The organism is Prosthecomicrobium pneumaticum (assembly GCF_014199915.1).
Classification (GTDB): Bacteria; Pseudomonadota; Alphaproteobacteria; order Rhizobiales; family Kaistiaceae; genus Prosthecomicrobium; species Prosthecomicrobium pneumaticum.
In genome coordinates this window covers 110,235-166,438 of record NZ_JACHOO010000002.1, presented here as the reverse complement: position 1 = coordinate 166,438, position 56,204 = coordinate 110,235, and the positions used below count along the sequence as shown (strand labels likewise).

Here is a 56,204-nt window from a genome sequence, read left to right as displayed (position 1 = left end):
ATAGTGATGGCCGGCCCGGTTGAGCGCCTCCTTGTTGATCGGCGCGGTGACGATGCCGGCGGTCTCGCCCGCTTCGGTCAGCCGCACCGCCCGCTCGATATAGCGGAAGGCCGCCTCGCCACCGGCCGGGTCGAGCTTGCCGAAGGGGAGGGGAAGGCCCTCGATCGCGATCTCCTCGACCGCGACACCGTCGCCCGCGGCCCCGCGCGGCTTGAAGGAGAGATCGGCGCCGACCAGCCTTGCCGCGCGCTCGAGCACCGACGTGGTGCCGACGACGACGAGGCTCGCCCGCTCCCGCTGCGGCAGCGCGTCGAGCGCCTTGACGATGACCTCCGGGCCGACGCCCGCGGGGTCGCCGAGGGTGATGGCGACGGGGGGACCCGCGCGCTCCTCGAGATCGGCGCTCATCTTTCCTCCGCGATGCTCTTCGAGACCGGGCGACCTTTGCGACCGGGGCACTCACTTGTCAAGACATGGCGGCCGCCGCGCAGTCTCGGACAGTTGTCGAAAAAGCTCGTCCGGCCAGCATTTTCCGTCCGCCGCGCCGGCGAGAAGGGCGCCGGGGCGGGGCAGGAAACTTGACAGGTGAACAAGTGTCTGCGAACCCTGCCGTCGAGCGCGTCCTTCGACGGCGCCCGGGAGGAACGCGCATGGGACGCGACGAACACGCCCAGCACGAACTGCGCGACCTTCCGCACGGACATGCTAGACTGACCGTCCGGCGATGCGCGGACGGTCCGTCGCGCCGAAGAGTAGAGTAGAGGCGTCATGCTGCGTTATATCCTGCGCCGCGTCCTGATCTGGATACCGTCGCTGCTGCTCATTCTGCTCGGCGTCTACGCGCTTGCCTTCTTCGGCGCGGGCGATCCGATCAAGCTCATCTTCATGCGGGCGCCCGGCGACGTCGCCTATGATCCGGTCCGCATCGAGGCGATCCGCCAGTCGGCCGGCCTCGACCAGCCCTTCCTCGTCCAGTTCGGCCATTACATCCTCAATCTCCTGCAGGGGAACTGGGGCAATTCGCTGATCACCGGGCGGCCGGTCTGGCGCACCATCTCGGCCGCCGCGCCGGTGTCGCTGCAGCTCGGCCTCGTCACCATCGTGCTGACCGCCGTGATCGCCATCCCGCTCGGCGTGATCGCCGCGCTCAACCAGAACAGCCGGCTCGACTATGCGATTCTCGGTTCGGCGATCGCGCTGTGGGCGATCCCGCCCTATGTCGCCGGGCCGCTCCTGATGGTCGCGCTGATCGTCATCCTGCCGGGCGGCGAGATCCCCTATGGCTGGGGCGGCATCTTCGACGTCCGCGTGCTGCTGCCGCTCGCCGTGCTGTCGATGCAGCCGATCGCGCTGATCGTGCGGCAGACGCGCGCCGCGGTGATCGAGGTGATGGGCGAGGATTTCGTCCGCACCGCGCGGGCGAAGGGCGTGCCCGAGCTGATCGTGGCGCTTCGCCACATCATGCGGCCGGTGCTCACCCCGGTCGTCACCCAGCTCGGCCTGATCATGATCACGCTGATCAACGGGGCGATCTTCGTCGAGCTCGTCTTCGGCCTGCCCGGGCTCGGCCGGCTCACCGTGCAGTCGACGCTCGACAGCGATTATCCGATCATCCTCGGCATCACGCTGATCGGCGCCAGCCTCGTCATGATCTCCAATCTTCTCGTCGACCTGGTCTATCCGCTGCTCGATCCGCGGGCCGGCCAGGCGAGGCAGGGCCGCTGATGTCCTCTCCCGCGCTCTCCACCGGTCCGGCCGAGGCGCCGGACGAGACGGTCAGCCTCTGGCGCGACGCCTGGCGGCGGCTGATCGCCAACCGGCTCGCCGTGTTCGGCCTCGCGGTCGTCGCGCTCCTCATCCTCGTCGCGCTCGTCGGTCCCTGGCTCACGCCCTACGATTTCCTGTCGCAGGACATCAACGCCCGCAATCAGGCGCCGAGCCTCGTGCACTGGTTCGGCACCGACGATCTCGGCCGCGACGTGCTCTCCCGCGTCATCTACGGCGCGCGCACCGCGCTGCTCGTCGCGATCGTCGTCACCGGTATCGCGCTGTCGATCGGCGTCCTGCTCGGCGCGGTCGCGGGCTATGCCGGCGGGCGCGTCGACGCCTTCATCATGTGGCTGACCGACATTGCCATGTCGGTGCCGAGCCTGCTGCTCGTCGTCGTCATCAACACCTCGCTGAAGCCGCCGCTCGCCCGCTGGATGGACGCGAAATATCTCGAGACGCTCAATCCGGTGTTCCGCGAGACGGTGTGGATCGACTTCGTCCTCGTTTTCGGCTCGATGGCGCTGATCCTCTGGCCGCCCTATGCGCGGCTGATCCGCGCCCAGGTGCTGTCGATCCGCAGCCGCAACTATGTCACCGCCGCGCGGGCGCTCGGCCTGCCCGCCGGCATCGTCATCCGCCGTTACATCGTGCCGAACGCGCTCGGTCCGGTGATCGTCGCGGTGAGCGCCGGCCTCGGCAATGCGATGGTGCTCGAGAGCGCCTTCTCCTTCCTCGGCGTCGGCGTCACGCCGCCGACCCCCTCCTGGGGCAACATGATCTCGGACGGCCTGCGCGTCTGGCGCACCTATCCGCATCTCCTCGCCGCGCCGGCCGCCGTGCTCGGCCTCGCCACCATCGCCTTCTCCTTCCTCGGCGACGGCCTCAACGACGCCCTCAATCCGAAACAGTGGCGCAAATGAGCTCCTCCCCCCTTCTCTCGGTGCGCAATCTCGAGATCGAGGTCTCGACCCGGCGCGGGCCGGCCAAGGTCGTCGACGGCATCTCCTTCGATGTCGAGCGGGGCGAGGCGCTCGGCGTGGTCGGCGAATCCGGCTGCGGCAAGTCGATCACCACGCTCAGCCTGCTCGGGCTGCTGCCGCCGGGCGCCCGGGTCTCCGCCGGCTTCGCGCTGATGGACGACAGGAACCTCTTCACCTTGTCGCGTCCGGCGCTCCGCAAGGTGCGCGGCGGGCGCATCGGCATGATCTTCCAGGACCCGATGACCTCGTTCAATCCGGTCCTGAAGATCGGCGACCAGCTGATCGAGCCGCTCGTCTATCATCGCGGCCTGTCGCGGGCCGAGGCCTGGGAGCGGGCGGGCGAATTGCTGCGCCTCGTCGGCATTCCGGGCGGCGAGGCGCGGCTCGACAATTATCCGCACGAGCTCTCGGGCGGCATGCGGCAGCGCGTGATGATCGCCATGGGCCTCGCCTGCGAGCCGCCGCTGCTGATCGCCGACGAGCCGACCACCGCGCTCGACGTGACGATCCAGGCGCAGATCGTCGATCTCGTGAAGGATCTGCGTGCCCGCCTCGGCATGTCGATCATCTGGATCACGCACGATCTGGCGCTCGTCTCCGGGCTCGTCGACCGGATCATCGTGCTCTATGCCGGCAAGGTGGTGGAGGAGGCGCTGGTCGACGATCTCTATGCCAAGCCCACCCATCCCTATACGCGCGGCCTGCTCGCCTCGCTGCCGACGCTCGAGGGCGAGGAGACGCGGCGCCTGCCGGCGATCGGCGGCACGCCGCCCGATCCGGGCCGCCGGCCGCCGGGCTGTCCGTTCGCGCCGCGCTGTCCGCTCAAGGTCGAGCTGTGCGAGCGGGCGATGCCGCCGCTCGAGCCGGTCGACGGCCGCAACAGCCACCGCGCCGCCTGCTGGGTGACGACCGGAGCCATGGAGATGGCCGCGTGAACGCCCCGCTCGCCATCACCCCCGAGACCCCGGTCGCGAGCGCGCCGCCGCTCCTGCGGATCGAGGGCCTGTCGAAGCACTTCTTCGTCAAGCTCGGCGCCTTCGGCCAGAAGAGCGCCGAGGTGCACGCGCTCGACGATTTCACGCTCGACATCCGCCGCGGCGAGACGCTGTCGCTGGTCGGCGAGTCGGGCTGCGGCAAGTCGACCGCGGGCTTCACCATCCTGCAGCTCTACAAGCCGAGCCGCGGCCGGGTGGTCTACGAGGGCGTCGACCTCGCGACGCTCGACGAGAAGGCGCTGCGGCCGCTGCGGCGCAAGCTGCAGGTCGTGTTTCAGGATCCCTATTCGACGCTGAACCCGCGCATGACGGTCGGCGAGGCTGTCGGCGAGCCTCTGCTCTACCACCAGCGTGCGACCAGGGTGGAGCTGTCCTCGAAGGTGGAGCAATTGCTCGGCGATGTCGGTCTGTCGCCGCGCTTCGCCATGCGCTACCCGCACGAGCTCTCCGGCGGCCAGCGCCAGCGTGTGGTGATCGCCCGGGCGCTCGCCTGCGGGCCGGAGTTCCTCGTCTGCGACGAGGCCATCTCGGCGCTCGACGTGTCGGTCCAGGCGCAGATCATCAACCTGTTCCAGGACCTGCAGGAGCGCTACGGCCTCACTTATCTCTTCATCGCGCACGACCTCGCGGTGGTGCGGCACATCTCGACGCGGGTGGCGGTGATGTATCTCGGCCGGCCGGCGGAACTGGCGCCGAAGCGGAGCCTTTTCTCGACGCCGCTGCACCCCTATACGCAGGCGCTGCTTTCGGCCGTGCCCGAGCCCGACCCGGCGCGCGAGCGGACCCGCCGGCGCATGGTGCTGAAGGGCGACGTGCCGAGCCCGCTCGATCCGCCGTCGGGCTGTCGCTTCCACACACGCTGCCCGCTCGCCATCGACATCTGCCGCGCCGAGGTGCCGGCCTGGCGCGAGGTGCTGCCCGACCATGCCGTCGCCTGCCATCGGGTCGGCGAGGCGATCCCGGTGCCCGGCGCATGACGCGGCTCGCTCTCGTCGCCGACGACCTGTCCGGCGCGCTCGACACCGCGGCGCCCTTCGCCGCGCACGGGCTCTCGACCGTCGTCGCGCTGGCGCCCGACGCGATCCCGCAGGCCTTCGCGAGCGGCGCGGACGTCGTCGCGGTGAGCACCGGCTCGCGCGAGCGGAGCCCGGAGGCCGCCGCCGCACGGGTCGCGACCGCGATCGACGCGCTCGCGGCGCGGGCGCCCGATCTCGTCTTCCTGAAGATCGATTCGCGTCTCAAGGGCCATGTCGCCGCCGATCTCGCGGCGATGCGGGCCGGCTTTCGCTGTCGGACCGCGCTCGTCGCGCCGGCCATCCCGGATCTCGGCCGGGTGGTGCGGGGCGGGCGGGTGGAGGGCTTCGGCGTGCCGGCGCCGATCGACATCGCCGTGCGGCTCGGGCCGGCGGCGGACGGCGCGACGATCGTCGATGCCGAGCGGGACGCCGATCTCGTTCACGCGCTCGGCCGTGCGCTCGACACGGCGGAGCCCCCGCTTCTGGTCGGCGCCCGCGGACTCGCCCGCGCGCTCGCGCTCCGCCTCGGCGGGGAGAAGCCCGCCGCCGCGCCGCCGCTCGGCCGGCCGATCCTCGTCGTGATCGGCTCGACGGATCCGATCACCGTTGCGCAGGTCGCCGCTCTCCGCGCCGCACTGCCGGAGGCGGCGGCGGTCGCTGCGCCCGACGGTGTGGTGCCGGAGGTGACCGGCGCACCCGGCGGGGCCCTGCTCGTCCATGCGAGCGATGGCGGGGCGGCGGTGTCGGGCGCCGTCGTCGCGGCGCGGCTCGCCGCGGGCGTCGTGCGGCTCGCCGCGACGCTCCGGCCCGCCGCACTGGTGCTCTCCGGCGGCGAGACGGCGCAGGCGACGCTCGATGCGCTCGGCGTCGGCACGCTCATCGTGCGGGGCGAAGCCCTGCCGGGCATCGCCCATGCCGAGGCGGCGATCGCCGGCCGGCCGGTCGCCGTGCTTACGAAGTCCGGCGGGTTCGGCGGGCCCGACACGCTCGTCGACCTCGTCCTCTCTTCGGTGCCGGTCAGGGCGCGACCCGTCCTCGCCGAGCCCGTCCGCTCCGGAGCCTCCCGATGACGACCGAAGGCACCCTACCGCGCGACCTCGACGGCCGCCCCAAGGCGCAATCGCTCGCCGACCGCGTCTATCACGCCCTGCACGCCCGCATCGCCAATGGCGAATTCCCGCACGACCAGCGCCTGCCGAGCGAACACGAACTCGCCGAGCAGTTCGACGTGTCGCGGCCGATCGTGCGCGGCGCGCTCGAGCGGCTCAGGAGCGAGGGGCTGATCTACTCTCGCCAGGGTGCCGGCAGCTTCGTGCGCCACAAGGCCGAGCCGCGGGCGCTCGGCTTCGCGCCGGTCGGCAACATCGCCGACATCCAGCGCTGCTACGAATTCCGCCTGACCATCGAGCCGGACGCCGCCTTCCACGCCGCGCAGCGGCGCAGCGACGCGTTCCTCGCCAAGATCGCCGGCATTCTCGACATGCTCGGCAGCGCGACACGCGAGCAGCGCCACCGCGAGGACGCCGATTTCGCCTTCCACTACGCCGTCGCGGAAGGCGCCAACAACCACTACTACGCCTCCTCGATGCTGGCCCTTCGCGATCACATCGCGGTCGGCATGAAGCTGCACGGCCTGTCGCTGCTCGGCCCGACGCCCGGCCTGCAGCGCGTCTTCGCCGAGCACAGCGCGATCTTCGAGGCGATCCGCGACCGCCGGCCGGAGGAGGCGCGCGACCGCATGCGCCGCCACCTCGAAGGCTCCCGCGACCGCCTCTTCGAGGGCCGCCTGCTCGACCTGTCGATGGATTGAGCGGGGAGGGGGGGCCGGGGCGCCGCCGCCCTTTCGGGACGCGCGCGGAAGGCTCGTCGCTGTGCCATCCGCCGATCCCATTCCCGTCTGTCGCACAGCCCACCCAAAAACGAGCCCCGCGGCGCCGCGGGCGCTCCTGTCGCGTGGACGTACGGGCGCGCCCGCGCTATCAGCGTCGGTAAGGTCGAGACGGCGGAGAGAGCGATGAGCGCGGCTTCGGGGAAAATGGTCACGGTGTTCGGCGGCTCCGGCTTCGTCGGCCGGCACGTCGTGCGCGCCCTTGCCCGCCGCGGCTGGCGCATTCGCGTCGCCGTCCGCCGGCCCGACAAGGCGCTGTTCCTGCAGCCGCTCGGCACGGTCGGGCAGATCATGCCGGTGCAGGCCAATCTGCGCTATCGCTGGTCGATCGAAAGGGCGCTCGAGGGCGCCGACGCCGCGGTCAATCTCGTCGGCATCCTCCACGAGAGCGGCCGCCAGACCTTCGCCGCCACCCAGGCCTTCGGCGCCCGCGCCGTCGCCGAGGCCGTGCGCGACGCCGGCATAGCGCGCTTCGTGCAGATCTCGGCGATCGGCGCGCGGCCCGATTCCCCCTCGCTCTACGGCCGCACCAAGGCCGAGGGCGAGCAGGCGGCGCTCGCCGCCGTGCCGTCCGCCATCGTGATGCGGCCCTCGGTGGTGTTCGGCCCGGAGGATTCCTTCTTCAACCGCTTCGCCGGCATCGCCGGCCTGTCGCCCTTCCTGCCGCTGTTCGGCGGCGGACGGAACCGCATGCAGCCGGTCTTCGTCGGCGACGTCGCCGAGGCGATCGCCCGCGCGCTCGACGACCGCGCGACGCCCGGCACGATCTATGAGCTCGGCGGACCGGAGGTGAAGACCTTCCGCGAGCTGATGGCGCTGACGCTCGAGACGATCGGCCGCGAGCGCCTGCTGCTGCCGCTGCCCTTCGCGGCCGGCCGGCTCGCCGCCTCGGTGCTCGGCCTGCTGCCGAAGCCGCTCGTCACCGCCGACCAGCTGAAGCTCCTCGCCGAGGACAATGTCGTCTCGGCGGAAGCGATCGCCGAAGGCCGCACGCTCGAGGGCCTCGGCATCCAGCCGACCGCGATGGAGGCGGTGCTCGCCTCCTATCTCGTCCGCTACCGGGTGCGCGGCCAGTTCGCCGGCCACCAGTCCGGCCTCTGAGCCGGCGTCACCGCGCCGTCATCGGCACGCCTTAAGTCGCCCGCGTCGGACGACGCGGAGAGACGGCGATGGAAGCGGAATGGAAGGCCCGGCTGACGGCGGGACCGGCCGGCAGCGAGACGTCGGCGGTCGGTACGCGCTTCGACGCGGGAGGCCGCCCGCTCCGCTTCGGCGGCAACACGGTCGTCTGCCATGTGCCGGTGGTCTCCGCGCTGTGGCGCGATCTCGCCGCGCTCGGCGGCGCGCTCGCCGCCCTGCCCTCGGCCGGCTCCTATGCCTTTCTGCCGCCCGAGAGCTACCACATGACGGTGTTCGGCGGCGTCACCGCCAATCCCGACCGGGTCGAGGTCTGGCCGGAGGGCGTGCCCGCCGCCACCCCGCGCGCCGCGATCGACCGGCTGTTCATCGAGCGGCTCGCCGGCATGCGGGCGCCGCAGCGCTTCCGGATGCGCCCCGCGGCATTGCGGCCGATGGGAACCGGGGGCACCGTGCTCGAGCTCGTGCCGGCCGACGAGGACGAGCTGCGCCGCATCCGGGGCCTGCGCGAAGCGCTCGCTCTGCGGCTCGGCATCCGCGAGGCGAACCACGACGCCTATGCCTTCCACATCACCTTCAGCTATCTGCTGCGCCATCTGTCCGCCGAGGCGGCGGAGGCGCAGATCGCCGACCACGCCCGGCTCGTGGCGACCTTCCGCACCGCGCGGCCGGTGATCGAGCTCGGCCCGCCGGAATTCTGCCTGTTCTCGACGCTCGAACGCTTCCTGCCGGTCGCCTGGTTCGACGCCTGAGCGGGCTCCGGCCCGGCGCTGGCCGGCTCGTCATAATGATATAATCCTCCCTCGACCCGGCTACCGTTCCGTGCCAGTCTCCGCTCGCTCGCGCGGCCGGGAGGAGAACGGCCGCCCGAGTCGATCAATCGCCCGTCGACAAGGGCGAGGCGCCGCAAGGCCGGCGCGAACGAAGCACAACGGGAGGAAACCAACGTGCTGAAGAAGCTCCTCATACTCTGTTCAGGGCTGTTCCTGGCGCTCGCCCTGCCGGCGGCGGCGCAGCAGAAGACCTTCTACTGGATCTCGCACGGCACGTCCGCCGATCCGGTCTGGACCTATTTCCTCGCCGGCGCCGAGCAGTGGGGCAAGGACACCGGCCAGACGGTCAACACCTCCTTCCATCAGGGCAATGTCGCCTCGCAGCAGGAGGCGGTGCGCGCCGCCATCGCCGCCAAGGCGGCCGGCATCGTCACCACGAGCCCCGATCCGGGCAGCCTCGTCGACGTCGCCAAGGAGGCGAACGCCGCCGGCATCCCGATCATCAACTTCAACACGCCCGATCCGAGCGCCAGCTTCGACGCCTATGTCGGCGGCGACAACGTCGTCTTCGGCCGCGCCTGGGCACAGTATCTGGTCGACAAGGGCCTGGTGAAGAAGGGCGATTTCGTCTGGATGCCGGTCGAGATCCCGGGCGCCACCTATGGCGTGCAGGAAGAGGAAGGCATCAAGAGCGTGTTCGAGCCGCTCGGCATCACCTATGAGGTGACCGAGGCGACGCTCGATCAGGCCGAGGTGATCAACCGCATGGTCGATTATCTCACCGCCAACCGCAGCAAGGTGAAGGCGATCATCGGCCTCGGCGATCTGGTCACCGGCTCGATCAAGCGCGTCTTCGACCAGGTCGGCGTCCAGCCGGGCGAGATCCCGGTCGTCGGCTGGGGCAACTCGCTCGACACCACGCAGGAAGTGCTGAACGGCTATGTCAACGCCGCGCAGTGGCAGGACCCGCAGGCGACGAGCTATGTCGCGCTGTCGCTCGCCGCGATGGCCTCGTCGGGCATCCCGCCGGGCTTCAACGTCATCACCGGCGCGCTCTACGAGAAGGACACCGCGCAGGTCTACGACACCATCCTGTCGGGCAAGTAAGCGCCGGCCGTGCCCCTCTCCCGCAAGCGGGAGAGGGGACGTCGTTCCTTCTCACCAACCTGCCGGACCGCCCCGTGGAAAACCGATCCCTCATCGCGCGCCTGACGGCGCGGCCCGAGCTCGGACCCTTCGTCCTGCTCCTCGCCGAACTGGTCGTCTTCTGGTCGATCAATCCGGAATTCCTGTCGCCGCTCAACATCTCGAACACGCTGTCCTTCACCGTCGAGCTCGGCCTGATCGCGCTCGCCATGACGCTGCTGATGACGTCCGGCGAGTTCGATCTGTCCGTCGGCTCGGTGTTCGGCTTCGCGCCGGTCCTGATGTGGACGCTCTTCAACGCCGGGGTGACCTCGCTCGGCCTCGCCTTCGTCGTCGCGCTGGTCGTCGCGGCGCTGATCGGCTTCGCGAATGGCTGGTTCGTCACCCGGGTGCGGATCTCCTCCTTCCTCGTCACGCTCGGCATGCTGCTCGTCGTGCGCGGCACGGCGCTCTTCATCACCGACGGCTTCCCGCAGCGCACCTGGAGCGCCGGCGGCCACTGGCTCGCCGAGGTGCTGGTCGGCGATTTCTATGTCGGTCCCTTCCGTCTCTATATGTCGCTGTTCTGGTTCATCCTGTTCGCCCTGCTGCTCGGCTATGTGCTGACCGGGACGAAGGCCGGCAACTGGATCCAGGCCGCGGGCGGCAACGCCAATGCGGCGCGTGCCCGCGGCGTCAAGGTCGATCGCGTCAAGGTCGCGCTCTTCATGCTGTCGGCGACGCTCGCCGGTTTCGCCGGCATCATCTCCTCGATCCGCACCTCGGCCGCCAATCCGAACAGCGGCCAGGGCTACGAGCTCGAGGTGATCGCCATGGTGGTGATCGGCGGCACGGCGCTCACCGGCGGCCGCGGCACCATCATCGGCACCGTGCTCGGCGTCCTGATCCTGCGCGTCATGCGCAACGGCATCGTGCTGATCGGCGTGCCCGGCCTCGCCTACAACATCTTCATCGGCGCGATCATCCTCGGCATGATGACGCTCCATTCCTTCCTCGATCGCCGGCATCAGGGAGCGAACTGATCATGGCGCGGCAGCATTCGGCGGACGGCACGCTCGTCCGCATGGTCGGCATCGAGAAGTCCTACGGCCGCGTCCGGGCGCTCGACGGCGTCGATTTCACCGTCCGCGAGCGGGAGATCGTCGGCCTGCTCGGCGATAACGGCGCCGGCAAGTCGACGCTCATCAAGGTGCTCTCCGGCGCCGTTCCGGCGACCGGCGGCGCGATCTATGTGCGCGGCGAGAAGGCGTCGATCCGCTCGACCACCGATGCGATCGGCTATGGCATCGAGACGATCTATCAGGACTCCGCCCTCGTCACCCAGCTCTCGATCGCCCGCAACCTCTTCCTCGGCCGCGAGCCGATCAAGGGGCCGCGCCTCCTCAACCGCCTCGACCACGAGCGGATGAACCGGGTCGCGGGCGAGCTTCTGCGCCGGGTCGGCATCTCGAAGAACATCCCGCCGACCACGCCGATCGGCTCGCTGTCGGGCGGCGAGCGTCAGGCGGTGGCGATCGCCCGGGCGATGTATTTCGACAGCGACCTGATCATCCTCGACGAGCCGACCAACAATCTCGGCGTCGCGGAGACGCAAGGGGTGCTCTCCTTCGTGCGCAATGCGCGCGATTCCGGCCATTCCTGCATCTTCATCGCGCACAACATCCACCACGTCTTCCAGGTCGTCGACCGGATCGTGGTGATGCGCCGCGGCCGCGTCGTCGCCGACGACATCGACCCGAAGACGAGCTCGGTGGAGGCGGTCGAGCGCGTCATAACCGGCATGACCGAGGCCGGCGTCCACGCCTGACAAGACCCCCCGCCCGCCCGATGCATCCTCGGCCACCATTTCCGCACGGAAGGGTGAGGGTGCACCTTTCTTCGTCAACCGAGAGAAGGCCCTCACCCCCGGCCCTCTCCCGCCGCGCGGGAGAGGGGGAGCTCCAGCGGTTGCTCTCGCACGCCCGGCGTGTCTCGGCCCATTTCCGCACAGCCGGCGCCGCCCCCCCTCTCCCGCCGCGCGGGAGAGGGCTTCCGGCCTTGGCGTCGCAGGGAGCGCAAGCGACCGAGACGGTTAGGCCGGAAGGGTGAGGGTGGCTCTCCTTCGTCAACCGAGAGAAGGCCCTCACCCCGGCCCTCTCCCGCCGCGCGGGAGAGGGGGGTGCCCCGGCGGTTGCTCTCGCATCGCCCATGTCCAGGCCGCAGCGCGGCGCAGCCCGGGCGGCGCCGGCGACACATCCCGGCTTCCCGGCGGGGCCGATCGGTGGGAGAGTGGAAAGGCCGGGTAAAACCTGCCGTAGGAGAGTCCGGCGCCATCATTTCGTCACCCGACCGCAGGAAGGGTTGACCCCTTGAATCGGTTCGACCGCCCCCCGTCGCACGCCAGCCCCTTCGCCGAATGGCCTCCCAGCTCATCCCCGTCGCCGCGCTTCTGCTCGGTTCCGCCTTTCTCCTCGTCGCGGGGGGCATTCACGGCCTGCTGCTGCCGATCCGCGGCGCGGTGGAGGGCTTTTCGACCACCGAGCTCGGCCTGATCGGCACGGGCTGGGCGGCCGGCTTCGTGCTCGGCTGCCTCGTCGTGCCGCGCATGGTGCGGCGCGTCGGCCACGTCCGCTCCTATGGCGTCATGGCCTCCGTCGCGGCCGTCGCCATCCTCCTCAATCTCCTCGTCGTCTCGCCCTGGCCCTGGATCGTGCTGCGGGCGTTTTCCGGCTTCTGCTTCGCCGGCGCGGCGATGATCGTCGAGAGCTGGCTCAACGAGCGGGCGACCCGCGAGAACCGCGGCACGATCTTCTCCGTCTATCAGATGGTGAACTTCGCCGCGTCGACGGTCGGCCAGCTCCTTCTCGCCACGGCACCCGCGGAAGGGTTCTTCTTCTTCGTGCTCGGCGCGATCTTCTATTGTCTCGCGATCCTGCCCTCGGCGCTGTCGACCGCGCAGACGCCGCGGCCGCTCAAGGTGTCGCGGCTGGACCTCAAGAAGCTTATGGCGAATTCGCCGGTCGCCGCCGTCGGCTGCTTCATCATCGGCAATGTCAACGGAGCCTTCGGCACGCTCGGCGCCGTCTATGCGCAGCAGATCGGCCTTCCGATCGCCGCGATCGCCTTTCTGATGAGCGGCGCGGTGCTCGGTGGCGCGCTCACCCAGGTGCCGCTCGGCCGGCTCTCGGACCGGATCGACCGCCGCGTGGTGCTCGTCGGCGTGTCGGGCGCGGCGATCGTGATGGGCGTCCTGATCTCGCTCCTCAACCCGCACGACCCCTATGTGCTGATCCCGATGATCGCGCTGTTCGGCGGCATGATCTATCCGATGTACGGGCTCACCGTCGCCCATGCGAACGATTTCGCGGCGCCCGACGAGTTCGTCCAGATCGCCGGCGGCCTGCTCCTGATGTCGGGCATCGGCACGGCGATCGGCCCGATCATCGGCGCGCTCGCCATGGAGCACATCGGGCCGCAGGGGCTCTTCACCTTCTGCTCCGGCGCGCATCTCCTGCTGATCGCCTACACGCTCTACCGCATGCGCCGCCGGCCCGCGCCCTCGGTCGACGCGCGCGAGGCCTTCCAGCCGATGCCGCTCCTGAAGAACCAGACGCCGGAGACGGTCGCGCTCGACCCCCGCGCCGACGACCAGCCGCCCCGCGGGGCGTGACGGTGGCCGGTCTCCCCCTTTCCAGCGGGCGGGAGAGTGGGAATGGAGCGGCCGGGCGGGGGCGCGTGATTTGAAGGGCGGTCCGGCGGAGCGTCGGCCCGCCGGGGGAGGGTCGGGATGGGGATCGAGTTTCTGCTGACGTCGCTGATCGTCGTCGCCTCGCCGGGAACCGGCGTGCTGTTCACCGTCGCGGCGGGCCTGTCGCGCGGGGCGCGGGCGAGCGTCGTCGCCGCCCTCGCCTGCACGCTCGGCATCGTGCCGCACATGCTCGCGGCGGTGACCGGCCTCGCCGCGCTCCTCCATGCGAGCGCGCTCGCCTTCGAGACGCTGAAGGTCCTCGGCGTCGCCTATCTGCTCTATATGGCCTATGCGACGCTGAAGGACCGCGGCGCGCTGCGGGTCGAGCCGGAGGCGGCACCCCGCTCGGCGCGGCAGGTGATCGTCTCGGGCGTGCTCGTCAACATCCTCAATCCGAAGCTGTCGATCTTCTTCTTCGCCTTCCTGCCGCAATTCGTCCGCGCCGACGACCCGGCCGGGCTCGAGCGGATGCTCGCCCTCAGCGCCGTGTTCATGGCGCTCACCTTCGCGGTCTTCGTGCTCTACGGCGTGTTCGCCGCCGCGGTGCGCCGGCAGGTGCTGTCGCGGCCGGGCGTGCTCGCCTGGATGCGGCGGGCCTTCGCCGCCGCCTTCGTCGCACTCGGCGTCCGGCTCGCCTTCGCGCAGCGCTGACAGCGGCACGGAGCGGGCGGTTCAGGCCTTGCCGAGCACGCGGCCGACCAGCCGGGCGGTGTAGTCGACCATCGGCACGATGCGGGCGTAGTTGAGCCGCGTCGGGCCGATCACGCCGAGCACGCCGATCACCCGGCTCTCGCTGTCGCGATAGGGCGAGACGACGAGCGAGGAGCCCGACAGCGAGAACAGCTTGTTCTCCGAGCCGATGAAGATGCGCACCCCGTCGCCCTCCTCGGCGCGGCCGAGCAGGTGGATCAGTTCCTGCTGCGTCTCGATGTCGTCGAAGAGCAGGCGGATGCGTTCGAGGTCTTCCGCCGCCTTGACGTCCTCGAGGAGATTGGCCTGGCCGCGCACGATGAGCGTTTCCGGCCGCCCGCCCTGGCCGCTCGCCGCCCAGCTCGCGAGGCCGGCATCGACGAGCTTCGCGGTCAGCTGGTCGAGCTCGGCGCGGGCCTTCTCCTGCCGCGCTTCGAGCTCGGCCCGCGCCTCGGCGAGGGTGCGGCCGCGCAGCGAATTGTTGAGATAGTTGGATGCCTCGGTGAGCGTCGAGGGCGTGGTGCCGGGATCGAGCGGGATCAGCCGGTTCTCGACCGTGCCGTCCTCGGCGACCAGCACGACGAGCGCCTTCATCGGCTCGAGCCGCACGAATTCGATGTGCTTCAGCCGCGCATCCGACTTCTGGGCGAGCACGACGCCGGCCCCGCGCGACAGACCGGACAGCATGCGGCTCGCCTCCGACAGCACGCTCTCGACGGTGCGGCCGCCGCCCGAGCCGGCGACCTGCGCCTCGATCTGGCGCCGCTCGTCGGCGGCGAGGTCGCCGACCTCGAGCATCGCATCGACGAAAAGGCGGAGCCCGCCTTCGGTCGGCAGCCGGCCCGCCGAGGTGTGCGGCGCGAAGATCAGGCCGAGATGTTCGAGATCGGCCATGACGTTGCGCACCGATGCGGGCGACAGCGCCATCGGCAGAATACGCGACAGATTGCGCGAGCCGACCGGCTCGCCGGTGTCGAGATAGCTCTCGACGATGTGGCGGAAGATCTCGCGCGACCTGCGGTCGAGTTTCCACAGGGCCGAGGCCGACGCTTCGGAGGGGATGCGGTCGCCGGACAAGGGGCGGTCTCCAGATCGAGAGGGGCGGGAAACACCCGCCGGGAAATTAAGTGTCGATTTTGCCGCGCGCTTCAAGCCGGCCTTTGCCGCGTGGTTGCTTGCCGTTACAAGCGGCAGGAACGCTTTGAGAACGGGATTCGACATGCGACCCTCCGGACGACCCGCCGATGCCCTCCGCGCCGTCAGCCTCGAGCGCGGCGTCGCCAAGCACGCGGAGGGCTCGTGCCTGGTCCGCTTCGGCGATACGCACGTGCTGTGCACGGCGAGCGTCGAGGAGAAGCCGCCGGCCTGGCTGCGCGGTTCGGGCAAGGGCTGGGTGACGGCCGAATACGGCATGCTGCCGCGCGCCACCGGCGACCGGATGAAGCGCGAGGCGGCGTCGGGCCGGCAGTCCGGCCGCACGCTCGAGATCCAGCGGCTGATCGGCCGGTCGCTGCGCGCCGTCGTCGACCTCGTCCATCTCGGCGAGAAGCAGATCACGGTCGATTGCGACGTCATCCAGGCCGATGGCGGCACCCGCACCGCCTCGGTGACCGGCGCTTTCATTGCGGTGTATGACTGCATCGCCTGGATGAAGAGCCGCAACATGGTCGGGCCGAAGCCGATCCGCGATCATATTGCCGCCGTCTCCGTCGGCATCTATCGCGGTACGCCGGTGCTCGACCTCGACTATGCCGAGGATTCCGAGGCCGAGACCGACGCCAATTTCGTCATGACCGGCTCGGGCGGCATCGTCGAGATCCAGGGCACGGCCGAAGGGCGCCCCTTCGACGAGGCGCAGCTGACCGCCATGCTGGCGCTCGCCCGGCGCGGCATCGGCGAACTGGTCGCGCTGCAGAAGCAGGTGATTCTCTGAGGAGACCGCCGATGGACGTGGAAGCCCTCGATCCGATCCGCCTCGCGCCCGGCGCGACGCTCGTCGTCGCCACGCACAATGCCGGCAAGCTCGCCGAGATCGAGGCGATGGTCGCCCCCTTCGGCCTGAAGGCGGTGTCGGCCGGCGCGCTCGGCCTGCCGGAGCCGGAGGAAACCGGCTCGACCTTCGAGGAGAACGCCGCGCTGAAGGCCCATGCGGCGGCGCAGGCCTCCGGCCATATCGCGCTCGCCGACGATTCGGGCCTCGCCGTCGACGCGCTCGGCGGCGATCCCGGCATCTATTCCGCCCGCTGGGCGGGGCCGGACAAGGATTTCGCCCGCGCCATGAGGAATGTCGAGGAAGGCCTGCAGCGCGCCGGCGCGACGACGCCGCAAGGCCGCGGCGCGCGCTTCGTCGCCGTGCTCTGCCTCGCCGCGCCGGACGGCCGGGCCGAATTCTTCCGCGGCGAGGTCGAGGGCACGCTCGTCTGGCCGCCGCGCGGCGACAAGGGCTTCGGCTACGATCCGATGTTCCTGCCGGAGGGAGAGACGCGCACCTTCGGCGAGATGAGTTCCGAGGAGAAGCACGGGCTCGACGATCCGCTGTCGCACCGGGCGCGGGCCTTCGCCCTCTTTGCCGCGGCGAGGCTCGCGGGATGAGCCGGCTCGCCGTTCCCGCCGGGTCCGCGCGGGCCGCGGATGCGGCGCCGCCGCCCGCCGATCCGGGTTTCGGCGTCTATGTGCACTGGCCGTTCTGCGCGGCGAAGTGCCCCTATTGCGACTTCAACAGCCATGTCCGGCACGCGCCCGTCGACCAGGCCCGCTTCGCCGCCGCGCTCGCCGCCGAGGCCCGGGCGATGGCCGAGCGGGCGCCGGGCAAGCGCGTGACCTCGATCTTCCTCGGCGGCGGCACGCCCTCGCTGATGGCGCCGGAGACGGTCGGCGCCGTGCTCGACGCGGTCGCGGCCGCCTGGACGGTGGATGCCGATGCCGAGATCTCGATGGAGGCGAACCCCTCCTCGGTCGAGGCGGAGCGGTTCCGCGGCTATCGCGCCGCCGGGGTCAACCGCGTCTCGCTCGGCGTCCAGGCGCTCGACGACCGGGAGCTGCGCTTCCTCGGCCGGCTGCACGATGTCGACCAGGCGCTCGCCGCGATCCGGCTGGCGCGCGAGACGTTCCCGCGGCTCTCCTTCGACCTGATCTATGGCCGGCCGGGCCAGACGCCGGAGGCCTGGGCGGCCGAGCTCGAACGGGCGATCGGCCTCGCCTCCGACCATCTGTCGCTCTACCAGCTGACGATCGAGCCGGACACGATGTTCGAGAAGCTCTATCGCGCCGGCAAGCTCGCCATGCCCGACGAGGAGACCGGCGCGGCGCTCTATGCGGTCACGCAAGCCGTCTGCGAGGCGCACGGCATGCCGGCCTATGAGGTGTCGAACCACGCCGTGCCGGGCGGCGAATGCCGTCACAATCTCGTCTACTGGCGCTATGGCGAATATGCCGGCGTCGGCCCGGGGGCGCACGGCCGGCTGGTGTCCGGCGGCCGGCGGCACGCCCTCGCCACGGCGCGCGAGCCGGAGCGCTGGCTCGCGCGGGTCGAATCCTGGGGCGACGGGGTCGATGCCGACGACATTCTGAGCGAGGAGGAGGCCGGCGACGAGATGCTCCTGATGGGGCTGCGGCTCGTCGAGGGCATCGACCTGCGCCGCTACCGCGCCATCGCCGGCCGCGGCCTCGATCCGGGCCGGCTCGCCGATCTCGTCGCGCACGGCATGGTCGAGACGATCGGCCCCGACCGCGTCCGCGCCACCCGCGCCGGCGCCTTCGTGCTCGACGCCGTGGTGGCCGATCTCGCCGCCTGAGCGGCGCGCGCCGACGGACGGGCTCGACGGGCGGCCGGCTCTGCCGTAAACGCGGCCGGGAAAGAGGAGCCGCCATCATGTCGAAGACCGCCATCGTCACCGCCGCCTCGAAGGGCATCGGCGCCGCCGCCGCCCGCCGCCTCGCCGCCGACGGCTATACGGTCGGCGTGCTCGGCCGCTCGGAAGGAACGGAGGCGATCGCCGCCGAGATCGGCGGCTTCGCGGTGCGCGGCGACGTGACGTCGGCCGCCGACCTCGAAAGCCTCGTCGCTGCGGCGCGCGAGAAGACCGGCCGCATCGACGCCGTGGTGGTGAGCGTCGGCCATGCCGCCAAGGGCACGCTCACCGGGCTCACCGACGGCGACTGGCACGCCGCGCTCGACATGATCCTGATGCCGACCGTGCGGCTCGCCCGGCTCACCGGTGCCGATCTCGCGGCGACCGGCGGCGCCTTCGTCGCGGTGTCGAGCTATGCCGCGCTGCGGCCCGATCCGGTGTTCGTCGTCTCCTCGGCGCTGCGCGCCGCGCTCACCAACTATGTCCGCATGCTGGCGCGGGAGTGGGCGAAGGACGGGGTGAGCGTCAACGCGGTCGCGCCGGGCTTCGTCGATTCGCTGCCGGAGAAGCCGGAACGCCTCGCCGCCATCCCGGCCGGCCGCTATGCCCGGGTCGAGGAGATCGCCGCGACGATCGCCCATCTGGTATCGCCCGAGGCGCGCTATCTGACCGGCCAGACGATCGCCGTCGACGGCGGCCTCGTCGCCTAGGCTGCTGCCCGCCGGCGCGCCGTTTTGCGCAACATCGTGCCTTGTGCGGGCGGCGCCGTTCGATCTAGCTTCCTCTCGTGTACAGTATCCAGAGCGCTCCGGCGCGGAACGAGGAAGACGGAACGATGACGACGGAACCGGGGCTGCGGGCCGAGGCGGCGGATCTCGAGGCGGTGAGGGCGTGGTTCGACGCGCTTTCCCGTCACGTCCAGAAGGTCGATTACGAGGGCGCCCGGCCGCTCTTCGACAACGACCTGCTGATCTTCGGCACGTTCCAGGACTTCGTCGTCGGCCAGCCCGAATCGGAGCGGCAGCAGTGGCGCAATGTCTGGGGTACGATCGAGGGCTTCCAGTTCCGCATCGGCGACGTACGGGCGCTCGTCTCGCCCGATCGCCTGTTCGCGACGGGGCTCGGCATCTGGGATTCGACCGGCTTCACCGAGGACGGAACGCCTTTCGACCGCAAGGGACGGGCGACCGTGACGCTCGAGCGCAGAAGCGTCGACGAACCCTTCGTCGCCACCCACACCCACATGTCGCTCTTCCGCGGCACGCCCGACCGCTCCTACGGCCGCAAGCCCAAAGCGGCATGACGGACCGCGGCCTGACGACCGCGGCATGACGGGCCGCGGCCCGCGAGACGACGGGCCTGCGCTTCGCGACCCGGCGGCGCGTCCTCAGAAGGCGACCGCCTGGCCGTCCTTCCTGAGGTCCGAGCCGCCGACATAGCCGGCCTCGGTGCGCACGATGAGCTGCGCGCCGCCGAAGGCGAACACCGCATCCGGCGGCTCGACCACCACCTCGTGGCCGAGCGCCGACAGGGCGGCGATCGTCTCCGCTCCGAGCCCCGGCTCGACGGCCACCTTGCGACCCTTCTCGACGCGCCAGCGCGGCGCGTCCGCGGCCGCCTGCGGGTTCTGGTCGTAGACGAGCGTGCGCAGCGCCATCTGCAGATGGCCCTGCGCCTGCATCGGCCCTCCCATCACGCCGAAGGCCTGCAACGGCGCGCCGTCCTTTGTCACGAAGCCCGGGATGATGGTGTGGAAGGGCCGCTTGCCCGGGCCGACCGCATTCGGATGGGTGGGATCGAGGCTGAAGCCGGCGCCGCGGTTCTGCAGGCTGATGCCCGTGCCGGGCACGACGACGCCGGAGCCGAAGCCCATATAGTTGGACTGGATGAAGGAGATCATCCGGCCCGACGGGTCGGCGGCGGCGAGATAGACCGTGCCGCCCGGCCGCGGATCGCCATGGCCGGGATCGCCGGCGCGGGTCCGATCGACGAGCGCGGCGCGCCGGTCGAGATAGGCGGGGGCGAGCAGATCGTCGGGCGATACCGCCATCGCCGCCGGCTCGCCGACGAAGCGCGCGGTGTCGGCGAGCGCGAGCTTCATCGCCTCGATGGCGAGGTGGAGCGTCTGCGGGTCGTCGACCGGCCTCGTGCCGGGCTCCAGCCGGTCGAGAATGCCGAGGCCGATCAGCGTCGCGATGCCCTGGCCGTTCGGCGGGATTTCCCACACCCGCGCGCCGGCGAAATCCTGGCCGACCGGCTCGACCCATTCCGCCTCGTGCGCGGCGAGGTCGTCGAGCGCGAGCGCGCCGCCATGGGCCTTGGCGTGCTCGACCATCGCCGCGGCGAGCGCGCCGCGATAGAAGGCCTCGCCCTCGCTCGCGACGATCGCCTCGAGGCTCGCCGCGAGGGCGGGGTTGCGGAAGAGTTCGCCGGCGTTCGGTGCCCGGCCGCCCGGCATGAAGGCCTCGGCGAATCCCGGCTGGTCCTCGAGGGTCGGCGTTTCATGCTGCCAGCGGGCCGCGACGAGCGGGGCGAGCGCGTGCCCGTCGCGGGCATAGCGGATCGCCGGCGCCGCGATGGTGGCGAGCGGCAGCGTGCCGAAGCGGCGCCACAGCGCGATCCAGGCCGAGACGGCGCCCGGTACCGTCACCGCCCCCCAGCCGCGGCGCGGCATGGCGGCGAGCCCGGCGAAGCGATCGGGCGTCCAGCCGGCGGGCGCCCGGCCGGAGGCGTTCAGCCCGTGCAGCCGGTCGCCGTCCCACAGGATCGCGAAGGCATCCGAGCCGAGTCCGCAGCCGGTCGGCTCGACCACGGTGAGCGCCATCGCCGCGGCGATCGCGGCATCGATCGCATTGCCGCCGAGCGCCATCATCGCGAGGCCGGCCTGCGCGGCGAGCGGCTGCGAGGTCGCCACCATCGCCCGGCCGAGCACGGGCTGGCGGACGGACGGGTAGGGGAGGGAGAAATCCAAGGCGGCGTCTCCGGCTGGCGGGGCTGGCTCCGCGCGCCGGCGCGGCTCCCCGTTCTAAGCGCCGGGCGGCCGGCGCCGCAAGCGCGCGATGGCCGGTCCCTCCAATCGACAGGGCGGGGCGCGACTGCTATCGCTCGGCCGCAGAGGACATCGAGGGGAGGATGGCATGGCGACGATCCGTTGGGGCGTTCTGAGCACGGCGGCGATCGGGGTGCGCAAGGTGATCCCGGGCATGCTCAAATCGCCGCAGGGGCAGATCACGGCGATCGCCTCGCGCGACGCCGCCCGCGCGGAGGCGGTGGCGCGGCAGTTCGGCTTTCCGAAGCACTATGGCAGCTATGAGGAACTGCTCGCCGATCCGGAGATCGACGCGGTCTACAATCCGCTGCCGAACCATCTCCATGTGCCGCTGTCGATCAAGGCGCTCGAGGCCGGCAAGCACGTGCTCTGCGAGAAGCCGATCGCGCTCGACGCCAAGGAGGCCGAGACGCTGATCGCGGCGCGCGACGCGAGCGGCAAGCAGGTGCTCGAGGCCTTCATGGTGCGCCAGCACCCGCAATGGATCCGCACCCGCGAGATCGTGCGGTCCGGCGAGATCGGCGCCGTCGGCCTCGTCTCGGTGACGCTCAGCTATTTCAATGCCGACCCGGCGAACATCCGCAATATGGCCGGCATCGGCGGCGGCGGCCTCTACGACATCGGCTGCTATGCGGTGGTGCTCGCGCGCTACCTGTTCGGCGCCGAGCCGCTGCGCGCCGTTTCGCTGATCGATTTCGACCCGGTGATGAAGACCGACCGGCTGGCGAGCGGCATCGTCGATTTCGGCGGCGGCCGGCGGCTCGTCTTCACGAGCTCGACGCAGCTCTCGCCCTATCAGACGACGCAGGTCATCGGCACCAAGGGCCGCATCGAGGTTCCGGTCTCGCTCAACGCGCCGCAGGGCGAGGCGACGCGGATATTGGTCGACCTCAAGGGGCCGCTCGATCCCGAGCCGCCGCGCACCGAAGAGATCGCCCCCTGCGACCAGTATACGCTGCAGGCGGAGGCCGCAGCGCGCATCTTCCTCGGCGAGGAGGAGGCGGAGTTCCCGATCGAGGACGCGGTGCGCAACATGCGCGTCATCGACGCGCTCTACCGCTCGACTGAGACGGGCGCCTGGCAGACGGTCTGAGGGAGGGCGCCCGTCCGTGCCTCGCCCGGCGTCACGATTATGGACCCCGGCACGGAGGCCGGGGTGACGGGTGCTTTGCCGTGGCGAGGGCTCTCTCGGGCTCCCGCTGTCCGTCCGCCCTCCCTCGTGTGAGGGCTTCGAACAGCCCCCCCACCCGTCATGCCGGCCTCCGTGCCGGCATCCATAATCGTTCGGGTGGGCGTTCACGGGCGGCCCTATCCATCTGTCATCCCGGCGAAAGCCGCGAGGCGGTCGCACGTTCGAAGCGCAACCACGGACGGCGCGGCGTGATGGGTCCTCGCCTTCGAGGATAACGGGTGCGGGGGATGGCGGCGGCGCCCCCTTTCGCCCGGCGTCACGATTATGGACCCCGGCACGGAGGCCGGGGTGACGGGTGCTTTGCCGTGGCGAGGGCTCTCTCGGGTTCTCGCTGTCCGTCCGTTCTCCCTCGTGTGAGGGCTTCGGACAGCCCCCTCCACCCGTCATGCCGGCCTCCGTGCCGGCATCCATAATCGTTCGGGTGGGCATTCAGGGGCGGCCCTATCCATCTGTCATCCCGGCGAAAGCCGCGAGGCAGCCTCACGTTCGAAGTGCAACCACGGACGGCTCGGCGTGATGGATCCTCGCCTTCGCGAGGATGACGGGTGCGCGGGATGGCGGCGGCGCCCCCTTTCGCCCGGCGTCACGATTATGGACCCCGGCACGGAGGCCGGGGTGACGGGTGCTCTGGTGTGGCGAGGGCTCTCTCGGGCTCCCGCTGTCCGTCCGCCCTCCCTCGTGTGAGGGCTTCGAACAGCCCCCTCCACCCGTCATGCCGGCCTCCGTGCCGGCATCGATAATCGTTCGGGTGGGCATTCACGGGCCGCCCCATCCATCTGTCATCCCGGCGAAGGCCGCGAGGCAGCCTCACGTTTGAGGCGCAACCACGGACGGCTCGGCGTGATGGATCCTCGCCTTTGCGAGGATGACGGGTGCGGGGGATGGCGGCGTCGCCCCTCTCGTCCGGCGTCACGATTATGGACCCCGGCACGGAGGCCGGGGTGACGGGTGCTTTGCCGTGGCGAGGGCTCTCTCGGGCTCCCACTGTCCGTCCGCCCTCCCTCGTGTGAGGGTTTCGAACAGCCCCCTCCATCCGTCATGCCGGCCTCCGTGCCGGCATCCATAATCGTTCGGGTGGGCGTTCACGGGCGGCCCTATCCATCTGTCATCCCGGCGAAAGCCGCGAGGCGGTCGCACGTTTGAAGCGCAACCACGGACGGCTCGGCGTGATGGATTCTCGCCTTCGCGAGGATGACGGGAGCGCGGGATGGCGGCGGCGCCCCCTTCGCCCGGCATCACGATCATGGACCCCGGCACGGAGGCCGGGGTGACGGGTGCTTTGCTGTGGCGAGGGCCTTCGGCTTCGGTCCCTTCCCCCCTCCGGCGCGAGAGGGGAGGGGCTGCCGATCAGGCGAGCAGCGTCTTGAGCCGCACCGCGGGCGCGGCGAGCGAGGCGGCGTCGGGGGCGGCGCGGCGGGCGATCAGCATTTCGGCGAGGCGGACCTCCTTCGCGATCGCCGCATTGGGGCCGAGCGCGCTCACCGCGACGAGACGGCCGTCGGCGGCGCGGTGGAAATCGAGCCGTGCCGTGCCGAGATCGCGCGTCACGGTCTCGACGCCCTCGTCCGGCAGACCGGCGATCTGCAGCGTCAGCTCGTACTGGTCGGACCAGAACCAGGGCACGGCGGCGTGCGGTTCGGCCGCGCCGAGGAGGTTGCGGGCGGCCGTGTTGCCCTGGTCCTGCGCGTTCCGCCAGGCCTCGAGCCGGATCCGCCGTCCGCCATAGAGCGGATGCGGGAAGGAGCAACAATCGCCGGCGGCGAAGATGTCGGGGTCGCCCGAGGCGAGCGTCGCATCCACCGCGATGCCGTTGTCGAGCGCGAGGCCGGCGGAGGCGGCGAGCGCGGTTTCGGGCAGCGCGCCGATGCCGGCGATCACCGTGTCGGCGGCGAGCGTCTCGCCGGTCGCGAGCACGACGAGCCGTTCCGCGCCGTCACGGCGGAGTTCGGCGATGCCCGTGCCGGTCAGGATGCGGACGCCGGCCGCTTCGTGCCGCGCGGCGATGAGGGCGGCGAGCGGCGCCGGGACCGCACGCGCGAGCAGCCGCGGCGCCAGCTCGACCAGCGTGACGGTCGCGCCCCGGACCACCGCAGCCGCCGCGAGCTCGAGGCCGATGAAACCGCCGCCGATGACGATGATGCGCCGGCCCGGCTGCAGGGCGGCGCGCAGCGCCAGCGCATCGGGAAAGCCGCGCAGGGTGAGCACGCCCGTCTCCGCCGCGCCGGGCAGGGCGAGCGGCCGGGCGGTCGCGCCGGTCGCGAGGAGCAGGCGGTCATAGGCAAGGGCGCGGCCGTCGGCGAGCTGGAGGCGATGGCCGGCGCGGTCGATTCCGGTCGCGGTCGCCCGCGCGAGATGGACGACGCCGGCCTCGCCGAATTCCGCCGCGCGCAGGATGGTGCGCGGCTCCGGCTCGGCGTCGTCGAGCAGCGCCGCCTTCGACAGCGGCGGCCGCTCATAGGGCGGATGAGCCTCGGCGCCGACGAGCGTCACGCGGCCGGAAAAGCCGTTCTCGCGCAGCGCCAGCGCGGCCCGCGCCCCGGCCTCGCCGGCTCCGACGACGACGATCGACTGCATGGTTCCGTCCTCCGCCACCGAGGGCTGGTTTCCTCGCCGCGTGTGGAGAGGGTGGGGTGAGAGAGGCCGAGGGACCGCGCGCGGTGGAGAGAAAGGCCCTCACCCCGACCCTCTCCCGCAGGGCGGGAGAGGGGGCTCCCGGCGGCCGCGGTGACCGTGCGGGCCGGAGAGCAGGCCGCAGCCGGCGGCCGTGCGGACCGGACAACGGCCGAGCTCTGTCGGCGCCTCAGCCGAGGCCGATCAGGACCGTGTCGCCGTCGATCCGCACCGGATAGGTGGCGAGATCGACGCAGACCGGGGCGCCCTTCGCCCGGCCCGTCGTATAGTCGAACCGGCCGTTGTGCTTCGGGCATTCGATGATCGATCCCATGACGAGACCGTCGGCGAGATGCACCCGCTCGTGCGTGCAGAGCCCGTCTGTGGCGTGGAAGCGGCCGTCGGGGGCGCGGTAGATCGCGAAGGTCCGCCCCTCGTGGTCGAAGCGGATGACGTCCTCCGCGTCGATGTCCTCGACCGCGCAGGCCTCGACCCAGCGGATCGCCGTTGTGGCGCTCATTCCATCCTCCTCATGCTGTCGGCCGGCGGCGGCAGGGATCGGGGGCTGCCGCCGCGCCCGTTCATTCCGCCGGCACGGCGCCGGCCGGCGGCGCGCCGAGCGGCCGCGCATGGCCGGGCAAACGGCGCCGGACGAAGAAGCGCGGGTCCTTCCGCTGCCGCCAGAGCGCCGGGATGATCTCGCGATAGGCCTCCCAGAGGCCCGAATAGGGCGTCGGGCAATCGTCCTTGATGCGGGCGTGCAGCTTCGGCAACTGATGGTAGGGCACCATCGGGAACATGTGGTGCTCGACGTGATAGTTCATGTTCCAGTAGAGGAAGCGGAAGACCGGGTTCATGTAGACCGTGCGGCTGTTGAGCCGGTGGTCGAGCACGTCCTCGTCGAGGCCGGCGTGCTGCGTCAGGCCGAAGACGACGACGAAGGCGGCGCCATAGAGCGTCGGCAGGCCGATGAACATCGCCGGCAGGATCGAACCGATGGCGAGGCACCAGGCGGCGACGGCGATGAGGATGACGAGATAGATCCGCGCGACGCGGAACACCTTGCCGCGTTCGCTCTCGGGAATGTAGAGCGCCTCGTCGGGATAGAGCCGGCCGGTGGCGTGCAGCGCGATCTTCTTCAGCGCCACCCACGAGCTCTTGAGCGCGAAGACGTTGAGCAGGATGCCGGCGATGTCCGGCGGACGCGGCGCGGCGATCTCGGGATCGCGGCCGACGATGATCGTGTCGGTGTGGTGCCGGGTATGGCTCCAGCGCCAGACGGTCGGCTCGCGCAGGATCATGAAGCAGGCGATCTGATAGACCACCTCGTTCATCCAGGGCGTCTTGAAGGCTGTGCCGTGGCCGCATTCGTGCCAGCGGGAATCGGAGGACGAGCCGTAGAGGATGCCGTAGACGGCGAAGAACGGCACGCACCACCAGGTGCCCCAGAAATACCAGCCGCCGAGGCCGGAGAGGAACAGCGCGGCGAACCAGATCGCGGTGTCGCGCAGCGCCGGCCCGTCGGAGCGCGCCATCAGCGCCTTCATCTCCTTGCGCGGGATCGGACATTGATACCAATCGGCTGTGGCGAGGCCGCGCGCCACCGCGCGGTCCGCTTCGGGCCCGGTCAGGCTGTAGTCGCGGCGGATCTCGGTCGGCATCCGGCGTGTCCTCCTCGGGGTTCGCGTCTTGTTGCGAATTCTTCTTGCTCGAAAGAGTAGCCGGCTGCGCTTTGACCGGCAATCGGGCCTTGATAGAACCTATCGAGGCGGCTCAGGCGCTTCGAGGAGGATCATGATGGATTCTATCATCGCGGCGGCCCGATGAGTGCGCGCACCACGCTCGCCGATGTTGCGCGGGCGGCCGGGGTGGGCGTCGCGACCGTCGACCGCGTGCTCAACAAGCGCGCCCCGGTCGCGCGTGCGACCGCCGAGCGGGTCGTCGCCGCGGCCGAGGCGCTCGGCTATCACGGCACCACGCTGCTGCGGCGGCGGCTCGACGAGATCGTCGAGACGAAGACGCTCGGCTTCCTGCTGCAGGGCCGCAACGACCGCTTCTATCAGCCGATGGCGGCGGCCTTCGCCGAGGCGACGCGGGCGCTCACGGCGGTGCGCGGCCGGCCGCTGGTCGATTTCAACGATGATCTCGCGCCGCCCGCCGTGGCCGCGAAGCTGATGGCGCTCGGCGAGCGGGCGGATGTGGTGGCGCTGGTCGCCGCCGACCATCCGAAGGTCGCGGCGGCCGTCGAGGCGCTCGCGGCGCGCGGCGTGCCGGTCGTCACCCTGCTCGCGGAGTTGTCGACGCCGGCCGTCGCCGGCCATGTCGGCATCGATCCGAACAAGGCCGGCCGCACCGCCGCCTGGGCGATCGCCCGGCTGGCGCGGACGCCCGGGCCGGTCGGCATCCTCGTCGGCAGCCATCGCTACACCAATCACGAACGCGCCGAGATGAGCTTCCGCTCCTATTTCCGCGAGAAGGCGCCGCAGTTCCGCCTGCTCGAATCGCTCGCCAATCTCGAGGATTCGCGGCTCTCGCACGAGGCGACGCTGGAACTCCTCAAGCGGGCGCCCGACCTCGTCGGCATCTATGACGCGGGCGGCGGCATGGAGGGGCTGATCGCGGCGCTGCGCGAGCGGGGCGGCGGCGCGCCGATCGTCGCCGTCTGCAACGAGCTGATCCCGGCGACGCGCCTCGCGCTCGAGGACGGCGTTCTCGACGCGGTGATCGGCACGCCGGTGGGGCGGCTGGTCGAGACGGCGCTCCGCCTGATGCTCGGCGCGCTCGCGGGCGAAGAGCCGGCGCGGGTGTTCCTGCCCTTTGATCTCTTCGTGGCGGAGAATGTGTGACCGCTCGCCGAGGTCCCTGCTTCACGGCCTCGCACCGTCGCGGGCACGGGAGGAAGAGCGCCCGCCCCGATGCCGAGCCTCACGATTATGGAGGCCGGCACGGAGGCCGGCATGACGGGTGGATGGGGCCGCACGCAGGTAGACATGAGGGGAGGCGTCGCGTGCCGCTATCCCCGCCAGCGGCCGCTGCGCCAGAGTGCGGTGAGGCCCTCGCGATAGCTCGGATGGGCGAGGTCGACGCCGAGATGCTCGCGCAGGCGCCGGTTCGACACGCGCTTGTTCTCGCCATAGAAGGAGCGGGCCATCGGCGAGAGGTCGGCGGTTGCGAAATCGGTCTCGGGCGGCGGCGGAACACCCATCAGCCCGGCGGCGAAGGCGACAACGTCCTGCGGGGCGGAGGGCGCGTCGTCGCAGACATTGACCGGACCGTCGGCACGGGCCGCGAAGGCGGCGTCGATCGCCGCGGCGATGTCCTCGACATGGATGCGGTTGAACACCTGGCCGGGCTTGACGAGCCGGCGCGCCGTGCCGGCGGCGAGATCGGCGAGCGCGTTGCGGCGCGGCCCGTAAATGCCGGCGAGGCGCAGCAGCGCGACCGGCACGCCCGTCGCGCGGCCGAGCGCCGTCCAGGCTGTCTCGGCGGCGACCCGCTCGATCGAGCGAACGCTCTTCGGCGCCGGCGGCGTCGCCTCGTCGACCCAGCCGCCGCCATGGTCGCCATAGACGCCGACGGTCGAGAGATAGACGATCGCCTCCAGCGCCGGCGCGGCAGCGATCGCCTCGCCGTGCGCCGCGAGCACCGGATCGGCGGCGCCGGGCGCGACGGAGACGAGGAGGTGCGTCGCGGTCCGAAGCGCCGCCGTGACCGCGGGCGAGGGCGCGCCGCCGTCGAAGACGACCGCCGCGATGCCCTCGGCCCGCAGTGCGGCGGCCTTCTCGGCCGTCCGCACCGTGCCGCCGATGCGGCGGTAGCGTCCGCGGGCACGTTCGACGAAGGCGCGCGCCGAATAGCCGAGGCCGAAGACGAAGAGTTCGCCGCTCACGCCGCCGCCTCCCATTCCGCCCGCACCGTCTCGTCCGGCTCCGCGGCGGCGCGGAGTGCCCGCTCGGCCGCGGCCCGCGCGGGATCGAGCCGGGCGAGCGCCCAGACCGCCGCGCCGCGAACGAGCGGCGAGGGATCGTCGAGCCGGGCGGCGGCGACGGCCCCGAGCGCGGCGTCGCCCGCATTGCCGAGCGCATAGAGGACATTGCGCACGAAACGGTCGCGGCCGATCCGCTTCACCGGCGAGCCGGAGAAGAGCGCCCGGAAACCGGCATCGTCGAGCGCGGCGAGATCGGCGAGCGCCGGCGCCTCGAATTCGGGCCGCGCCTTCAGCTTCATCTCGCGCGCGGCGCGCGCGAACTTGTTCCACGGGCAGGCGGCGAGGCAGTCGTCGCAACCATAGATCCGGTTGCCCAGCCTCGCCCGGAATTCGGGCGCGATCGGCCCCTTGTGCTCGATCGTCAGATAGGAGATGCAGCGCCGCGCATCGAGCCGGTAGGGCGCCGGGAAGGCGTCGGTCGGACAGGCGTCGAGGCAGGCGCGGCAGGAGCCGCAATGGTCGCGCTCGGCCGCGTCCGCCGGCAGCTCGGCGGCGCTGAAGATCGCGCCGAGGAAGAGCCAGGAGCCGTAATCGCGCGAGACGAGATTGGTGTGCTTGCCCTGCCAGCCGAGCCCGGCGGCGGCGGCGAGCGGCTTTTCCATCACCGGCGCGGTGTCGACGAACACCTTGACCGCCGCGCCGGTGCGGGCGGCGAGCTTCTGCGCCACCGTCTTCAGCCGGCCCTTGATGACGTCGTGATAGTCGCGGTTGCGGGCATAGACCGAGATCGCGGCGCGGTCCGGCCGGGCCTGCAGGGCGCGAGGGTCTTCCTCCGGCCCGTAATTGAGGCCGAGCATGACGACCGACCGCACCTCCGGCCAGAGCGCGCGCGGATCGGCGCGGCGCTCCGGGGTCTCGGCGAGCCAGTCCATCGTGCCGTGATGGCCGTCGGCGAGGAAGGTCGAAAGCCGGCCGGGCGCGAGCGGGATGGCGTCCGGCGCGGCGATGCGGACGAGATCGAAGCCCTCGGCCTTTGCGTCGGCGACGAGCCGGGCCTTCGCCGCTGCCGCGGCGTTCAGAAGTCGAGATCGGCGTAGTGCGTCGCCGCCGGCAGGCCGCGCATCGTCTCGGCGAGGATCGGCCGGAAGGACGGCCGCGACTTGATGCGCGCGTACCAAGCCTTCGCCGTTTCGTCCGCTTCCCATGGCACCTCGCCGAGATAGTCGACGACGGAGAGCTCGGCCGCCGCCGCGAGATCGGCGAAGGAGAGGCCCCGTCCGCCGAGCCAGTTCCGCCGCGCCGCCAGCCAGCCGATATATTGCAGATGATAGCGGATGTTGGCGCGCGCCGCGCGGATCGCCGCGGCATTCGGCGAGCCGCCGCCTTCGGCGATCGTCATCAGCCGCTTGAAGATCTTCTCGGTCGCCAGATAGTCGGTCACCTCGCCGTGCATCTTGACGGCGAACCAGTGCAGGAGGCGGCGCGCCTCGGCGCGATCGCCGACGTTTTCCGGCAGCAGCTTCACCTCGCCCATGCGTGCACCACGGGTCTCCGCGAGATACTCGGCGATGACGAGCGCACCGCTCGCCGTCACGCCGTCATGGTCGACGAAGACCGGCAGGGTGCCGGCCGGATTGACGAGCAGGAGCTTCTCGTCGCGCTTCCACGGCATCGTCTCGACCAGTTCCACCTCCTCGTCGTATTCGCCGAGAATGAGGCGCACGAAGCGGGAAGCGGCGGAAAAGGGATGGTGATAGAGGAGGGGCATCGCGTCTCGGGAAGGGCGGGACTGCGCGGAAAGGGCCGATTGCGCGCGCGGCGAGGGCGCCCGCATATAGGCCGGGAATTGCGGTCGGAACAAGCCGATTCGCCGCTCTGCCGAGGTGATTCGCGATGGATGGCACGACGATCGTCGAGGCCCTGCTGCTCGGGCTCGTCGAAGGCCTGACCGAGTTCATCCCCGTTTCCTCGACCGGCCATCTCCTTCTGCTCGGACACTTTCTCGGCTTCGAAAATCCCGGCAAGAGCTTCGAGGTGCTGATCCAGCTCGGCGCCATCCTCGCCATCCTGACGGTCTATTCCGGCAAGCTCTTGAAGCTCGTCCGCGACCTGCCGCGCGACCCGCGCACGCAGCGCTTCGTCGGCGGCATCCTGCTCGCCTTCCTGCCGGCGGTGGTGATCGGCGTGCTCGCGCACGACTTCATCAAGACGGTGCTGTTCGAGACGCCGATGGTGGTCTGCATCGCGCTGATCCTCGGCGGGCTGGTGCTGCTCGCCGTCGACCGGATGCCGCTCACCCCGCGCTATGCGGACGCGATGGACCTGCCGCTGCCGGTCTGCTTCGCGATCGGCATCATCCAGTGCCTCGCCATGATCCCCGGCGTGTCGCGCTCGGGCGCTACGATCGTCGGCGGTCTGATGCTCGGCGCCGACAAGCGGGCGGCGGCCGAGTTCTCCTTCTTCCTCGCCATGCCGACCATGGCGGGCGCCTTCGCCTATGATCTCTACAAGACCGCCGCGGTGATGACGGCGGAATCGACGATGATGGTGGCGATCGGCTTCGTCGCCGCCTTCGCCGCGGGCGTCGTCGTTGTGCGCGGCCTGCTCGCCTTCGTCTCGCGGCACGGATTCGCGCCCTTCGCCTGGTGGCGGCTCGCCGTCGGCGCGATCGGCCTCGCCGCGCTGCTCACCTGGGGCTGAGCGCCGGCCCGGCGGCCGATCACGCCCCGCAGACGCTGAGCAGGACACCCTCACCCTTCCGGCCTACGCGTCTCGGTCGCTCGCGCTCCCTGCGACGCCAAGGCCGGAAGCCCTCTCCCGCAAGCGGGAGAGGGGATGTCCGATCCCGGTTCATCCTGTCGGGAGCTCGGTCGACCCGGGCGCGCACATAGCGGAATGGCGGCCCAAAGGCAGGCGCAACGGCCGGGACCCCCTCTCCCGCTCCGCGGGAGAGGGTAGGGTGAGGGCCTTCTCTTGGTCGACGAAGGAGAGCCACCCTCACCCTTCCGGCCTACGCGTCTCGGTCGCTGACGCTCCCTGCGACGCCAAGGCCGGAAGCCCTCTCCCGCCCCGCGGGAGAGGGGGCCGTACAGGTGCGGCCGCGAAGTCGGAATGGCGGGCCTCAGGCGCCGGCGGTGTCCGCGGGCGGGGCGCGGTGGGCGCCGAGGGGTTTGCGGGCGAGGATCGCCCACGCCTCCTCCGCGCTCTCGGCATAATCGAACAGTGTCCGGTCGGCCTCGGCGATCATGCCTTCCTCGATCAGCCGGTCGAGATCGACCACCGTCGTCCAGTAATCGCGATCGACCAGCACGACCGGGATGCGCGGCGCCTTGCCGGTCTGTGACAGGGTGAGCAGCTCGAACAGCTCGTCGAACGTGCCGAAGCCGCCGGGGAAGACGCAGAGCGCGTTCGCCCGCATCGCGAGATGCATCTTGCGCATCGCGAAATAGTGGAAGCGGAAGGTGAGTTCCGGGGTCGAATAGGCGTTCGGCTCCTGCTCGCGCGGCAGGGTGATGTTGAAGCCGATCGAGGGCGCGCCCGCATCGACGGCGCCGCGGTTCGCCGCCTCCATGATGCCCGGGCCGCCGCCGGTCGCGATCACATTGTCGCGATGGCCGCCGACGAGATCGCGGGCGCCGCCGCGCTCCGAGGCGATGCGGCCGAAGGCGCGCGCCTCGGCATACCAGCGGGCGTGCTTCGGCTTGCCGTCCTCGCGGATGCGGGCGCTGCCGAAGACGACGATGGTCGAGCGGATCCGCCACTGCCGCAGCGCCTCCTCGGCCTTCTGGTATTCGAGGAGGAAGCGCAGGCCGCGCGTCGAATCGCCGAGGATGAAGTCCTGGTCGAGCGCCGGCAGGCGATACGACGGAGACGCCATCTGCCGTGCGTTGGAGGGATGGTCGGTCATCGGCGTGCGCTCCGGGGCGGGGAGGCGACGGCTTAGCGCAGCCCGGCGTCCGGCACAAATCGGCGCGCCGCCCCTTGTGTCGGGGGCGGGACGACCGCACATCTCTCAGCACCTATGGAGAGGGACATGATCTATATCCACCGGCTCGGCACGACACGCACGCCCCTCGAAGGATGGCGCGGCAAGCTCACGCTCGTGCTCGCGACCGCACTCGGCCTCGCCGTCGCCGGCGCGCTGATCGTCTTCTCGCTCGGCCTCGCCCTCGTGCTGGTGCCGATCGTCGGTCTCGCCTGGCTGTTCCGCGGCCCGCTCATCCGCCGGGCGCAGCGCCGGATGCAGGAAGAGGCGACCATGCGCCGCGGCGGGCCGGCCCCGCGCGGGACGGCCCGGGTGATCGAGGTCGATTACGAGGTGCTGCCGGCCGACGAGCACCGCCGGCCCTGAGCGGCGGCAGCGGGGCGCGGGCGCCGTTTCGGCGGCACTTGCGGCCGCACCGCCGATCGATCGACGGTGCGGCGGTTTCCCCTGCACGAGGATGACCGGCGGCCGCTGCCTGCGGTCCGTGCCGGAGCCGCCTCAGGCGCCGACCGCGTGGAGCGCCGCGCCGTTACGGGCGAGCCAGGCCCTGGCCGGCTCGACCTGCGGCGTGAGGCTGTCGACCAGCCGCCAGAAGCGGGCGGAATGGTTCATCTCCTTCAGATGCGCGACCTCGTGCGCGGCGAGATAGTCGAGCACGAAGGGCGGCGCCATGACGAGCCGGAACGAATAGGACAGCGCGCCCGACGAGGAGCAGGAGCCCCAGCGGCTGACCGGATCCTTGACCGTCACCGAGCGGATCGCGACGCCGAGCGCCGCGGCATGGCGCTCGGAGGCCGCGACGAGATCGGCCCGCGCCTCGCGGCGCAGGAAATCGAGCACCCGCCGCTTCAAATGCGCCGCGTCGCCGGCGACGATCAGCCGGTCGCCCTCGAGCCGCGTCACGCCGCGGCCCGGCCGATGCACGATCGTCACCTCGGCGCCGCGGAACGGCAGCGTGGCGCCGTCGGCGATCGGCCGTGCGGCGGGCAGCGCCGCCATCCGGGTCTTCAGCCATCCGGCATGGCGGTCGAGGAAGGCCTGCGCCTCGGCGAGGCGGCCGCGCGCCGGAATGGTGACCACCGGCTCGCGCACCGCGCCGCGCAGCCGCAGCGTGTAACGCCGCGCCCGGGCATTCCAGTTGATCGCGACGCGCACCGCCTCGCCGTCGATCGCGACGAGGAGGTGATCGGGCTTCGGCGCGGCGGCGCGGGAGAGCGGGGCGAAGAGGCGCATCGGTTGGGCGGCTGATTCGGGACGGTCCCGACTCTGCCAGCCCGCGGCGGGCGGCGGAACCGGGACCTCGGTCGGCGGCGGCGCGCCGTCAGAGCGGGCCGATATAGTCCATCTTGCCGACCGGCACGCCCTGGTGGCGCAGGATGGCGTAGGCTGTCGTGAGATGGAAGAAGAAGTTCGGCAGCGCGAAGGTGAGGAGATAGGTCCGGCCGTCCTGCTCGACCGGCTGACCGCGACCCCAGCGGATGATCCGCTCGGCGGCACCCTCGAACGCTTCGGGCAACACCCCGTCGAGATAGGCGACCGTGGCCGCGATCCGCGCCTTCAGTTCGGCGAGGCTCTTCTCCTCGTCGGCAAAGCGCGGCGCCTCGGTCGCGGTGAGCCGCGCGACGGCGGCCTTCGCGGTGTCGCTCGCCCGCTGGATCTGGCCGGCGAGCGGCAGCATGTCGGGTGCCAGCCGCGCCTCGACGAGGGCTTCCGGATCGCCGCCATTGTCGCGCGCGTGCGCCTCGCCCTTGTCGAGCAGGGTGGCGAGCACGGCGAAGCCGCGGCGATAGACGGGGATGGTCAGGTCGTAGAGGGTCAGCGACATCGGTCGGGCTCTTTACTGGCGGGCGACGCCCCGGCAACTGGGAAGCCGGACGGCGGGACGCAAGGGCAGCCGGCGGAAGTCTTCGGACCGTGGCACAGGGGCCGCGGGGGCCGGCGCTCCGCAGGGGGCCAGGCCGTGGACTGGCCGGCCCGGCGTCACGATTATCGACCCCGGCACGGAGGCCGGGGTGACGGGTGTCCGGGGTGGGCGAGGGTGCGCTCCGCCTCAACCGTCCTGCCGGCCGGTCTGTGCGCAGTCCTCTCCATCCGTCATGCCGGCCTCCGTGCCGGCATCCATAATCGTGCCGGTCGGTGGTCCGGGCGGATGCGCCCCATCCGTCATGGCCGCGAGGGGGGAATCCCTGAAACAGCGGGCGGCTCGGCGGCATGGGTCCCGAGCCTCGGCTGCGCCTGGCCCGGGATGACGGCGGCATTGGCGGTCCGAAAGCCTGAGCGGAGATGGACCCCGGCACGGAGGCGCCGGGGTGACGGGTGGCGCCGCGTCCGGAACGTTCCCTGATGACCTCACACGTCGAGATTCGCCACGGACAGCGCGTTTTCCTGGATGAACTCGCGGCGGGGATCGACCTCGTCGCCCATCAGCTTGGCGAACAGGTCGTCGGCGTCGTCGGCCTCGCGGATCTTCACCTGCAGGAGCGAGCGGGCGTTGGGGTCGAGCGTCGTTTCCCAGAGCTGGCTCGCATTCATTTCGCCCAGCCCCTTGTAGCGCTGCACGGCGATGCCCTTGCGGCCGGCCGCGAAGACGGCAGCGAGCAGGCTGCGCGGTCCGTGGATCGCCGTCTCGACATCGCGCCGGCGCAGCACCCCGTCGGCCGCGAACACCGTCCGCAGCCGCTCGGCGAGGGCATGGAGCTTGCGGGCGTCGGCGGATTCGAGGAAGGCCGGGTCGATCGCCTGCGCCTCGCGCACGCCGCGCACCTCGCGCTGGAAGAGCAGGCCGCCATCGCGGCCGAGCGTGCCTTCCCAGCCGCGCTCGGTCTCCTCGGCGACACGGTCGAGCCGCTCGGCCGTCGCGACCGCGGCGGCGAGCGCCTGCCCGGCGTCCTCGGCGAGCGCCGCATCGAGCGCGCCGGCGATCGCCGCCTGCTCGATCACCGAACGGTCGTAGCGGGTGTGGATGCCGGCGAGAATGTGGGCGAACTGCCGCGCATCGGCGACCACGCCGGCGAGATCGCCGCCGGCGCGCTCCTCGCCCGTCGTCAGCTTGAGCACCGCGCCGTCGAGGCCCTCATGGACGAGATAGTCCTCGAAGGCGCGCTCGTCCTTCACATACTGCTCCGACCGGCCCTTGGTGATCTTGTAGAGCGGCGGCTGCGCGATGAAGATGTGGCCGCGTTCGATCAGTTCCGGCATCTGCCGGAAGAAGAAGGTGAGCAGCAGCGTTCGGATATGGGCGCCGTCGACATCGGCGTCCGTCATGATGATGATCTTGTGGTAGCGCAGCTTGTCGGGCGCGAACTCGTCCTTGCCGATCGAGGTGCCGAGCGCGGTGATCAGCATGCCGATCTGTTCCGAGGACAGCATCTTGTCGAAGCGGGCACGCTCGACATTGAGGATCTTGCCGCGCAGCGGCAGCACCGCCTGGTTCTCGCGGTGGCGGCCCTGCTTCGCCGAGCCGCCCGCCGAGTCGCCCTCGACGATGAAGAGCTCGGATTTCGCCGGGTCGCGCTCCTGGCAGTCGGCGAGCTTGCCGGGGAGCGAGGCGATGTCGAGCGCGCCCTTGCGGCGGGTCAGCTCGCGCGCCTTGCGCGCCGCCTCGCGCGCGGCCGCCGCCTCGACCACCTTGCCGACGATCGCCCGCGCTTCCGAGGGGTGCTCCTCGAACCAGGTGCCGAGCATCTCGTTGACGACGTTCTCGACCACCGGCCGGACCTCGGAGGAGACGAGCTTGTCCTTGGTCTGCGAGGAGAATTTCGGATCGGGCACCTTGACCGAGAGGACGGCGGTGAGCCCTTCGCGGCAATCGTCGCCGGTCAGCGCCACCTTCTCCTTCTTCGAGACGCCGCCCGCCTCGGCATAGGCCGTCACCTGCCGGGTCAGGGCGCCGCGGAAACCGGCGAGATGGGTGCCGCCGTCGCGCTGCGGGATGTTGTTCGTGAAGCAGAGCACGTTCTCGTGATAGGTGTCGTTCCACCACATCGCGACCTCGACGGCGATGCCGTCGCGCTCGGCGCGGATGGTGATCGGATCGGGCACCAGCGGCTTCTTCGTCCGGTCGAGATAGCGCACGAAGGCTTCGAGCCCGCCCTCATACATCAGCTCCTCGCGCTTCGGCTCGACGCCGCGCTTGTCGGTCAGCACGATGCGGACGCCGGAATTCAGGAAGGCGAGCTCGCGCAGGCGGTGCTCGAGCGTCGCATAGTCGAACTCGGTCTTCGAGAACGTCTCGGTGGACGGCAGGAAGGTCACCTCCGTGCCGTTCCGTCCGTCCCAGTCGCCGGTGATGGCGAGGGGGGCGTCCGGCTCGCCATGGGTGAAGCGCATCTCGTGGACCTTGCCCTTGCGCCAGACCTTGAGCTTCAGCCAGGCGGAGAGGGCGTTCACCACCGAGACGCCGACGCCGTGCAGGCCGCCGGAGACCTTGTAGGAATTCTGGTCGAACTTACCGCCGGCGTGCAGCTGGGTCATGATGACCTCGGCCGCCGAGACGCCCTCGCCGGGGTGGATGTCGGTCGGGATGCCGCGGCCATTGTCCTTGACCGTGCAGGACCCGTCCGGATTGAGCGTCACCGACACCTCGTCCGCATGGCCGGCGAGCGCCTCGTCGATCGCGTTGTCGACCACCTCATAGACCATGTGGTGGAGGCCGGAGCCGTCATCGGTGTCGCCGATATACATGCCCGGGCGCTTGCGCACCGCATCGAGCCCCTTGAGCACCTTGATCGACTCCGCGCCATAGGCGGCGGACGCGGTGTCGCGGGCGTTGTCGGACATTCGGGATTCCTTCGGGCCTTACGCACCCGCGCGTACGCGCGCGGTACATCTAGAGTACGAATCGTGCTTCCAATGTAGGCTTTCGCAGGGGCCAAATCGAGGCGGAAGGCGGCAGAAATCCGCCGCCGCCGCGCTTTCCCCGGCAAAGCGTCGCGCGAGCCGGCGCCCCGTCCCGGGGGGCTCAGGGCCGGCCGCTCTCGGCGGCGGCCGGCGGCCGTGCGCCGCGCGCCTGCCTGGCGGCGAGCGAGCTGCGCACATCCGCCTCCGCCTCGTCGAGCAGGGCGAGGAGGGCGGCGCTCGCCGCCGCCGGATCGCGTGCGGCGATGCCCTCGATCACCCGCCGATGCAGGCCGAGCGAATGGCCCTGGCCCTCCGGATTGTCGTCGGAAAGGCGCAGGCTGATGACGAGCGCGGTCTCGATCAGCGCGGCGAGCGAGCCGATCAGCTCATTGCCGGACATGCGCAGGATCGCCTGGTGAAAGGCGAGGTCGGGCACGGCGAAGCGGGCGCCGTCATCGCCCGCCCGCTCCATCTCGGCGAGATGGCGCCAGAGCTCGGCGATCTCCGCCGCGGTGGCGCGCGCCGCAGCGAGCGCGCCGGCCGCCGGCTCGATCGCCCGGCGCAGCTCGAACAGCGAGCGCGCCTCCTCGGCGGTCGTCCACGGGCCGTAGCGCCACAGGAGCACATCCGGATCGAGGAAGTTCCAGTCCTTGCGCGGGCGCACCCGCGTGCCGACCTTCGTCCGCGTCTCGACCATGCCCTTGCCGGCGAGCACCTTGATCACTTCGCGCAGCACGGTGCGGCTGACGCCGTGCGCGGCGCTCCAGGCGTCGGCGTTCGGCAGCGGGTCGCCCGGCACGAGATCGCCCCGCACAATGCTCTGGCCGATCTCGTTCAGCACGCGGGCGTGCAAGCCGGTGCCGGCCGTCCCCCCGATGCGGGCGGAGACCGCCAGCGCGCGCGCATAAGTCCCCTCATTCTTCATATTATTCATACGAGCGTCATGTGCTCCGTCTAGAAGCTTCCCTCATCGAACACGCCTTCTGCGGACGCGCTCCTCCCCGTGAGTCCCGGCAGGATAGACGGTTCCCGAGCCAAAAGGCGAGCGTCATGAGTATAGCGTCTCACTCTTTCTCGATCTGACAAGACTAATTGCCAGGGACCATAGAGCGCGAACGTCCTGCGGACGGTCGATCCTATTGTCATGGTCTGTCGTTTAGTTCGGCCTGAATAGATCGGGCCGATCCCGCCGCCGCCCTGCACTGCGGCGGCGCAAGGACAATCCCGGCGGGACGTTGCGCCTCGGCTTCGGGCGGCGCCCCGTCTCTCCCACCCCCCGATCCATTGACGACGGCCGCCCTCCCTGCGGCCGGCGCTCGATGCCGCACGGCCGCGCGCCGGCGGAGAACTGCGAGCAGAGGAACAGAACGATGCAGCCGAAGACGAGAACCGGGAAGGCGGATCGCAAGGTCATTGGAAGGCGCGCGACGCCGTTCGTGGTCGGGGCAGGCCTCGTCTGCATCGCCGCGCTACCCGCCGCCGCGGTCGAACCCTGGATCATGGTCGAGAAGACCACCTTCGCCGATGCCGACCAGTCGCGCGGGCAGGGCGTCACCACCGACGGGGTCAACTGGTATTTCTCGGGCACCAACTCGCTCGAGCGCACCGACGGATCGTTCAATACGGGCCTCATCGTCAACCCGGCCATTCCGAACGTCCTCGCCATCCCCTCGGCGCTGTCGGATGCCGGGCTCAACCATATCGGCGACATCGACTATGCCGACGGCTATCTCTACATCTCGCTCGATTCGAGCCAGCGCGACCCGGTCAGCAACGAGAAATACGAGAACCCGGTCTTCGCGATCTACAATGCGAGCGATCTGACCTATACCGGCCAGGCCTTCGCGCTCAACCCGCCGCACGGCGTGCACGACATCGCGAGCTGGGTGGCGGTCGACGTCAAGAACGGCCTCGGCTACGGCATGGCCTATGAGAACGCCACCGAGCTGACCGTCTACAATCTCGCCGACTGGTCGTTCAAGGAATACATCCCCCTGTCGCAGACGATCGACCAGGCGCAGGGCGGCAAGCTGCTCGACGGCTGGATGTATTTCGCGACCGACAATGACGAGAAGCTGATCTATCGCGCCAACGTCAAGACGGGCGAAGTCGAACTGCTCGGCAATCTGAAGATCGACGGCGAGCAGGAGGTCGAGGGCCTGTCCTTCCGGCAGACGGCCGACGGCTGGACGCTCAACATCCTGAACCGCGAGGAGAATGTCGATACCGGCAACACCGATATCGGCTTCTACAGCTACCTTCGGCCCTATGGCAACGCGCTGTCGGGCGAGATCCATGCGAGCGCCAAGGGCGCGCTGATCGAGGACGGCCGGCTGCTGCGCGACGCCGCGGACGGCCGGCTGCGCTCGGCCTATGCGGCACCGGGTGCGAGCGCCGCGCCGGTCTCCGCCTATGGCGAGGGCGGCATCGCCGCCGCCCCGGCGACCGCCGGCGGCCTCGTCATCTGGAGCGAGGCCCTGACCCTCAACGGCAAGGCCGACGCCGCGGGTTATGCCGCCGCCTTCGACCACTCGACGAGCGGCTTCCTGATCGGCGCCGACGCCGCGCTCGGCGGCTGGCGGGTCGGCCTGATGACCGGCTTCAGCGCGACCGATTTCGACGTCGATGCCCGCTCCTCCTCGGGCTCGTCCGACAATGTCTATCTCGGCCTCTATGGCGGCACGGAATGGGGCAGGCTCGGCTTCCGCACCGGCGCGAGCTATGCGTGGCATTCGATCGAGACGAAGCGCGACGTCGTCTTCCCGGCCTTCAGCGAGCGGCTGTCGGCGGATTATGATGCCGGCTCGGCGCAGGCCTTCGGCGAGCTCGGCTACCGGATCGACGTGCCGCACGGCGCGCTCGAGCCCTTCGCCGGGCTCGCCTATGTCCATCTCGACACGGACGGCTTCTCGGAGACCGGCGGCACCACCGCCGCGCTGTCGAGCGAGGACGCGGAGACCGACACGGTGTTCACGACGCTCGGCCTGCGCGCCTCGACCGGCTTCGCGGTCGGGGACGTCAAGGTGACGCTGCGCGGCATGGCGGGCTGGCAGCACGCCGAGGGCGACGTGACGCCGGACGCCCGGCTCACCTTCGGCACCGGCGCGAGCTTCGACAGCGTCGGCACGCCGATGGCGAAGAACGCGCTCGTCACCGAGGCGGGCTTCGACCTCGCTCTGTCGCCCAATGCGAGCCTCGGCGCCTCCTATGCCGGCCATCTCGGCGACGACACGGAAGGCCACACCTTCAAGATCGGCCTCGACCTGAAGCTCTGACCGCGCCCGCCGGTCGACGGTCCGCCGCCCCGCCATGCGGCGCGGCGGGCCTTTCGTCACTTCGCGAGCAGCCAGGCGTGCTCGGGGGCGTTCCAGAATTTCCAGATCCGCTTCGGCCCGGCCATGACGTTGAGGTAATAGAGATCGTAGCCGTGGATCGCGGCGACCGGGTGATAGCCTTTCGGCACCAGCGTCGTGTCGCCGTCCTCGACCACCATCGTCTCGTCGAGGCTGCGGTCATCGGTGTAGACGCGCTGGAAGGCGAAGCCCTGCGGCGGGTCGAGCCGATGGTAATAGGTCTCCTCGAGAAGCGATTCCTCCGGCAGCGCATCGCGATCGTGCTTGTGCGGTGGATAGCTCGATGTGTGGCCGCCGGGTGTGATCACCTCGACGACGAGGAGGCTCTCCGCCGTCGGGTCGGTCTCCGGCAGGATGTTCGTGACATGGCGGACATTGGTGCCGCGGCCGCGCGTCTCGCGGCTCATCGCCTCCGCCCCGATGATGCGGGCCGTGCCGGCGCCGGTTCCGGGCGCGCTGCAGACGGCGAGTTCGAGCGGGGCCTCGGCGATCGCGGTCCATGCGGTGCCCGCCGGCAGATAGGCCGCCGGCACCGGCCCGGCGAACGGGCTCGTCCGCCCGCCGATCGTGCCGAGCGGGGCGCCCGCCGCCTCGATCCGCGCCGTGCCGGTCACCGCGACGAGGCAGACCTCGCGCCCGGGCTCGCCGCCCGCGAACCGCTCGCCGCCTTCGAGGCGGACGAGATCGAAGCCGACATAGGTCCAGCCGGCGCTCTCCGGCGTCACATGGATGACGCGGCCCCCCGTTCCCGAGGGCCGCACGCGCAGATTCGGCATCATCTGTTCTCCCATTCTCGTTCCCGGACCGTGCGCTCGGCCCCTGGCCCGGGCGAAGACCCTCACCCTTCGCGTCCAGGCTCGGCTTCGCCTTCGCAAGCGCGCGAAGCCCTCTCCCGCGCGGCGGGAGAGGGGGCAGTCTCCGGTCGGTCGGCAACCACCGACGGGTCATGCCTGCTGCCGCCCTGTCCGTCCCACCCGCCATCCTCGCGAAGGCGTGGATCCATCAAGCCGAGCGCCGTCCTGTTTCATGGATCCCCGCCTTCGCGGGGATGACGAGGGGAGAGGACGGTTCGTCCGCTCCGCTCGGCGCCTCAGCCCCGCTTCCAGCCCGCCGCGGTCATGAAGCGGGTGAGGTTGTCGTAGCCCATCTTCACATAGGTCGCGGGGTGGGCCTTTTTCGGGTCCTGCTCGGCCTCGATCACCACCCAGCCGGAATAGGCGGGCAGGGCCTTCATCACGCCGATATAGTCGACCGAGCCGTCGCCGGGCACGGTGTAGACGCCGGCGAGCACGGCATCGAGGAACGACCAGTCGGCGGCGGCCGCCTCCCTCGCCACCTCGGGCCGCACGTCCTTGACGTGGACATGGCCGATCCGGTCGCGATGGCGCGCCGCGACGGTCGGGGCGTCGCCGCCGGCCCAGGTGATGTGGCCGGTGTCGAAGAGCAGCTTCACCGCATCGCCCGTCCCGGCCATCATGCGGTCGACCTCCTCCTCGGTCTGCACCACCGTGCCCATATGGTGGTGGTAGACGAGCGTCAGCCCCTCCCCGGCGAGCCGTTCGGCGAAGGCGGTGAGCCGGGCGTTGAAGAGATCCCACTCCGCATCGGTCATCACCGGCCGGGCGGACAACGGCGCGCTCCGCGTGCCGTGCACCGTGCGGGTGCATTCCGCGGCGATGAAGACGGTGCAGCCGAACGTCTTCAGCAGGTCGATATGGGCGCGCGCCGCGGCGAACTCCGCCTCGGCGTCGCGTTCGAGCAGGAAGGTCGACGACCAGCCGCCGACGAGATCGAGCCCGTGAAAGGCGAGGATCGGCCGGAGCGCCGCGGCCTCGCGCGGGAACTTGTTGCCGAGCTCCATCCCCTCGATGCCGATCGCCTTCGCCTCGGAGAGGCATTGTTCGAGCGGAATGTCGCCGCCGATCTCCGGCATGTCGTCATTCGACCAGCAGATCGGATTCGCCCCGATGCGGATCATCTTGCCTTCCTCCCCCTCCGGCGGGTGTCCGCCCTTTCGGCCCGTCCGTTCGGTGCCTCGGGCCGGATCAGTGCTGACCGCCCGTCATCCCCGCGAAGGCGGGGATCCATAACGCCGAGCGCCCTTCTGTTTAATGGATCCCCGCCTTCGCGGGGATGACGGACGAAGAGGACGGCTTCTCGCCCGCCGGCCGTCCCTCTCCCGTTTGCAGGAGAGGGAGCCGCCTTCAATTCAACACCCGCTGCGCCTTCACCGCCCGTTCGTACGCCTCGCGCGCGGCCCGGACGGCGGGGCGGTCGCTCACTTCCGGCACCGCGACGTCCCACCAATGACCGCCGGCCTCGGTCGAGATCAAGGGGTCGGTGTCGATGACGAGCACGGTCGTGCGGTCATTCGCCTTCGCGGCGGCGAGCTCGGCTTCCAGTTCGCCGATCGAGGCGACCTTCCTCGCGATCGCGCCGAGGCTTTCGGCATGTTTCGCGAAGTCGATCGCCGGCAGCACGGCGTGTTTCGTGTCGCGGAACAGATTGTTGAAGTTCGCCCCGCCGGTCGCCATCTGCAGCCGGTTGATGCAGCCGAAGCCGGAATTGTCGAGCACGACGATGGTGAGCTTCAGCCCGAGCATCACCGAGGTGGCGATCTCCGAATTCATCATCAGATAGGAGCCGTCGCCGAGCATCACGACGACCTCCTCGTCAGGCTTCGCCATCTTGACGCCGAGCCCGCCGGCGATCTCGTAGCCCATGGTCGAGAAGCCGTAATCGAGATGGTAGGAGCCCGGCGCGCCGGCCTGCCAGAGCTTGTGCAACTCGCCGGGCAGACCGCCCGAGGCGCACACGAGCGTCGCCTCCGACCCCATCACCCGCTGCACCGCGCCGATCACCTGCGCATCGGACGGCAGCTCGGCATTGGTCGCCGCGGTCACCTTGCCGGCCTCGGCGAACCAGCCGCCGCGGCCCTCTTCGGCGGCCTCTGTCCACCCTGCCGGCGCACGCCAGCCGGCGAGCTCGGCCGACAGCATCTCCAGCCCGACGCGGGCATCGGCGAGAAGCGGCAGGGCGCGATGTTTCATCGCGTCGAAGAGCTGCGTGTTGAGGCCGATCAGCGTCTGCCGCTCGCCCTTGAAGAGCGCCCAGGAGCCGGTGGTGAAATCCTGCAGCCGCGTGCCGACGGCGAGCACGACGTCCGCCTCTTCGGCGAGGGCGTTCGCCGCCGCGGTGCCGGTGACGCCGATCGCGCCCATGTTGAGCGGGTGCGCCGCGGGCAGCGAGGACTTGCCGGCCTGCGTCTCGGCGACGGGGATGCCGTGCCGCTCGGCGAAGGCCGTCAGCGCCGGGCTCGCGCCGGAATAGAGCACGCCGCCGCCGGCGATGACGAGCGGCTTCTCGGCCTTGCCGAGCGCGGCGAGCGCCGCGGCGAATTCGTCGGCATCGGGCCGCACGCGGCGCGGCGTCCACACCCGCTCGGCGAAGAAGGCCTCCGGATAGTCATAGGCCTCGGCCTGGACGTCCTGGCAGAGCGCGAGCGTGACCGGCCCGCATTCGGCCGGGTCGGTCAGGACCGCGAGCGCGCGGGGCAGGGCGGTGACGATCTGTTCCGGCCGGGTGATCCGGTCGAAGAAGCGCGATACGGGGCGGAAACAGTCGTTCGCCGATACCGTGCCGTCGGCGAAGCCCTCGACCTGCTGCAGCACCGGATCCGGCCGGCGATTGGCGAACACGTCGCCGGGCAGGAGCAGCACGGGCAGCCGGTTGACATGGGCGAGGGCGGCGGCGGTGACCATATTGGTGGCGCCTGGGCCGATCGAGGAGGTGACCGCCATCATCCGCCGGCGGAAGCTCGCCTTGGCGAACGCCACCGCGGCGTGGGCCATCGCCTGTTCGTTATGGGCGCGATAGGTCGGCAGCGTGTCGCGCACGCCGTAGAGCGCCTCGCCGAGCGCGGCGACATTGCCGTGGCCGAAGATCGCGAACACGCCGGCGAAGAGCGGCACGGTCTCGCCCTCGATCACCGTCCTCTGCGCCGCCAGAAACCGGGTCACGGCCTGCGCCATGGTCAGCCGGATGGTCTTCATCGATCCTCCCTCCCTCGTTCTTTCCGCCACCTCGCGCCGGCGGGTATTGCCCTCTCCCGCCCCGCGGGGGAGGGCGGGTATTACCCTCTCCCGCCCTGCGGGAGAGGGCGGGTATTACCCTCTCCCGCCCTGCGGGAGAGGGCAGGGTGAGGGCTCTTCCTTCGTCGACGCGAAGAGACCCTCACCCTTCGCATCCAGGCTCGCTCCGCTCGCCAAGAGGCGAAGCCCTCTCCCGCTCCGCGGGAGAGGGGAAGACCGGGAGCGACCGGTTGGCGTCCGGCTCCCCGTTGTGCCCGCCGCTCTGCGCCAGGCCCCCCTCTCCAACTCTCCCCCACGAGGGGGGAGAGAGTGGGACGCGTCCCCCTCGCCTCGCCATCCCCGCCTCCCTGCGGGGACGGCGCCTCACGCCGCCTCGCTCGCCGACGCCGCCTCCCAGGTGGCGACGAGCCGGGCGAATTTCGCCGCCATGTCGGCGACGGCCTCATCGTCCGTCATCCGGCCGGACAGCCAGCCCTCCGCCGCCTCGAAGAAGATTGTCCGGCCGACGGCGAAGCCCTTCACCATGCGGCTCCCGGCGGCGGCGCGGAAGGCGGCGGCGAGCTCCGCCTCCGGCGCGTCGAGCCCCAGCAGCACGATGCCGCGGCAATAAGGGTCACGGTCGAGGATCACCCGGTCGATGGCGGCCCAGGCGGCCGGGCTCGTCTGCGGCTCGAGCTTCCACCAGTCGGGCCTTATGCCGAGATCGTAGAGCCGCGCCATCACCGTGGCGACGGTTTCGACGCCGAGGGCCCCGTGCTTGCCGGCGATGATCTCGACGAGCAGTTCGCGCCCTACGGTCCGCGCCGCATCGTGGAGCCGCAACAGCTCGCGCTCCTGCCGGGCCTTCAGATCCGGCGGGTCGTCGGGATGATAGAAGCAGAGGCACTTCACGGTATGGCCGATCGGCCATTCGGCGAGATGGCTGCCGAGATCGGCGAGGTGGTCGAAATCGAGCGGCCGCGAGCCGGGCTTCTCGACCGGCCGGCCGATCCAGAACGGCTCTTTGGCGGCGCGGAACAGCGCCTTCTGGCCATAGGTCGAATCGAGCAGCATGCCGTAGCCCGGGCGGCCGGCCGCGACCTTCGCCGCCGCCTCGACGGCGAGGGCCTTCAGGGCGGAGAGCCGCTCGCGCGGGGCGCCGAGCCGGTCGGCGAGGTCCTCCAGCTGCGACCGGTGGTCGATCGCGAACGCCATCAGCCGGTCGGGCTGCGCCCGCCGGGTGGTCGCCCAATGGAGATGGTTGAGATCGGCGTCCTTGCGGAGCGCCTTCTGGGCGCTGCCGTGATCGAGGAAATGTGCGAGTTCGGCGAAGGTCGGATATTCCGGCGAGCAGAGCAGGCGCGATACCGCGAAGGCGCCGCAGGCATTCGCCCAGGTGGCGCAGGTGGAAAGCGGCTCGCCCTTCAGCCAGCCGCGCAGGAAGCCCGACATGAAGGCGTCGCCGGCGCCGAGCACGTTGTAGATCTCGATCGGGAAGCCGCGGCCGACGATGCCCCCCTCGAGATCGTCCGGGATCGGCCCGTCATAGACGATGCAGCCCATCGCGCCGCGCTTCAGCACGATCGTCGCGGCGGACAGCGAGCGGATCGTTTTCAGCGCGCCGGCGACATCGTCCGCGCCGGAGGCGATGCGGATCTCCTCCTCCGTGCCGACGATGAGATCGCAATCGCCGAGCACGGTCTTCAGCCGCTCCGAGACGTGCTCCGACTTCACATAGCGCTCGAAGCCGGCGGCGTGGCCGGCGAGGCCCCAGAGATTGGGCCGGTAATCGATGTCGAACACGACCCGGGCGCCGGCCTCCCGCGCGATGCGGATCGCCTTGCGCTGCGCCGCATCGGCATCGGGCCGCGAGAAATGCGTGCCGGTGACGACCACCGCATCGGCGCGGCGGATGAAGTCGGCGTCGATGTCCGCTTCCGAGAGCGCCATGTCGGCGCAGTCGGTGCGGTAGAAGATCATCGGCGAAACGCCCTCGTCCTCGACGGCGAGGAGCACGAGCGCGGTCAGGCGCTCGGGGTCGGTGGCGATGCCGTCGGTCGCGACGCCCTCGCGCGCCATCTGCTCGCGGATGAAGCGGCCCATCTGCTCGTCGCCGACGCGGGTGATCACCGCGGAACGCAAGCCCAGCCGGGCCGTGCCGATCGCGATGTTGGAGGGGCAGCCGCCGACCGCCTTCGTGAAGGTCTGGATGTCCTCGAGCCGCGAGCCGATCTGCTGGCCGTAGAGGTCGACCGAGGAGCGGCCGATGGTGACGACGTCCAGCCGGTCCGCCGCCGCCGCTCCCGAACCTTGCCTGTCGGCCATGTCGCCTCCGTCCTTCCGTACGGGCGCGTCCGCCGGCCCGCTCATGCCCGCTCCGCCACGCGCCTGCCTCGGGTGGACGGCTGCGGATGCGAGGCCGAATGAAACATAAATTCCGGAAATCCGTCAACGTAGAACATTTTGATCATTCTGTGCGGCGGGCCTCGGCGACGGCGACGGTCAGCGTCATGGCGAGTGCAAGCGTCGCGGAGAGCGAGCGGAAGCCCTCATAATCGGCCTCGACCACCTCGAACCACACTTTCGCCCGGCCGGCGAGGGGGCTGAAGGGGCTGTCCGTGACGACGACGAGCGGCACGCCGCGCTCGGCCGCCTGCTGGGCGTGGGCGAGTGTGGCGGAGGCGTAAGGGGTGAAGGAGATGGCGATCGCCGCGTCGCGCGGGGTGGCGAAGGAGAGCGTTTCGGGATCGGTGCCCTGCGCCGAGCCGGTGAGCACCGATTTCACCCCGAGCTTGCCGAAGGCGTAGCTCATATAGGAGGTGACCGGATAGGAGCGGCGCTGCGCGATCAGGTAGATCGTCTCCGCACCGGCCAGCAGCGCGACGGCGCGGTCGATATCCTCGCTGCGCACCCGCTCGCGGAGCGAATCGACCGAACGCTCGACCGCGTCGCAGAAACCCGAAAAGATCGGCGCCGAGCGGCCGTTCGCGACGTCGGCGTGCTCGCGGAGCGCCGAGAGCCGGGCATTGTAGTTCGAGAAGCGGTCGCGCAGCCGGTCCTGAAACACCGCCTGCAGCTCCGAAAAGCCCTGATAGCCGAAGGCCTGCGCGAAGCGGACGAGCGTCGAGGGCTGCACCGTCGCCTTCTCGGCGACGCTCGCCGCGGTGCCGAAGGCGATGTCGTCCGGATTGGCGAGGGCGAAGGCGGCGACCTGGGCGAGCCGCTTCGGCAACTGCTCGTGGCGGGCGATCAGCGTGCTGCGCAGCGTCGCGAAATCGGCCGGCGGCGAAAGGGCGGGTTCGGGCAAGGGGTCCTCGTGCTGCGTCGCGCCTTGCCCCGTCCGGCCGGTCCGGCCGCGGCGATGCGGTTGCGCGGGGCGATTTTACGCTTGACTTGGATCGGAGCAAGACGGAATGCTTGTTCCAATAAAGAAAACGGTGGCCGATACATTCCGGTCAACCGTCCCCGTGGGAGCGCGCTCTGGGAGGAGCCAAAATGCTGAAGTCCTTCGTGAAACTGCTGTCCGCCGCGGCCGTCGCGGTGCCGGTGGCGCTCGGCGCCGCCTCCGTTGCCCATGCCGAGGGCGAACGCTTCGTCTTCGTCAGCCATGCGCCCGACACCGATTCCTGGTGGAACGTCATCAAGAACGCGCTGAAGAACGCGGCCGCCGATACGAAGACCTCGGTCGAGTATCGCAACCCGGCGACCGGCGACATCGCCGACATGGCGCGCATCATCGAGCAGGCGGCGGCCACCAATCCCGCCGGCATCATCACCACGATCGCCGATTTCGACGTGCTGCAGTCGGCGATCGAGGGCGCCATCGCCAAGGGCATTCCGGTCGTCACCGTGAATTCCGGCACGGCCGAGGAATCGAAGAAGCTCGGCGCGATGATGCATATCGGCCAGCCGGAATACGACGCCGGCAAGGGCGCCGGCGAGCGGGCGAAGGCCGCGGGTGTGACGAAGTTCCTCTGCGTCAACCACTACATCACCAATGTCGCCTCGGTCGAACGCTGCCGCGGCTATGCCGACGCCCTCGGCGTCGAGCTGGGCGACCAGATGATCGATTCGACGCAGGACCCGACACAGGTCTACAACAAGGTGAAGGCCTATCTGACGACGCATCCGGACACCAACGGCATCCTCGCGCTCGGCCCGAATTCCGCCGAGCCGACGATCAAGCTGCTGCGCGATACCGGCGAGACGTCGAAATACAACTTCATCACCTTCGACCTGTCGGCCGACATCTCCGCCGGCATCAAGGACGGCATCGTCAACGCGGCGATCGACCAGCAGCCCTATCTGCAGGGCTATCTGCCGGTGGTGTTCCTCACCCAGTATGTCCGCTACGGCGTGATGCCGGCCAACAATGTCAACACCGGCCCGGGCTTCGTCACCAAGGACAACATCTCTCTCGTCGAGAAGCTGGCCGGCGAATATCGCTGACCGGTCCCTCCCGCGCGCGGCGACCCCGCGCGCGGGCTTTTTTCTGCGCAGAGATCGGGACTTCGAGGGAGGACGAGGGATGGCGGACCGCGAGGCCGTGCTGACGGCGATCCGCGACGAGCGGCTGAAGCGCCAGTCGACGCTGCGCCGGCTGATGGCGATGCCCGAGCTCGGCGCGATCGCGGGGGCGATCCTCGTTTTCCTGTTCTTCGGCGTCACCGCCGGCGGGACCGGCATGTTCGCCGCCGACGGCGTGCTCAACTGGGTGACCGTCGCCGGCCAGCTGACCATCATCGCGACCGGCGCGGCGCTCCTGATGATCGGCGGCGAGTTCGATCTGTCGGTCGGTTCGATGATCGGCTTCGCCGGCATGATGATCGCCATCCCGACCGTCTATTTCGGCGTGCCGATCGAACTGAGCGTGCTCTTCGCCTTCGTCGGGGCGCTCGCGATCGGCTTCCTCAACGGCCTGATCGTGGTGCGCACAAGACTGCCCTCCTTCATCGTCACGCTCGCCTCGCTCTATATCCTGCGCGGCATGACGATCGCGCTGTCGATCCTCTTCGCCAACCGGACGATCGTCAGCGGCGTGCGCAATTTCGCGGACGGCACATGGGTTCAGGCGCTGTTCGCCGGCAAGGCCTTCTCCGGGCTCTTCGTCTGGCTCGCCGAGACGGGTGTCATCGCGACGCTGCCGAACGGCGATCCGGCGGTGAAGGGCATTCCCGCCGTCGTGCTGTGGGCGGCCGGCCTCGCGCTGATCGGCCATGTCGTGCTGTCGCGCACCCGGCTCGGCAACTGGATCTTCGCCTCGGGCGGCGATGCGAACGCGGCGAGGAATGTCGGCGTGCCGGTCGGCCGGGTGAAGATCGGCCTCTTCATGACGACCGCCTTCTGCGCCACCGTCTATGCCACCTGCCAGGTGATGGAGTTCGGCTCCGCCGCCGCCGACCGCGGTCTGCTCAAGGAGTTCGAGGCGATCATCGCCGCGGTGATCGGCGGCTGCCTGCTGACGGGGGGCTATGGCTCGGTGGTGGGTGCGGTGTTCGGGGCGCTGATCTTCGGCGTCGTGCAGATGGGCATTCTCTTCACCGGCGCGCCGAACGACTGGTTCCTCGTCTTCCTCGGCCTGATGCTCCTGACCGCCGTGCTCTTCAACAATGTGGTCCGCCGCCGGGTCACCGGCGAGCGCTGAGGAGGGACGTCATGTCGGCCGCCATCGCCTCAACGCCCGATGCCGCCGTCCGCCCCGAGCCGGGCCGGCCGCTGATCGAGGTGCGCGATCTCGTCAAGCATTTCGGTCCGGTGGTCGCGCTCGCCGGCGTGTCGCTGACGGTGCGGGCGGGCGAGGTGCTCTGCCTGCTCGGCGACAACGGCGCCGGCAAGTCGACCCTCATCAAGACGCTGTCGGGCGTCCATAAGCCGACGAGCGGCGACTTCCTCGTCGAGGGCCGGCCGGTCGCCTTCTCGACGCCGCGCGACGCGCTCGATGCCGGCATCGCGACGGTGTTCCAGGATCTCGCGATGATCCCGCTGATGTCGATCACGCGGAATTTCTTCATGGGGCGCGAGCCGATCCGCCGCGTCGGGCCGCTCTCCTTCATGGATATGGGCTTCGCCGACCGGGTGGCGCGCGAGGAGATGAAGCGGATCGGCATCGACATCCGCGATCCGCGCCAGGCGGTCGGCACGCTGTCCGGCGGCGAGCGGCAGTGCGTCGCGATCGCCCGGGCGGTCTATTTCGGCGCCAAGGTGCTGATCCTCGACGAGCCGACCTCGGCGCTCGGCGTCGCCCAGACCTCGATGGTGCTGAAATATGTGAGCCAGGTGCGCCATCGCGGCCTCGGCGTCATCTTCATCACGCACAATGTCCGCCATGCCTATGCGGTCGGCAACGCCTTCACCGTGCTCAACCGCGGCAAGACGCTCGGCACCTATCGGAAATCCGAGATCACGATCGACGCCTTGCAGAATCTGATGGCCGGCGACAAGGAACTGCAATCCCTGTCCGACGATCTCGACGGCATGGTCTGAGCCGCAATCGGGGGAGCAAAGATGAGCTTGAGACTGGGTCTTCTGGGCGCCGGGCGGATCGGCAAGGTCCATGCCGGCGCGATCGCCGCGACGCCGGGCGCCACCCTCGTCGCCGTCGCCGATGCGGTGCCGGCGGCGGCCGAGGCGCTCGCCGCGCAGGCCGGTGCCGCGGTGCGCAGCGTCGACGCGATCATGGACGCCGACGACATCGACGGCGTGCTGATCACCACGCCGACCGACCTCCACGCGACGATGATCGAGCGGGCGGCGCGGGCGAAGAAGGCGATCTTCTGCGAGAAGCCGATCGATCTCGACATCGAGCGGGTGAAGCGCTGCCTCGCGGTGGTCGAGGCGGAGGGCGCCGTGCTGATGGTCGGCTTCAACCGTCGGTTCGATCCGAACTTCATCGAGGTGCGCCGGCAGATCGACGCCGGGGCGATCGGCGCGGTCGAGATGGTGTCGATCGTCTCGCGCGATCCCGGACCGCCGCCGGCCGAATACATCCGCCGCTCGGGCGGGCTGTTCCGCGACATGACGATCCATGATTTCGACATGGCGCGCTTCCTCCTCGGCGAGGAGCCGGTGACCGTCTATGCCGCCGCCTCGGTCCTCGTCGATGCGGCGATCGGGGCGCTCGGCGATTACGACAGCGCCAGCCTCGTGCTGACCACCGCGAGCGGGCGGATCGCGACGATCTCCAATTCGCGCCGCGCCACCTATGGCTATGACCAGCGCATCGAGGTGCACGGCTCGAAAGGCCTCGTCTCGGCCGACAATGTCCGCGCGACGAATGTCGAGGTGGCGAATGGCGACGGCTATCGCCGCGAGCCGCTGCTCGATTTCTTCATGACGCGCTACACCGCGGCCTATCGCAACGAGATCGCCGCCTTCATCGCCGCGGTCTCGGAAGGGGCGAAGGTGTCGCCCTCGGGCGAGGACGGGCTGAAGGCGCTGGCGCTCGCCGATGCGGCGCTCCGTTCGGTGCGGGAAGGGCGTCCGGTCGCCGTTGCAGGCGGCTGACGGACCCCGACGCGCCCGGACCCGGCGGGCGCTATGCGGCCGCGCGGCGGCTGGTCGCCGTGCGTCGCAGCCGCTTCTTCAGGAAGGCGAGGGCGGCCGCCTCCTCGGGTGGCAGGTCGCCGTCCACCGCCGCGGCGATCGCCTCGAGCGTGAAGGGCGGCGTGCCGCCGAGATAGGCCTCCATCACTTCCGGATGGACATAGCATTTGCGGCAGATCGCCGGCGTGTTGCCGAGCTTCGCCGCCACCGCGGCGATGGCGCGGGCGAGGTTCTTCCTGGTCGGCTTGTGCTCCGCCTCGGCGGACAGTTCGGCGAAAGCCATGCAGGCGAGCACCGTGCCCGCCCAGGTGCGAAAATCCTTGGCGGTGATCTCCGCGCCGGTCGCCTCGCGCAGCCAGGCGTTGACATCGCCCGAGGTGACGCTGTGCGGTGCGCCTTCCTCGTCGAGATAGCGGAAGAGGTCCTGCCCCGGCAGATCCTGGCAGGCCCGGACGATGTTGGCGACGCGGCGATCCCACAGTTTCAGCCGCCAGATCTTGCCGCTCTTGCCCTTGAAATCGAAGCGCAGCGTCGAGCCTTCCACCGCGACGTGGCGGCTGCGCAGTGTGGTCAGCCCGAAGCTCTTGTTGGCGCGGGCATAATCGCGGTTGCCGACGCGCACCAGCGTGGTGTCGAGAAGGTGCACGACGGTGGCGATCACCTTGTCGCGGCCGAGCCCGCGCGCGCTCATCGCCGTCTTCACCCGGGCGCGCAAGGCGGGCAGGGCGGCGGCGAAATCGAGGATATGGGCGTATTTGTTGCTGTCGCGGCTCTCGCGGAAGCGCGCATGATAGCGATATTGCTTGCGGCCGCGGGCGTCGCGGCCCGTCGCCTGGATATGGCCGTCGGCGCTCGGGCAGATCCACACCTCCGTCCAGGCCGGCGGAATGGCGAGGGCGCGGATGCGACGGATCTCGGCGGCATCGCGGATCAGCCGGCCCTCGGCGTCGTAATAGGCGAAGCCGCGACCGACGCGCCGGCGCCTGATGCCGGGCAGAGCGTCGCTGACATAGGCGACGGCCGGCAGCGCGCCGCCGCCGGCGGGGACGGGATGATCGGCGCGCATCGGCCGCCTCAGGCCGCGCTGCGGCGCGCCGCCGGCAGGAGATCGGCGATCTCCTTCAATTCGGCGACGAAGCGCTCGTATTCCCGCGCCTTGGCATCGGCATCGGGCAGCCGCAGCAGATAGGAGGGGTGGACGGTCAGATAGGCCTGCGCTTCCGCGTCGAGCGGCACGACGCGGCCGCGATTGCGGCCGACCGGCATCGCCCTGCCGAACACCGCCTGGGCGGCGGTCGCGCCCATGGCGACGACGAGCTTCGGTCGGACGAGCGCCTTCTCCTTCTCGTACCACGGCCGGCAGGCGGCGATCTCGGCGCCGTTCGGCTTCATGTGCAGCCGGATCTTGCCGCGCGGCTCGAATTTGAAATGCTTGACCGCATTGGTGACGTAGACCTTCGCCCGGTCGATGCCCGCTTCGGCGAGGGCGCGGTCGAAGAGCTGGCCGGCCGGTCCGACAAAGGGCCGGCCGGCGAGATCCTCCTTGTCGCCCGGCTGCTCGCCGACGAACAGGATCTCCGCCGTCTCCGGACCCTCGCCGAACACCGTCTGGGTGGCGTTCCGATAGAGCGGGCAGGCTTCGCAGCCTGCCGCATCGCGGCGGACGGCGGCGAGCTCGGTCTCGGCGAGCCCCGCTTCCTGCGCGGCGTCGCGCGGCTTCGCGGCCCGCATGCGGTTCGGCTTCGGCTCGGTCTCGGCATGGGCGATCATGGCGCCGGTCCTTCGCTGCGCGTCGGCGATCAGCGGGAGAATGAGCGGCGCCTCGGGCAGGTTCCGCCAATATTTCTTCGGCATCTCGGCCCGCATCGCCGCCACCTTGAGCCGGGCGGGATTGAAGATCGCCGCGTAATAGCGCCGCCACAGTTCTTCGAGCGCATCGTCGGACGGGGCGGCAGCGCGGTCCGCTCCGGGGCCGAAACGGAGCGTCTCGCCGTCCCAATGGGCGCTTCGCTCGGGCGTCAGGATCGACCAGTGCATCGCCGCGAAGCGCCGCACGAAGAAGGGGGCGGAGGCTTCGAGCGTATGGTGCGACGGCTCGAACCAGGCGACGAAGCGCTCGCCCGGCTCGGTCCCGATGCGGCGGAAGCGGACGAAGGCGTGCGTCTTGTGGATGTCGCGCCGCACCGCCTTCTCGAAGGCCCGGATGCGGGCGACGAGCGGATCGACCGCGACGCCGACGAGGCCCGGCTCGGCCAGCACGCGCAGGAGCAGCGCATAGAGAAGCGCGAAACGCTCCGGATCGCGGTGCAGGATGGCGCTTTCGGCGAGTTCCATGAAGGCGCGCGGCACCGTGAAGGCCGGCGCCTCCGCCTTCGCCGGGAGGGCTTCCTCGTCTCCGCCGAAGAGGCCGGCCGCGCCGCCCGCCACCTCCCAGCTCACCGCCTCGGCCGGCACGCCGGCGAGGGCGAGCGCGCGCGCCGCCTTCCGCCAGCCGGCGAAATCGGTCTCGCCGGCGAGCCCTACGCGGCGCATCAGGGAAAGCCGAAGGAAAGCTGCGCCGGCGGCGGCGCGAGGCGTGCCCTGAGCGTCTCGGACTCGAGCAGATGCGCCGCCGGCCGATGGTCGGAAAGGAGGATGAAGGGCGCCGCCTTCTTCAGCGGCACGCGCAGTCGGGCGAGATCGTCGAAGCGGATGGTGCGGCTGCGGCGTGCGGCGAGGATGCTGTCGACCGCCTTCTTGCCGAGCCCGGGCACGCGCAGCAGCAATTCGCGATCGGCGCGGTTGAGATCGACGGGGAAGCGGTCGCGGTTGCGCAGCGCCCAGGCGAGCTTGGGGTCGATGTCGAGCGGCAGCATGCCGTCGCCCGCGCCGGCGATCTCCTCGACCGTGAAGCCGTAGAAGCGGAGCAGCCAGTCGGCCTGATAGAGCCGGTGTTCGCGCTCGAGCGGCGGCGCGGCCGGCGGCAGCGCGCGCGAGGCATCGGGGATCGGGCTGAAGGCCGAGTAATAGACCCGCTTCAACCGGTAGCTGCCATAGAGGCCGGCGGCGGCATCGAGGAGGGTGCGGTCGTTGGTGCCGTCGGCGCCGACGATCATCTGCGTGCTCTGGCCGGCCGGGGCGAAGCGGGGCGGGCGATGACGGCCGGGCTTCTCCTCGGCCGCGGCGTCGAGCTTCAGCCGCAGCCGCGCCATCGAACGGCGGATGACGGCGCCGCTCTTCTCGGGCGCGAAGGTCCTGAGGCTCGTCTCGACGGGCAGTTCGACATTGATCGACAGCCGGTCGGCATGGAGCCCGGCCTCCTCGATCAGCGCCGGGTCGGCCTCGGGAATGGTCTTCAGATGGATATAGCCGCGGAAGCCGTGCTCGCGCCGCAGCGTACGAGCGACGCGGACCAGTTCGCCCATCGTATAGTCGGCGCTGCGGATGATGCCGGAGGAGAGGAACAGGCCCTCGATGTAGTTGCGGCGGTAGAAATCGAGCGTCAGCCCGACGACCTCTTCGACCGTGAAGCGGGCGCGCGGCACGTTCGACGAGGCACGGTTGACGCAATAGAGGCAGTCATAGGCGCAGGCATTGGTGAGCAGCACCTTGAGCAGCGAGATGCAACGGCCGTCCGGCGCATAGGAATGGCAGATGCCCATGCCTTCGGTGGAGCCGATGCCG

General features: G+C 70.5%; 49 protein-coding genes (2 of these 49 cut by a window edge). 27 read left to right on the top strand and 22 right to left on the bottom strand.

Translation table 11 applies throughout. The annotated features are described in order from the left end of the window. On the bottom strand, positions 1-408 hold the 5' portion of the coding sequence (gene pdxA, locus GGQ63_RS04435) for a 4-hydroxythreonine-4-phosphate dehydrogenase PdxA (RefSeq protein ID WP_183852980.1). Its footprint begins 606 nt before the window's first position; the window shows 408 of its 1,014 coding nt (coding positions 1-408); it begins with the start codon at positions 406-408; its stop codon lies off the left edge, out of view. A 360-nt stretch (positions 409-768) separates the two neighbouring features. On the opposite strand from pdxA, the gene GGQ63_RS04430 reads away from it, so the two are divergent. From GGQ63_RS04430 to GGQ63_RS04370, 13 genes are all read left to right on the top strand, one after another. Further along, positions 769-1,725, top strand: coding sequence for an ABC transporter permease (locus GGQ63_RS04430; protein ID WP_183852978.1), 957 nt, complete (start codon positions 769-771; stop codon positions 1,723-1,725). After that, positions 1,725-2,690, top strand: coding sequence for an ABC transporter permease (locus tag GGQ63_RS04425; protein ID WP_183852976.1), 966 nt, complete (start codon positions 1,725-1,727; stop codon positions 2,688-2,690). Before GGQ63_RS04430 ends, GGQ63_RS04425 begins: the two co-directional genes overlap by 1 nt. Then, entirely contained in the window at positions 2,687-3,685 is a 999-nt protein-coding gene (locus GGQ63_RS04420; RefSeq protein ID WP_183852974.1) for an ABC transporter ATP-binding protein, read from the top strand. Before GGQ63_RS04425 ends, GGQ63_RS04420 begins: the two co-directional genes overlap by 4 nt. Then, on the top strand, positions 3,682-4,722 hold the full coding sequence (locus GGQ63_RS04415) for an ABC transporter ATP-binding protein (RefSeq protein WP_343061075.1): 1,041 nt from the start codon (positions 3,682-3,684) through the stop codon (positions 4,720-4,722). The genes GGQ63_RS04420 and GGQ63_RS04415 overlap by 4 nt, the downstream gene beginning before the upstream one ends. After that, entirely contained in the window at positions 4,719-5,831 is a 1,113-nt protein-coding gene (locus GGQ63_RS04410) for a four-carbon acid sugar kinase family protein (RefSeq protein WP_183852972.1), read from the top strand. The genes GGQ63_RS04415 and GGQ63_RS04410 overlap by 4 nt, the downstream gene beginning before the upstream one ends. Further along, a complete protein-coding gene (locus GGQ63_RS04405; RefSeq protein WP_183852970.1) occupies positions 5,828-6,571 on the top strand; it encodes a FadR/GntR family transcriptional regulator in 744 nt (247 codons plus the stop codon). Before GGQ63_RS04410 ends, GGQ63_RS04405 begins: the two co-directional genes overlap by 4 nt. Positions 6,572-6,775: 204 nt before the next feature. Further along, the gene (locus GGQ63_RS04400; protein WP_183852969.1) at positions 6,776-7,750 is read left to right on the top strand and encodes a complex I NDUFA9 subunit family protein; all 975 of its coding nucleotides are present in this window, start codon (positions 6,776-6,778) and stop codon (positions 7,748-7,750) included. Positions 7,751-7,818: 68 nt separating this feature from the next. Further along, positions 7,819-8,538 carry a DUF1868 domain-containing protein gene (locus GGQ63_RS04395; protein ID WP_183852967.1) on the top strand — a complete coding sequence of 240 codons (720 nt, stop codon included), beginning with the start codon at positions 7,819-7,821 and terminating at the stop codon, positions 8,536-8,538. A gap of 198 nt (positions 8,539-8,736) precedes the next feature. Next, positions 8,737-9,666 (top strand): substrate-binding domain-containing protein, encoded by a 930-nt coding sequence (locus GGQ63_RS04390; protein ID WP_210308415.1) that lies wholly within the window; start codon positions 8,737-8,739, stop codon positions 9,664-9,666. A gap of 74 nt (positions 9,667-9,740) precedes the next feature. Beyond that, on the top strand, positions 9,741-10,727 hold the full coding sequence (locus GGQ63_RS04385; protein ID WP_183852963.1) for an ABC transporter permease subunit: 987 nt from the start codon (positions 9,741-9,743) through the stop codon (positions 10,725-10,727). A 2-nt stretch (positions 10,728-10,729) separates the two neighbouring features. Beyond that, the gene (locus GGQ63_RS04380) at positions 10,730-11,512 is read left to right on the top strand and encodes an ATP-binding cassette domain-containing protein (protein WP_183852961.1); all 783 of its coding nucleotides are present in this window, start codon (positions 10,730-10,732) and stop codon (positions 11,510-11,512) included. A gap of 588 nt (positions 11,513-12,100) precedes the next feature. Beyond that, on the top strand, positions 12,101-13,354 hold the full coding sequence (locus GGQ63_RS04375) for an MFS transporter (protein ID WP_183852959.1): 1,254 nt from the start codon (positions 12,101-12,103) through the stop codon (positions 13,352-13,354). Positions 13,355-13,471: 117 nt separating this feature from the next. Beyond that, on the top strand, positions 13,472-14,083 hold the full coding sequence (locus GGQ63_RS04370; protein ID WP_183852957.1) for a LysE family translocator: 612 nt from the start codon (positions 13,472-13,474) through the stop codon (positions 14,081-14,083). A gap of 21 nt (positions 14,084-14,104) precedes the next feature. On the opposite strand, the gene hrcA is transcribed toward GGQ63_RS04370, so the two are convergent. Beyond that, entirely contained in the window at positions 14,105-15,199 is a 1,095-nt protein-coding gene (gene hrcA, locus GGQ63_RS04365; protein WP_210308384.1) for a heat-inducible transcriptional repressor HrcA, read from the bottom strand. A gap of 142 nt (positions 15,200-15,341) precedes the next feature. Here hrcA and rph point away from each other — a divergent pair, with 142 nt between their 5' ends. From rph to GGQ63_RS04340, 5 genes are all read left to right on the top strand, one after another. After that, positions 15,342-16,055, top strand: coding sequence for a ribonuclease PH (rph, locus tag GGQ63_RS04360; RefSeq protein ID WP_183852955.1), 714 nt, complete (start codon positions 15,342-15,344; stop codon positions 16,053-16,055). Positions 16,056-16,066: 11 nt separating this feature from the next. Continuing rightward, on the top strand, positions 16,067-16,714 hold the full coding sequence (rdgB, locus tag GGQ63_RS04355) for an RdgB/HAM1 family non-canonical purine NTP pyrophosphatase (protein ID WP_183852953.1): 648 nt from the start codon (positions 16,067-16,069) through the stop codon (positions 16,712-16,714). Beyond that, complete coding sequence (gene hemW / locus GGQ63_RS04350) at positions 16,711-17,916, top strand: radical SAM family heme chaperone HemW (protein ID WP_183852951.1); 1,206 nt, start codon at positions 16,711-16,713, stop codon at positions 17,914-17,916. The genes rdgB and hemW overlap by 4 nt, the downstream gene beginning before the upstream one ends. A 77-nt stretch (positions 17,917-17,993) precedes the next feature. Beyond that, positions 17,994-18,683, top strand: coding sequence for an SDR family oxidoreductase (locus GGQ63_RS04345; RefSeq protein WP_183852949.1), 690 nt, complete (start codon positions 17,994-17,996; stop codon positions 18,681-18,683). Between the two features lie 125 nt (positions 18,684-18,808). Continuing rightward, on the top strand, positions 18,809-19,276 hold the full coding sequence (locus GGQ63_RS04340) for a YybH family protein (RefSeq protein ID WP_183852947.1): 468 nt from the start codon (positions 18,809-18,811) through the stop codon (positions 19,274-19,276). Between the two features lie 84 nt (positions 19,277-19,360). Here the strand turns inward: GGQ63_RS04340 and GGQ63_RS04335 are convergent, their stop codons facing one another. Beyond that, positions 19,361-20,890, bottom strand: coding sequence for a gamma-glutamyltransferase family protein (locus GGQ63_RS04335; protein ID WP_183853986.1), 1,530 nt, complete (start codon positions 20,888-20,890; stop codon positions 19,361-19,363). 220 nt (positions 20,891-21,110) lie between these two features. Between GGQ63_RS04335 and GGQ63_RS04330 the strand changes: the two genes are divergently transcribed. Beyond that, positions 21,111-22,115, top strand: coding sequence for a Gfo/Idh/MocA family protein (locus tag GGQ63_RS04330; RefSeq protein WP_183852945.1), 1,005 nt, complete (start codon positions 21,111-21,113; stop codon positions 22,113-22,115). 1,446 nt (positions 22,116-23,561) lie between these two features. Here GGQ63_RS04330 and GGQ63_RS04325 read toward each other — a convergent pair. The 3 genes from GGQ63_RS04325 to GGQ63_RS04315 all read right to left on the bottom strand — a co-directional run bounded on the left by GGQ63_RS04325 (position 23,562) and on the right by GGQ63_RS04315 (position 26,485). Continuing rightward, positions 23,562-24,788, bottom strand: a complete 1,227-nt coding sequence (locus tag GGQ63_RS04325; protein WP_183852943.1) for an NAD(P)/FAD-dependent oxidoreductase — start codon at positions 24,786-24,788, stop codon at positions 23,562-23,564. 226 nt (positions 24,789-25,014) lie between these two features. Further along, positions 25,015-25,344 carry a MocE family 2Fe-2S type ferredoxin gene (locus tag GGQ63_RS04320; RefSeq protein WP_183852941.1) on the bottom strand — a complete coding sequence of 110 codons (330 nt, stop codon included), beginning with the start codon at positions 25,342-25,344 and terminating at the stop codon, positions 25,015-25,017. Positions 25,345-25,405: 61 nt separating this feature from the next. Continuing rightward, entirely contained in the window at positions 25,406-26,485 is a 1,080-nt protein-coding gene (locus GGQ63_RS04315) for a fatty acid desaturase family protein (protein ID WP_183852939.1), read from the bottom strand. A 162-nt stretch (positions 26,486-26,647) separates the two neighbouring features. On the opposite strand from GGQ63_RS04315, the gene GGQ63_RS04310 reads away from it, so the two are divergent. Next, complete coding sequence (locus GGQ63_RS04310) at positions 26,648-27,670, top strand: LacI family DNA-binding transcriptional regulator (protein ID WP_183852937.1); 1,023 nt, start codon at positions 26,648-26,650, stop codon at positions 27,668-27,670. Positions 27,671-27,837: 167 nt separating this feature from the next. Here the strand turns inward: GGQ63_RS04310 and GGQ63_RS04305 are convergent, their stop codons facing one another. Genes GGQ63_RS04305 through GGQ63_RS04295 form a run of 3 tightly spaced genes read right to left on the bottom strand, consistent with a single transcriptional unit; the run spans position 27,838 to position 30,520 of the window. Next, the gene (locus GGQ63_RS04305) at positions 27,838-28,728 is read right to left on the bottom strand and encodes an NAD-dependent epimerase/dehydratase family protein (protein WP_183852935.1); all 891 of its coding nucleotides are present in this window, start codon (positions 28,726-28,728) and stop codon (positions 27,838-27,840) included. Continuing rightward, complete coding sequence (gene queG, locus GGQ63_RS04300) at positions 28,710-29,930, bottom strand: tRNA epoxyqueuosine(34) reductase QueG (RefSeq protein WP_183854106.1); 1,221 nt, start codon at positions 29,928-29,930, stop codon at positions 28,710-28,712. The genes GGQ63_RS04305 and queG overlap by 19 nt, the downstream gene beginning before the upstream one ends. After that, positions 29,828-30,520 carry a glutathione S-transferase family protein gene (locus GGQ63_RS04295; protein ID WP_183852933.1) on the bottom strand — a complete coding sequence of 231 codons (693 nt, stop codon included), beginning with the start codon at positions 30,518-30,520 and terminating at the stop codon, positions 29,828-29,830. Before GGQ63_RS04295 ends, queG begins: the two co-directional genes overlap by 103 nt. 125 nt (positions 30,521-30,645) lie before the next feature. Here GGQ63_RS04295 and GGQ63_RS04290 point away from each other — a divergent pair, with 125 nt between their 5' ends. After that, positions 30,646-31,452 (top strand): undecaprenyl-diphosphate phosphatase, encoded by an 807-nt coding sequence (locus GGQ63_RS04290; protein ID WP_183852931.1) that lies wholly within the window; start codon positions 30,646-30,648, stop codon positions 31,450-31,452. A 421-nt stretch (positions 31,453-31,873) separates the two neighbouring features. On the opposite strand, the gene GGQ63_RS04285 is transcribed toward GGQ63_RS04290, so the two are convergent. Then, entirely contained in the window at positions 31,874-32,629 is a 756-nt protein-coding gene (locus GGQ63_RS04285) for an LOG family protein (protein ID WP_210308383.1), read from the bottom strand. Positions 32,630-32,785: 156 nt separating this feature from the next. Between GGQ63_RS04285 and GGQ63_RS04280 the strand changes: the two genes are divergently transcribed. Beyond that, positions 32,786-33,103, top strand: coding sequence for a hypothetical protein (locus GGQ63_RS04280; protein ID WP_183852927.1), 318 nt, complete (start codon positions 32,786-32,788; stop codon positions 33,101-33,103). A gap of 132 nt (positions 33,104-33,235) precedes the next feature. Here the strand turns inward: GGQ63_RS04280 and GGQ63_RS04275 are convergent, their stop codons facing one another. From GGQ63_RS04275 to GGQ63_RS04260, 4 genes are all read right to left on the bottom strand, one after another. Next, on the bottom strand, positions 33,236-33,970 hold the full coding sequence (locus GGQ63_RS04275) for a M48 family metallopeptidase (protein ID WP_183852925.1): 735 nt from the start codon (positions 33,968-33,970) through the stop codon (positions 33,236-33,238). Between the two features lie 88 nt (positions 33,971-34,058). Beyond that, positions 34,059-34,562, bottom strand: a complete 504-nt coding sequence (locus GGQ63_RS04270) for a DUF1993 domain-containing protein (RefSeq protein ID WP_183852923.1) — start codon at positions 34,560-34,562, stop codon at positions 34,059-34,061. 524 nt (positions 34,563-35,086) lie between these two features. After that, entirely contained in the window at positions 35,087-37,516 is a 2,430-nt protein-coding gene (gyrB, locus tag GGQ63_RS04265) for a DNA topoisomerase (ATP-hydrolyzing) subunit B (protein ID WP_183852921.1), read from the bottom strand. A gap of 181 nt (positions 37,517-37,697) precedes the next feature. Beyond that, positions 37,698-38,510, bottom strand: a complete 813-nt coding sequence (locus tag GGQ63_RS04260; protein WP_246429615.1) for a FadR/GntR family transcriptional regulator — start codon at positions 38,508-38,510, stop codon at positions 37,698-37,700. 436 nt (positions 38,511-38,946) lie between these two features. Between GGQ63_RS04260 and GGQ63_RS04255 the strand changes: the two genes are divergently transcribed. Beyond that, entirely contained in the window at positions 38,947-40,851 is a 1,905-nt protein-coding gene (locus GGQ63_RS04255; RefSeq protein ID WP_183852918.1) for an autotransporter outer membrane beta-barrel domain-containing protein, read from the top strand. Positions 40,852-40,907: 56 nt separating this feature from the next. On the opposite strand, the gene iolB is transcribed toward GGQ63_RS04255, so the two are convergent. The 5 genes from iolB to GGQ63_RS04230 form a co-directional block, all read right to left on the bottom strand. Further along, on the bottom strand, positions 40,908-41,705 hold the full coding sequence (gene iolB / locus GGQ63_RS04250; RefSeq protein ID WP_183853982.1) for a 5-deoxy-glucuronate isomerase: 798 nt from the start codon (positions 41,703-41,705) through the stop codon (positions 40,908-40,910). A 314-nt stretch (positions 41,706-42,019) separates the two neighbouring features. Then, positions 42,020-42,907 (bottom strand): myo-inosose-2 dehydratase, encoded by an 888-nt coding sequence (gene iolE, locus GGQ63_RS04245; RefSeq protein WP_183852916.1) that lies wholly within the window; start codon positions 42,905-42,907, stop codon positions 42,020-42,022. 226 nt (positions 42,908-43,133) lie between these two features. Then, positions 43,134-44,981: a 3D-(3,5/4)-trihydroxycyclohexane-1,2-dione acylhydrolase (decyclizing) gene (iolD, locus tag GGQ63_RS04240; RefSeq protein WP_183852914.1), complete on the bottom strand. Its 1,848-nt coding sequence runs from the start codon at positions 44,979-44,981 to the stop codon at positions 43,134-43,136. Positions 44,982-45,383: 402 nt separating this feature from the next. Continuing rightward, positions 45,384-47,324, bottom strand: a complete 1,941-nt coding sequence (locus GGQ63_RS04235; protein WP_183852912.1) for a bifunctional 5-dehydro-2-deoxygluconokinase/5-dehydro-2-deoxyphosphogluconate aldolase — start codon at positions 47,322-47,324, stop codon at positions 45,384-45,386. Positions 47,325-47,466: 142 nt separating this feature from the next. Then, entirely contained in the window at positions 47,467-48,306 is an 840-nt protein-coding gene (locus GGQ63_RS04230) for a MurR/RpiR family transcriptional regulator (RefSeq protein WP_183852910.1), read from the bottom strand. Between the two features lie 188 nt (positions 48,307-48,494). Between GGQ63_RS04230 and GGQ63_RS04225 the strand changes: the two genes are divergently transcribed. From GGQ63_RS04225 to iolG, 4 genes are all read left to right on the top strand, one after another. After that, a complete protein-coding gene (locus GGQ63_RS04225) occupies positions 48,495-49,448 on the top strand; it encodes a sugar ABC transporter substrate-binding protein (protein ID WP_183852908.1) in 954 nt (317 codons plus the stop codon). Positions 49,449-49,527: 79 nt separating this feature from the next. Further along, positions 49,528-50,643 carry an ABC transporter permease gene (locus GGQ63_RS04220; protein ID WP_183852906.1) on the top strand — a complete coding sequence of 372 codons (1,116 nt, stop codon included), beginning with the start codon at positions 49,528-49,530 and terminating at the stop codon, positions 50,641-50,643. Positions 50,644-50,654: 11 nt separating this feature from the next. Beyond that, on the top strand, positions 50,655-51,482 hold the full coding sequence (locus GGQ63_RS04215; protein WP_183852904.1) for an ATP-binding cassette domain-containing protein: 828 nt from the start codon (positions 50,655-50,657) through the stop codon (positions 51,480-51,482). 21 nt (positions 51,483-51,503) lie between these two features. Further along, a complete protein-coding gene (iolG, locus tag GGQ63_RS04210; protein WP_183852902.1) occupies positions 51,504-52,502 on the top strand; it encodes an inositol 2-dehydrogenase in 999 nt (332 codons plus the stop codon). A gap of 31 nt (positions 52,503-52,533) precedes the next feature. On the opposite strand, the gene GGQ63_RS04205 is transcribed toward iolG, so the two are convergent. The 3 genes in view from GGQ63_RS04205 to GGQ63_RS04195 are tightly spaced (at most 8 nt apart) and all read right to left on the bottom strand, a layout consistent with a single transcriptional unit that may run on beyond the window. Then, positions 52,534-53,607, bottom strand: coding sequence for a DNA topoisomerase IB (locus GGQ63_RS04205; RefSeq protein ID WP_183852899.1), 1,074 nt, complete (start codon positions 53,605-53,607; stop codon positions 52,534-52,536). Between the two features lie 8 nt (positions 53,608-53,615). After that, complete coding sequence (locus GGQ63_RS04200; protein WP_183852897.1) at positions 53,616-55,073, bottom strand: UdgX family uracil-DNA binding protein; 1,458 nt, start codon at positions 55,071-55,073, stop codon at positions 53,616-53,618. After that, positions 55,073-56,204, bottom strand: partial view of a putative DNA modification/repair radical SAM protein gene (locus GGQ63_RS04195; RefSeq protein ID WP_183852895.1) — the 3' portion only. It continues 98 nt past the right edge of the window; only the last 1,132 of its 1,230 coding nucleotides appear in the window; the start codon falls outside the window, past its right edge; its stop codon occupies positions 55,073-55,075. Before GGQ63_RS04195 ends, GGQ63_RS04200 begins: the two co-directional genes overlap by 1 nt.

What these genes read in the sequence shown, in the direction of transcription:
- GGQ63_RS04430 (WP_183852978.1), top strand. Translation starts at nt 769, where the DNA reads ATGCTGCGTTATATCCTGCGCCGCGTCCTGATCTGGATACCGTCGCTG.
- GGQ63_RS04425 (WP_183852976.1), top strand. Translation starts at nt 1,725, where the DNA reads ATGTCCTCTCCCGCGCTCTCCACCGGTCCGGCCGAGGCGCCGGACGAG.
- GGQ63_RS04420 (WP_183852974.1), top strand. Translation starts at nt 2,687, where the DNA reads ATGAGCTCCTCCCCCCTTCTCTCGGTGCGCAATCTCGAGATCGAGGTC.
- GGQ63_RS04410 (WP_183852972.1), top strand. Translation starts at nt 4,719, where the DNA reads ATGACGCGGCTCGCTCTCGTCGCCGACGACCTGTCCGGCGCGCTCGAC.
- GGQ63_RS04405 (WP_183852970.1), top strand. Translation starts at nt 5,828, where the DNA reads ATGACGACCGAAGGCACCCTACCGCGCGACCTCGACGGCCGCCCCAAG.
- GGQ63_RS04400 (WP_183852969.1), top strand. Translation starts at nt 6,776, where the DNA reads ATGAGCGCGGCTTCGGGGAAAATGGTCACGGTGTTCGGCGGCTCCGGC.
- GGQ63_RS04395 (WP_183852967.1), top strand. Translation starts at nt 7,819, where the DNA reads ATGGAAGCGGAATGGAAGGCCCGGCTGACGGCGGGACCGGCCGGCAGC.
- GGQ63_RS04380 (WP_183852961.1), top strand. Translation starts at nt 10,730, where the DNA reads ATGGCGCGGCAGCATTCGGCGGACGGCACGCTCGTCCGCATGGTCGGC.
- GGQ63_RS04375 (WP_183852959.1), top strand. Translation starts at nt 12,101, where the DNA reads ATGGCCTCCCAGCTCATCCCCGTCGCCGCGCTTCTGCTCGGTTCCGCC.
- GGQ63_RS04370 (WP_183852957.1), top strand. Translation starts at nt 13,472, where the DNA reads ATGGGGATCGAGTTTCTGCTGACGTCGCTGATCGTCGTCGCCTCGCCG.
- rph (WP_183852955.1), top strand. Translation starts at nt 15,342, where the DNA reads ATGCGACCCTCCGGACGACCCGCCGATGCCCTCCGCGCCGTCAGCCTC.
- rdgB (WP_183852953.1), top strand. Translation starts at nt 16,067, where the DNA reads ATGGACGTGGAAGCCCTCGATCCGATCCGCCTCGCGCCCGGCGCGACG.
- hemW (WP_183852951.1), top strand. Translation starts at nt 16,711, where the DNA reads ATGAGCCGGCTCGCCGTTCCCGCCGGGTCCGCGCGGGCCGCGGATGCG.
- GGQ63_RS04345 (WP_183852949.1), top strand. Translation starts at nt 17,994, where the DNA reads ATGTCGAAGACCGCCATCGTCACCGCCGCCTCGAAGGGCATCGGCGCC.
- GGQ63_RS04340 (WP_183852947.1), top strand. Translation starts at nt 18,809, where the DNA reads ATGACGACGGAACCGGGGCTGCGGGCCGAGGCGGCGGATCTCGAGGCG.
- GGQ63_RS04335 (WP_183853986.1), bottom strand. Translation starts at nt 20,890, where the DNA reads ATGGTGGCGACCTCGCAGCCGCTCGCCGCGCAGGCCGGCCTCGCGATG.
- GGQ63_RS04330 (WP_183852945.1), top strand. Translation starts at nt 21,111, where the DNA reads ATGGCGACGATCCGTTGGGGCGTTCTGAGCACGGCGGCGATCGGGGTG.
- GGQ63_RS04325 (WP_183852943.1), bottom strand. Translation starts at nt 24,788, where the DNA reads ATGCAGTCGATCGTCGTCGTCGGAGCCGGCGAGGCCGGGGCGCGGGCC.
- GGQ63_RS04320 (WP_183852941.1), bottom strand. Translation starts at nt 25,344, where the DNA reads ATGAGCGCCACAACGGCGATCCGCTGGGTCGAGGCCTGCGCGGTCGAG.
- GGQ63_RS04315 (WP_183852939.1), bottom strand. Translation starts at nt 26,485, where the DNA reads ATGCCGACCGAGATCCGCCGCGACTACAGCCTGACCGGGCCCGAAGCG.
- GGQ63_RS04310 (WP_183852937.1), top strand. Translation starts at nt 26,648, where the DNA reads ATGAGTGCGCGCACCACGCTCGCCGATGTTGCGCGGGCGGCCGGGGTG.
- GGQ63_RS04305 (WP_183852935.1), bottom strand. Translation starts at nt 28,728, where the DNA reads ATGGGAGGCGGCGGCGTGAGCGGCGAACTCTTCGTCTTCGGCCTCGGC.
- GGQ63_RS04295 (WP_183852933.1), bottom strand. Translation starts at nt 30,520, where the DNA reads ATGCCCCTCCTCTATCACCATCCCTTTTCCGCCGCTTCCCGCTTCGTG.
- GGQ63_RS04290 (WP_183852931.1), top strand. Translation starts at nt 30,646, where the DNA reads ATGGATGGCACGACGATCGTCGAGGCCCTGCTGCTCGGGCTCGTCGAA.
- GGQ63_RS04285 (WP_210308383.1), bottom strand. Translation starts at nt 32,629, where the DNA reads ATGGCGTCTCCGTCGTATCGCCTGCCGGCGCTCGACCAGGACTTCATC.
- GGQ63_RS04280 (WP_183852927.1), top strand. Translation starts at nt 32,786, where the DNA reads ATGATCTATATCCACCGGCTCGGCACGACACGCACGCCCCTCGAAGGA.
- GGQ63_RS04275 (WP_183852925.1), bottom strand. Translation starts at nt 33,970, where the DNA reads ATGCGCCTCTTCGCCCCGCTCTCCCGCGCCGCCGCGCCGAAGCCCGAT.
- GGQ63_RS04270 (WP_183852923.1), bottom strand. Translation starts at nt 34,562, where the DNA reads ATGTCGCTGACCCTCTACGACCTGACCATCCCCGTCTATCGCCGCGGC.
- gyrB (WP_183852921.1), bottom strand. Translation starts at nt 37,516, where the DNA reads ATGTCCGACAACGCCCGCGACACCGCGTCCGCCGCCTATGGCGCGGAG.
- GGQ63_RS04260 (WP_246429615.1), bottom strand. Translation starts at nt 38,510, where the DNA reads ATGAATAATATGAAGAATGAGGGGACTTATGCGCGCGCGCTGGCGGTC.
- GGQ63_RS04255 (WP_183852918.1), top strand. Translation starts at nt 38,947, where the DNA reads ATGCAGCCGAAGACGAGAACCGGGAAGGCGGATCGCAAGGTCATTGGA.
- iolB (WP_183853982.1), bottom strand. Translation starts at nt 41,705, where the DNA reads ATGCCGAATCTGCGCGTGCGGCCCTCGGGAACGGGGGGCCGCGTCATC.
- iolE (WP_183852916.1), bottom strand. Translation starts at nt 42,907, where the DNA reads ATGATCCGCATCGGGGCGAATCCGATCTGCTGGTCGAATGACGACATG.
- iolD (WP_183852914.1), bottom strand. Translation starts at nt 44,981, where the DNA reads ATGAAGACCATCCGGCTGACCATGGCGCAGGCCGTGACCCGGTTTCTG.
- GGQ63_RS04235 (WP_183852912.1), bottom strand. Translation starts at nt 47,324, where the DNA reads ATGGCCGACAGGCAAGGTTCGGGAGCGGCGGCGGCGGACCGGCTGGAC.
- GGQ63_RS04225 (WP_183852908.1), top strand. Translation starts at nt 48,495, where the DNA reads ATGCTGAAGTCCTTCGTGAAACTGCTGTCCGCCGCGGCCGTCGCGGTG.
- GGQ63_RS04220 (WP_183852906.1), top strand. Translation starts at nt 49,528, where the DNA reads ATGGCGGACCGCGAGGCCGTGCTGACGGCGATCCGCGACGAGCGGCTG.
- GGQ63_RS04215 (WP_183852904.1), top strand. Translation starts at nt 50,655, where the DNA reads ATGTCGGCCGCCATCGCCTCAACGCCCGATGCCGCCGTCCGCCCCGAG.
- iolG (WP_183852902.1), top strand. Translation starts at nt 51,504, where the DNA reads ATGAGCTTGAGACTGGGTCTTCTGGGCGCCGGGCGGATCGGCAAGGTC.
- GGQ63_RS04205 (WP_183852899.1), bottom strand. Translation starts at nt 53,607, where the DNA reads ATGCGCGCCGATCATCCCGTCCCCGCCGGCGGCGGCGCGCTGCCGGCC.
- GGQ63_RS04200 (WP_183852897.1), bottom strand. Translation starts at nt 55,073, where the DNA reads ATGCGCCGCGTAGGGCTCGCCGGCGAGACCGATTTCGCCGGCTGGCGG.